Annotated in this window: 46 protein-coding genes, 1 tRNA gene and 1 pseudogene (1 of these 48 only partly in view); 25 read left to right on the forward strand and 23 right to left on the reverse strand. The window is 65.8% G+C overall.

What is annotated here, in order from left to right:
* From NDI89_RS19350 to NDI89_RS19375, 6 genes are all read left to right on the forward strand, one after another.
* On the forward strand, positions 1-1,074 hold the 3' portion of the coding sequence (locus tag NDI89_RS19350) for an ABC transporter substrate-binding protein (RefSeq protein WP_277523962.1). Its footprint begins 510 nt before the window's first position; only the last 1,074 of its 1,584 coding nucleotides appear in the window; its start codon lies off the left edge, out of view; it ends in the stop codon at positions 1,072-1,074.
* A gap of 123 nt (positions 1,075-1,197) precedes the next feature.
* The gene (locus NDI89_RS19355) at positions 1,198-2,199 is read left to right on the forward strand and encodes an ABC transporter permease (RefSeq protein WP_277523965.1); all 1,002 of its coding nucleotides are present in this window, start codon (positions 1,198-1,200) and stop codon (positions 2,197-2,199) included.
* Positions 2,200-2,201: 2 nt separating this feature from the next.
* The gene (locus tag NDI89_RS19360) at positions 2,202-3,233 is read left to right on the forward strand and encodes an ABC transporter permease (RefSeq protein WP_277523967.1); all 1,032 of its coding nucleotides are present in this window, start codon (positions 2,202-2,204) and stop codon (positions 3,231-3,233) included.
* Between the two features lie 2 nt (positions 3,234-3,235).
* Positions 3,236-4,390, forward strand: coding sequence for an ABC transporter ATP-binding protein (locus NDI89_RS19365; protein WP_277523969.1), 1,155 nt, complete (start codon positions 3,236-3,238; stop codon positions 4,388-4,390).
* Positions 4,383-5,717, forward strand: coding sequence for an ABC transporter ATP-binding protein (locus NDI89_RS19370; protein WP_277523971.1), 1,335 nt, complete (start codon positions 4,383-4,385; stop codon positions 5,715-5,717). The genes NDI89_RS19365 and NDI89_RS19370 overlap by 8 nt, the downstream gene beginning before the upstream one ends.
* Positions 5,718-5,892: 175 nt before the next feature.
* On the forward strand, positions 5,893-6,048 hold the full coding sequence (locus tag NDI89_RS19375) for a hypothetical protein (protein WP_277523973.1): 156 nt from the start codon (positions 5,893-5,895) through the stop codon (positions 6,046-6,048).
* 412 nt (positions 6,049-6,460) lie between these two features.
* On the opposite strand, the gene NDI89_RS19380 is transcribed toward NDI89_RS19375, so the two are convergent.
* Positions 6,461-6,979: a DUF7974 family protein gene (locus NDI89_RS19380; RefSeq protein WP_277523974.1), complete on the reverse strand. Its 519-nt coding sequence runs from the start codon at positions 6,977-6,979 to the stop codon at positions 6,461-6,463.
* An 82-nt stretch (positions 6,980-7,061) separates the two neighbouring features.
* The gene (locus NDI89_RS19385) at positions 7,062-7,337 is read right to left on the reverse strand and encodes a winged helix-turn-helix transcriptional regulator (RefSeq protein WP_425607768.1); all 276 of its coding nucleotides are present in this window, start codon (positions 7,335-7,337) and stop codon (positions 7,062-7,064) included.
* Between the two features lie 157 nt (positions 7,338-7,494).
* On the opposite strand from NDI89_RS19385, the gene merB reads away from it, so the two are divergent.
* Positions 7,495-8,145 carry an organomercurial lyase gene (merB, locus tag NDI89_RS19390; RefSeq protein ID WP_277523976.1) on the forward strand — a complete coding sequence of 217 codons (651 nt, stop codon included), beginning with the start codon at positions 7,495-7,497 and terminating at the stop codon, positions 8,143-8,145.
* 18 nt (positions 8,146-8,163) lie between these two features.
* Here the strand turns inward: merB and NDI89_RS19395 are convergent, their stop codons facing one another.
* Positions 8,164-8,325, reverse strand: coding sequence for a DUF7556 family protein (locus tag NDI89_RS19395; protein ID WP_277523977.1), 162 nt, complete (start codon positions 8,323-8,325; stop codon positions 8,164-8,166).
* A 134-nt stretch (positions 8,326-8,459) separates the two neighbouring features.
* Here NDI89_RS19395 and NDI89_RS19400 point away from each other — a divergent pair, with 134 nt between their 5' ends.
* The 4 genes from NDI89_RS19400 (at position 8,460) to NDI89_RS19415 (ending at position 13,239) form a co-directional block, all read left to right on the forward strand.
* Positions 8,460-9,311: a CBS domain-containing protein gene (locus tag NDI89_RS19400; protein WP_277523979.1), complete on the forward strand. Its 852-nt coding sequence runs from the start codon at positions 8,460-8,462 to the stop codon at positions 9,309-9,311.
* Complete coding sequence (glyS, locus tag NDI89_RS19405; RefSeq protein ID WP_277523981.1) at positions 9,304-11,082, forward strand: glycine--tRNA ligase; 1,779 nt, start codon at positions 9,304-9,306, stop codon at positions 11,080-11,082. The genes NDI89_RS19400 and glyS overlap by 8 nt, the downstream gene beginning before the upstream one ends.
* Before the next feature lie 216 nt (positions 11,083-11,298).
* Entirely contained in the window at positions 11,299-11,889 is a 591-nt protein-coding gene (locus NDI89_RS19410; protein WP_277523983.1) for a diacylglycerol/polyprenol kinase family protein, read from the forward strand.
* A gap of 129 nt (positions 11,890-12,018) precedes the next feature.
* Positions 12,019-13,239 carry an MFS transporter gene (locus tag NDI89_RS19415; protein WP_277523985.1) on the forward strand — a complete coding sequence of 407 codons (1,221 nt, stop codon included), beginning with the start codon at positions 12,019-12,021 and terminating at the stop codon, positions 13,237-13,239.
* Positions 13,240-13,271: 32 nt separating this feature from the next.
* Here the strand turns inward: NDI89_RS19415 and NDI89_RS19420 are convergent, their stop codons facing one another.
* Entirely contained in the window at positions 13,272-13,772 is a 501-nt protein-coding gene (locus NDI89_RS19420; RefSeq protein ID WP_277523987.1) for a TspO/MBR family protein, read from the reverse strand.
* A 129-nt stretch (positions 13,773-13,901) separates the two neighbouring features.
* Here NDI89_RS19420 and NDI89_RS19425 point away from each other — a divergent pair, with 129 nt between their 5' ends.
* Positions 13,902-16,373, forward strand: coding sequence for a DEAD/DEAH box helicase (locus NDI89_RS19425; protein WP_277523989.1), 2,472 nt, complete (start codon positions 13,902-13,904; stop codon positions 16,371-16,373).
* Positions 16,374-16,438: 65 nt separating this feature from the next.
* Here NDI89_RS19425 and NDI89_RS19430 read toward each other — a convergent pair whose 3' ends face one another.
* From NDI89_RS19430 to NDI89_RS19440, 3 genes are all read right to left on the reverse strand, one after another.
* Positions 16,439-17,293 carry a phosphatase PAP2 family protein gene (locus NDI89_RS19430; protein ID WP_277523991.1) on the reverse strand — a complete coding sequence of 285 codons (855 nt, stop codon included), beginning with the start codon at positions 17,291-17,293 and terminating at the stop codon, positions 16,439-16,441.
* 375 nt (positions 17,294-17,668) lie between these two features.
* Complete coding sequence (locus NDI89_RS19435; RefSeq protein ID WP_277523994.1) at positions 17,669-18,418, reverse strand: Sjogren's syndrome/scleroderma autoantigen 1 family protein; 750 nt, start codon at positions 18,416-18,418, stop codon at positions 17,669-17,671.
* Between the two features lie 111 nt (positions 18,419-18,529).
* A complete protein-coding gene (locus NDI89_RS19440; protein WP_277523997.1) occupies positions 18,530-18,994 on the reverse strand; it encodes a TIGR00725 family protein in 465 nt (154 codons plus the stop codon).
* Between the two features lie 181 nt (positions 18,995-19,175).
* On the opposite strand from NDI89_RS19440, the gene mdh reads away from it, so the two are divergent.
* Positions 19,176-20,090, forward strand: a complete 915-nt coding sequence (gene mdh, locus NDI89_RS19445; protein ID WP_277524001.1) for a malate dehydrogenase — start codon at positions 19,176-19,178, stop codon at positions 20,088-20,090.
* A 245-nt stretch (positions 20,091-20,335) separates the two neighbouring features.
* On the opposite strand, the gene NDI89_RS19450 is transcribed toward mdh, so the two are convergent.
* Positions 20,336-20,908: a hypothetical protein gene (locus NDI89_RS19450; protein WP_277524002.1), complete on the reverse strand. Its 573-nt coding sequence runs from the start codon at positions 20,906-20,908 to the stop codon at positions 20,336-20,338.
* A gap of 278 nt (positions 20,909-21,186) precedes the next feature.
* Between NDI89_RS19450 and NDI89_RS19455 the strand changes: the two genes are divergently transcribed.
* Both NDI89_RS19455 and NDI89_RS19460 read left to right on the forward strand, forming a co-directional pair.
* A complete protein-coding gene (locus NDI89_RS19455) occupies positions 21,187-33,237 on the forward strand; it encodes a PKD domain-containing protein (protein ID WP_277524005.1) in 12,051 nt (4,016 codons plus the stop codon).
* 228 nt (positions 33,238-33,465) lie between these two features.
* A pseudogene (locus NDI89_RS19460) lies at positions 33,466-33,609 on the forward strand (helix-turn-helix domain-containing protein); the annotation flags it as partial.
* A gap of 37 nt (positions 33,610-33,646) precedes the next feature.
* Here the strand turns inward: NDI89_RS19460 and NDI89_RS19465 are convergent.
* Entirely contained in the window at positions 33,647-33,892 is a 246-nt protein-coding gene (locus NDI89_RS19465; RefSeq protein ID WP_277524007.1) for a ferredoxin, read from the reverse strand.
* Between the two features lie 162 nt (positions 33,893-34,054).
* Between NDI89_RS19465 and NDI89_RS19470 the strand changes: the two genes are divergently transcribed.
* A complete protein-coding gene (locus NDI89_RS19470) occupies positions 34,055-34,840 on the forward strand; it encodes a class I SAM-dependent methyltransferase (protein WP_277524009.1) in 786 nt (261 codons plus the stop codon).
* Between the two features lie 60 nt (positions 34,841-34,900).
* Here the strand turns inward: NDI89_RS19470 and NDI89_RS19475 are convergent, their stop codons facing one another.
* Complete coding sequence (locus NDI89_RS19475; protein ID WP_277524011.1) at positions 34,901-36,466, reverse strand: alkaline phosphatase; 1,566 nt, start codon at positions 36,464-36,466, stop codon at positions 34,901-34,903.
* A gap of 268 nt (positions 36,467-36,734) precedes the next feature.
* On the opposite strand from NDI89_RS19475, the gene NDI89_RS19480 reads away from it, so the two are divergent.
* Positions 36,735-37,943 (forward strand): inorganic phosphate transporter, encoded by a 1,209-nt coding sequence (locus tag NDI89_RS19480; protein WP_277524013.1) that lies wholly within the window; start codon positions 36,735-36,737, stop codon positions 37,941-37,943.
* An 11-nt stretch (positions 37,944-37,954) separates the two neighbouring features.
* On the opposite strand, the gene NDI89_RS19485 is transcribed toward NDI89_RS19480, so the two are convergent.
* Both NDI89_RS19485 and NDI89_RS19490 read right to left on the reverse strand, forming a co-directional pair.
* Positions 37,955-38,416, reverse strand: coding sequence for a universal stress protein (locus NDI89_RS19485; RefSeq protein ID WP_425607766.1), 462 nt, complete (start codon positions 38,414-38,416; stop codon positions 37,955-37,957).
* A gap of 135 nt (positions 38,417-38,551) precedes the next feature.
* Positions 38,552-39,136 (reverse strand): hypothetical protein, encoded by a 585-nt coding sequence (locus tag NDI89_RS19490; RefSeq protein ID WP_277524017.1) that lies wholly within the window; start codon positions 39,134-39,136, stop codon positions 38,552-38,554.
* 142 nt (positions 39,137-39,278) lie between these two features.
* On the opposite strand from NDI89_RS19490, the gene NDI89_RS19495 reads away from it, so the two are divergent.
* The gene (locus tag NDI89_RS19495) at positions 39,279-41,651 is read left to right on the forward strand and encodes an ATP-dependent DNA helicase (protein WP_277524019.1); all 2,373 of its coding nucleotides are present in this window, start codon (positions 39,279-39,281) and stop codon (positions 41,649-41,651) included.
* Positions 41,651-42,157 (forward strand): KEOPS complex subunit Cgi121, encoded by a 507-nt coding sequence (gene cgi121, locus NDI89_RS19500; RefSeq protein ID WP_277524022.1) that lies wholly within the window; start codon positions 41,651-41,653, stop codon positions 42,155-42,157. Before NDI89_RS19495 ends, cgi121 begins: the two co-directional genes overlap by 1 nt.
* 16 nt (positions 42,158-42,173) lie before the next feature.
* Here cgi121 and NDI89_RS19505 read toward each other — a convergent pair whose 3' ends face one another.
* Both NDI89_RS19505 and NDI89_RS19510 read right to left on the reverse strand, forming a co-directional pair.
* Positions 42,174-42,944: an iron-sulfur cluster assembly protein gene (locus tag NDI89_RS19505; RefSeq protein WP_277524024.1), complete on the reverse strand. Its 771-nt coding sequence runs from the start codon at positions 42,942-42,944 to the stop codon at positions 42,174-42,176.
* Positions 42,944-44,008 (reverse strand): amidohydrolase family protein, encoded by a 1,065-nt coding sequence (locus NDI89_RS19510; RefSeq protein WP_277524027.1) that lies wholly within the window; start codon positions 44,006-44,008, stop codon positions 42,944-42,946. The genes NDI89_RS19505 and NDI89_RS19510 overlap by 1 nt, the downstream gene beginning before the upstream one ends.
* A 187-nt stretch (positions 44,009-44,195) precedes the next feature.
* Here NDI89_RS19510 and NDI89_RS19515 point away from each other — a divergent pair, with 187 nt between their 5' ends.
* Both NDI89_RS19515 and NDI89_RS19520 read left to right on the forward strand, forming a co-directional pair.
* A complete protein-coding gene (locus NDI89_RS19515) occupies positions 44,196-45,239 on the forward strand; it encodes an NAD(P)-dependent alcohol dehydrogenase (protein WP_277524029.1) in 1,044 nt (347 codons plus the stop codon).
* A 295-nt stretch (positions 45,240-45,534) separates the two neighbouring features.
* Complete coding sequence (locus NDI89_RS19520) at positions 45,535-46,905, forward strand: oxidoreductase (protein ID WP_277524031.1); 1,371 nt, start codon at positions 45,535-45,537, stop codon at positions 46,903-46,905.
* Between the two features lies 1 nt (position 46,906).
* Here NDI89_RS19520 and NDI89_RS19525 read toward each other — a convergent pair whose 3' ends face one another.
* The 3 genes from NDI89_RS19525 to NDI89_RS19535 all read right to left on the reverse strand — a co-directional run bounded on the left by NDI89_RS19525 (position 46,907) and on the right by NDI89_RS19535 (position 48,715).
* A complete protein-coding gene (locus NDI89_RS19525) occupies positions 46,907-47,605 on the reverse strand; it encodes a rhodanese-like domain-containing protein (RefSeq protein WP_277524033.1) in 699 nt (232 codons plus the stop codon).
* Between the two features lie 129 nt (positions 47,606-47,734).
* Positions 47,735-47,807, reverse strand: a tRNA-Gln gene (locus NDI89_RS19530).
* A gap of 122 nt (positions 47,808-47,929) precedes the next feature.
* The gene (locus NDI89_RS19535) at positions 47,930-48,715 is read right to left on the reverse strand and encodes a homing endonuclease associated repeat-containing protein (protein WP_277524064.1); all 786 of its coding nucleotides are present in this window, start codon (positions 48,713-48,715) and stop codon (positions 47,930-47,932) included.
* Between the two features lie 101 nt (positions 48,716-48,816).
* On the opposite strand from NDI89_RS19535, the gene NDI89_RS19540 reads away from it, so the two are divergent.
* The 3 genes from NDI89_RS19540 to cysE all read left to right on the forward strand — a co-directional run bounded on the left by NDI89_RS19540 (position 48,817) and on the right by cysE (position 51,152).
* Positions 48,817-49,407, forward strand: coding sequence for an IMP cyclohydrolase (locus NDI89_RS19540; RefSeq protein ID WP_277524036.1), 591 nt, complete (start codon positions 48,817-48,819; stop codon positions 49,405-49,407).
* Positions 49,408-49,711: 304 nt separating this feature from the next.
* Positions 49,712-50,380, forward strand: a complete 669-nt coding sequence (locus NDI89_RS19545; RefSeq protein ID WP_277524039.1) for a metallophosphoesterase family protein — start codon at positions 49,712-49,714, stop codon at positions 50,378-50,380.
* 256 nt (positions 50,381-50,636) lie between these two features.
* Positions 50,637-51,152, forward strand: coding sequence for a serine O-acetyltransferase (cysE, locus tag NDI89_RS19550; RefSeq protein WP_277524041.1), 516 nt, complete (start codon positions 50,637-50,639; stop codon positions 51,150-51,152).
* 23 nt (positions 51,153-51,175) lie between these two features.
* Here the strand turns inward: cysE and NDI89_RS19555 are convergent, their stop codons facing one another.
* From NDI89_RS19555 to larB, 5 genes are all read right to left on the reverse strand, one after another.
* Complete coding sequence (locus tag NDI89_RS19555; protein WP_277524043.1) at positions 51,176-52,570, reverse strand: phosphoglucomutase/phosphomannomutase family protein; 1,395 nt, start codon at positions 52,568-52,570, stop codon at positions 51,176-51,178.
* A gap of 57 nt (positions 52,571-52,627) precedes the next feature.
* A complete protein-coding gene (locus NDI89_RS19560) occupies positions 52,628-53,596 on the reverse strand; it encodes a DUF8054 domain-containing protein (protein ID WP_277524045.1) in 969 nt (322 codons plus the stop codon).
* Positions 53,597-53,692: 96 nt separating this feature from the next.
* Positions 53,693-53,941 carry a GIY-YIG nuclease family protein gene (locus NDI89_RS19565; protein WP_277524048.1) on the reverse strand — a complete coding sequence of 83 codons (249 nt, stop codon included), beginning with the start codon at positions 53,939-53,941 and terminating at the stop codon, positions 53,693-53,695.
* Positions 53,942-54,022: 81 nt separating this feature from the next.
* On the reverse strand, positions 54,023-54,172 hold the full coding sequence (locus NDI89_RS19570) for a DUF7563 family protein (protein ID WP_226004847.1): 150 nt from the start codon (positions 54,170-54,172) through the stop codon (positions 54,023-54,025).
* A 117-nt stretch (positions 54,173-54,289) separates the two neighbouring features.
* Positions 54,290-55,048: a nickel pincer cofactor biosynthesis protein LarB gene (gene larB, locus NDI89_RS19575; protein ID WP_277524050.1), complete on the reverse strand. Its 759-nt coding sequence runs from the start codon at positions 55,046-55,048 to the stop codon at positions 54,290-54,292.
* Between the two features lie 286 nt (positions 55,049-55,334).
* Here larB and NDI89_RS19580 point away from each other — a divergent pair, with 286 nt between their 5' ends.
* A complete protein-coding gene (locus NDI89_RS19580) occupies positions 55,335-55,502 on the forward strand; it encodes a DUF1931 family protein (RefSeq protein WP_006665251.1) in 168 nt (55 codons plus the stop codon).
* A gap of 67 nt (positions 55,503-55,569) precedes the next feature.
* Here the strand turns inward: NDI89_RS19580 and fni are convergent, their stop codons facing one another.
* The gene (fni, locus tag NDI89_RS19585) at positions 55,570-56,625 is read right to left on the reverse strand and encodes a type 2 isopentenyl-diphosphate Delta-isomerase (protein WP_277524055.1); all 1,056 of its coding nucleotides are present in this window, start codon (positions 56,623-56,625) and stop codon (positions 55,570-55,572) included.
* Positions 56,626-56,820: the final 195 nt, after the last annotated feature.

Genomic DNA, 56,820 nt, shown 5'->3' on the forward strand with positions numbered 1-56,820 from the left:
GGCGTGACGGTCGTTCCGAAGAGCTACCGAACTGAAGACCGAGAAAACTTCAACAAGAATCCGGTCGGCGCCGGTCCGTTCGAGTTCTCCGAGCTGCAGGAGAACGAGTACGTCGAGATCGAGAAGTACGACGACTACTGGGGCGATCTCGATCCGAACATCGAGCAGGCCCGCTTCGTGGCCCACGACGACGCGGCGGGTCGTATCTCCGAGATCCGCGCGGGGAACACCGACGTCATCGCGGGCATTCCGAACGACGACTGGAGCGTCCTCGAGAACGAGGAGGGGGTCACCCTCCACTCGTCGGAGAGTCCGACGTACATGTACATGGCGTTTAACTGCAACGAGGGGCCGACGACGAACCCCGAGGTGCGGCGGGCCATCGCCCACTCGTTCTCGATGTCCGACTTCATCGAGTCCAACGGCGAGAACGTGACCTCGCCGATGTACAGCCCGATTCCGCCGGTCGTCAACGAGATCTGGGAGTTCCCGGAAGACGAGTATCAGGACATGCTTCCGGAGTACGACCCGGACCAGGCGAAGTCGCTGCTCGACGAACACGCGCCGGACGACTTCACGCCGACGATCATCACGCCCGAGGGGATCCGCGCGCAACTCGCCGAACGGATCGCCACCCGGCTGGACGAGATCGGCTACGGGGCCGACGTGCAGGTGCTGGACTTCGCGACGCTCGTCGATACGTACACCAGCGGGAACGCCGACGACTATCAGATGTACTTACTGGGCTGGACCGGCGGTCCCGACCCGGACTACTACCTCTACCCGCTCTTCCACGAAAGCGGAGCAGGGACTAACCAGGGCCACTACTACGACGGCAGCGACGGCTTCCACGAGGCGATCGCCGAGGGACGCAACTCGGCCGGACAGGAGGAACGCTACGAGATCTACGAGCCCGTCATCCGTGAGATCGTCGAACAACTCCCGGCACTGCCGGCGTTCACGCAGGATAACACGATGGCCTCGCGGAACCACGTGCAAGACCTCCAGGCGCACCCGAACGTCAATCGAAATCCCACCCTCGTCGCGGACTACACGAACGTGTCGCTGGAGTGAACGTAGTGAGCGGTGTCGCCTGCGGTCGGCGGGAGAGACGAACCGGTTCCCCCGCCGGCCCGCCATCGGTGACGCCGAGTCAAGGTACGGTAGCGACGAGAAGAGAGACCGATTCGGAAATCAATGAAGCTACTCAAATACACGATATACAGGCTCTTGCAGGCGATTCCCGTCCTGATCGGGATCTCCGTCATCACGTTCCTGCTCGCGAACCTGGGGCCGGGCGATCCGGTCAGCCTCATGCTTCAGGGACAGGAACACAGCGAGGAGCTAGTCAGAGCGATCGAACAACGGTACGGACTCGATAGACCCCTACACGAACGGTACATAACGTACATGAGCGGGCTGCTGGAGGGTGATCTCGGCCAGAGCATCTACTATCAACGCCCGGTCAGTGCGCTGATACTGGATCGGCTCGGACCGACGCTCCTGCTCGTCCTCTCGGCGTACGCGTTCGCGCTGGTAACCGCGATTCCGCTCGGGGTCGTCGCCGCCAACAGGCGAAACGAACCGACCGATCACGCCTCGCGGGTCGCCGCGCTCTTCGGCGTCAGCACCCCGTCGTTCTGGATCGGGATCGTCCTGATCCTGATCTTCGCGGTCAAACTGGGCTGGCTCCCCTCCAGCGGGCTCTATTACCCGTGGCGACCGCCCAGTTCCTATCCGGGGATCAACGGCCATCTCGAGTTGTACTACGAGACGGCAAGACATCTGCTGTTGCCGATGATCGCGCTGGGGACCTTGCAGATGGCGACGATCATGCGCGTCGAGCGCACGCAGATGATCGAGTCCCTGCAGGGAGAGTACGTCAAACTGGCCCGCGCCTACGGCGTACCCGAACGGACGATTCTTCGGAAGCACGCCTTCCAGGTCGCCCAGTTGCCGATTATCACGATCGTCGGTGCGAACCTGTCGACGGCGATCGGGGGGGCGGTACTGACCGAGACGGTATTCAACATCAACGGGATGGGACAGCTGTTCATTGAAGCGATCCAACAAAACGACTACCAGCTCGTGATGGGTATCACGATGATGCTCGGCTTTCTGTTCGTGGTCGGCGTCATCATCACCGACATCTCGTATGCGTACGTCGATCCACGGGTCACCTACGGTGAGAGGGACTAATCATGGCAGTCGGAGAATCACAACTCGGGAGTGACACCGAATCGGCGGTCGATGAGGGAGACGTCGAGGCCCGCGTCGGCTGGCGATACACGCTGGCACAGATCAAGCAGGATACGACCGCCCGCTGGGGGTTGTACGTCGTGGCGTTCGTGATAACCGTCGCGACCTATGCGATCGTGGACAGCAACCTCTCCCTGCTCACGTTCGGACGACTACCGGACTACGCGTTCGCACAGGCGTTACCGATCTTCGATCATCCCACGCGCATCCCGCCACCGGGAGAGGGGACACAGCACATGCCACCGTACTTCCCGCTCGCAGAGCAGTCGTGGAACCCGCTGCCGGCCGGCGGCACGATCGAGCACCCGCTTGGGACCGACCATACGGGGCGAGACTACTTCACGAGGATCGTCTACGGCACACAGGTGTCGGTGTTCGTCGGGATCGTCTCGACGTTCATCGGCCTCTCCATCGGAACGATTATCGGTGCTGTCGCCGGTTACTACGGCGGCAAGACCGACGACATTCTGATGCGGGTCGTCGAGATGATTTACTCGATTCCGCCGCTGATCCTCATCATCGTCTTCACCGTCTTCGTCGGCGGGACGAGCATCTGGTACGCGGTGATCGGCGTCGGGATCACGTTCGTACCCATCTTCGCACGTATCATCCGGAGCCGGGTCCTGAGCATCCGCGAGATGGACTACATCGAAGCGGCGCGAGCGTCCGGCGTAAAGGACCGCAACATCATCATGCGACACGTCGTCCCGAACAGCTTCGCGCCGGTGCTGGTGTACGCGACGCTCCAGATCGGCGTGACGATCCTCGTCGTCGCCGGTCTCTCGTTCCTCGGCTACGGTGCACAGCCGCCGACCCCCGACTGGGGCCAGATGCTCAACATCTCACACGGCTACATGCACTCGAACCTCTGGCTCTCGATCTGGCCGGGACTGGCGATTATGATCACCATCATGGGCTTCAACCTGCTGGGCGACGGCCTGCAGGACGCCCTCGACCCCCGAATCGACGACTAACAATGAGTTCCGAACCACTACTTCGCGTCGAAAACCTCAAAACGCAGTTCTTCACGGAAACCGGTACAGTACGCGCCGTCGACGGCATCTCCTTCGAGGTCCGCGAGGGCGAGATCGTCGGCCTCGTCGGCGAGAGCGGCGCCGGCAAGAGCGTCGCCTCGATGAGCCTGCTGCGGCTCGTCGAGAACCCCGGCGAGATCGTCGCCGGCGAAATAACCTACAAAGGGGAAACCATCTTCGGCCTCGAGGAGGGACCCGACGGCGAGCTCCAAGAGCGCGACGACATGCTCTCGAACGAGGAGATCAGGACCCGGATCCGGGGCAACGAGATCGCGGTGATCTTTCAGGACCCGATGGAGTCGCTCAATCCGGTCTTCACCGTCGGCGGGCAGCTCCGGGAGTTCATCGAACTCAACCGGGGGCTGTCGAAAGACGAGGCCAAAACGGAGGCGATCGACATGCTTCGGGAGGTCGGTATTCCGGATCCCGAAGAGCGCTACGAGGAGTATCCACACCAGTTCTCCGGCGGCATGCGCCAGCGCGTGCTCATCGCGATGGCGCTGGCCTGCGAACCCAGCCTGATCATCGCCGACGAGCCGACGACGGCACTGGACGTCACCGTCGAGGGGCAGATCCTCGATCTCGTCGACGATCTCCAGGACAAGTACGGCACGAGCTTCATCTGGGTCACCCACGATATGGGCGTCGTCGCCGAGATCTGCGATCGGGTAAACGTGATGTATCTGGGCGAAATCGTCGAGCAAGCCCCCGTCGACGAACTGTTCTACGACACCAAACACCCCTACACCAACGCCTTGCTGAACTCGATTCCCCGTCCCGATCGCACCGTCACGGAACTCGAGGCGATCGAGGGGGTGATGCCCGAAGCGATCAACCCGCCGTCGGGCTGTCGGTTCCACCCGCGCTGTCCCGACGCACGGGAGGTGTGCAAACGGGTCCACCCCGAGGCGAAGACCGTCGCCGACGCAGACGGCGAGGCTCATCGCGCGGCTTGCGTGAAACACGACGCCTTCGACGCCGGCTACGAGGACAGCTCGATGCTCGAGGGGGCCGTCGGATCGACCGAACGCGAGCCGGAGTCGGAACTCGCGGTGAATCCGGCGGGCGACGACAGCGGAGGTGAGGGTCGTGAGTAGCGGCATCCGACTGGACGAAGACAGCGGCTACGAATCGGACGACGCGCTGCTCGAGCTCGACGGCGTCACGAAGTACTTCAATCAGGACTCGGGACTGCTGGCGGGCATGGAGTTCGAGCCGAGCCAGTTCCCGCCGATCAGCGTCGATCGCGAGACCGTCAAGGCGGTCGACGACGTCACCCTCGAGATCCAGCCCGGTGAGACGCTCGGGCTCGTCGGCGAGTCCGGCTGTGGGAAGAGTACGCTCGGTCGGACGATCCTGCGACTACTCGAGCCCACCGAGGGAGACATCTACTTCAAGGGGGAGAATCTGGCCGACCTCAGCGGGGAACGGCTCCGGCAGACGCGCTCGGACATGCAGATGATCTTTCAGGATCCGCAGTCCTCGCTCGACCCGCGGATGAAGGTCGGCCAGATCATCGAGGAGCCGATGCGGGCCCACGACATGCTCGACGACGAGGGGCGGGAAGCCCGGGCGAAAGAGCTCCTCGAGAAAGTCGGGCTCGACCCGCGCCACTACAACCGCCATCCCCACGCCTTCTCGGGCGGCCAGCGCCAGCGGATCAACCTCGCGCGGGCGCTGTCGGTCGATCCCGACTTCGTCGTCTGTGACGAACCAGTCTCCGCACTGGACGTCTCGATCCAGGCGCAGGTGCTGAATACGATGGAAAAGCTCCAGGAGGAGTTCGGGCTCACCTACCTCTTCATCGCCCACGACCTCTCGGTGATCCGGCACATCAGCGACCGCGTGGCGGTGATGTACCTCGGGAATATCGTCGAACTCGCCGAGAAGGAGGAACTGTTCGAGAACCCACAACACCCCTACACGCGCGCCCTGCTCGAGTCGATTCCCGTCCCGGATCCGCGGGAGAACGGTGCGCGAGGGGTGCTCGAGGGAGAGGTGCCGAGCCCGGTCGATCCGCCGTCGGGCTGTCGGTTCCGGACGCGGTGTCCGCGCGTGATCGCCCCCGACGCGTACGACTGGCGGGGCGAGGAGTGGGCACAGACGCGGGCGTTCATGCGAGCGGTCAAGCGGCGGACGTTCGAACCGATGCCCGCGAGCCGGATCGAGACCGAGTTCTTCGACGGCGATCTGCCGCGGGGCGAGGCGGGATCGACCGTCGACGAGGCGATCGAACTGATCGCTAGCGACCGGAACGCGGATATCGATGCGGACGACGAAACCGAGCACTGGTCGGCGGCGACCGACCTGCTACTCGAGTCCTTCGCCGAGCAGAGTATCTGTGCGCGCGAGCGGCCGGCGTACGAACTCGAAGCCGAGTACGGCGACGGGGAGCATCTCGCGGCCTGTCACCTGCACCGGTAGCGATTTCGCGCGCGCTCGACGTCGCGTCTCGGCGCTTCTGCTGGCCGATTCGAGAGGGGAAACGGCACCCAACGGGATAGTGCGAATCGTTCACTCACGTCTCGATCGTCGATCATCCAACACGGTCGATAATCGCAATAATGCTTATCCGTGTGCCGCGAGTATTAACTCGTGTATGAGTAAGATACTCGCCATCCTGGCAACGTACACGGACACCGCCGCGAAGGTACAGCGAACGATCGACCACTCGCCCTCGTTTTCGGGCGTCCAGACGAGCGACGACGGCCGGCCCGAGACGCGCGTTTCGCCGGGCGGGTTCCTAACTGGGTAAGCCGACAGCGAGCAACGACCGAGAACCGATCACCCGATTCGGCCGCGGTCCGACGGGGAAACGAGCTTCGAGGCGAGTTGCGAACGGCGTCCGACTTTTGCGCTCCGAGAGGGGTCCACCGCCGCTCTCCCAGAGATCCGCGTTCCGAGAACGGTCCGACCTCGAACTCGAGGGCGATCGGGCGACGACCGAGGACGGCCGCCCCGCAACGCGCGTTCCGCCGGTCGGCTTCCTCACCGGTGAGCGTGGAGTCCATGAACGGACTCCCCGGACGCGGCCCTTTTTACCTCCTCGTCGACCGGAGTAGTCCGATACGAGCGATTGCTCACTCGATCGAGCACCGGTGAGGGTCGCGTGAGCTACGGGCCCCGTTCGAACGCTCCCCGGTACCGGTGACGGGCCGATCCCGCCGCTACTCGAGTCTGATCGTCGTCGAATCGCTGGGCCGACTCGCCGTTTCGTCGGTCGCGACGAACGCCCGAATCTCGTACTCGCCCGGCTCGGGAACCACGGATTCGCGGCGGCCCTCGTTTCGAACCCGCTCGAGGCGGCCGTTCCACGTCACCGACAGCCGTTTTCGCTCGCCGCCGCGGAAGTCGAAGGTGGCTGGCCGGTCACGGGTGTAGAGACGCTCGTCGCTGGCCTCGAGGTGGCCGTCGATCGTCCAGCCCCAGCGGCGCTGGCGGGGCGTCGGGAGTTCGACGGGGATCGGGAGTCGGTTCTCGAACGCGACGGTGATTTCGACGGGCTCATCGCGTTCGTAGACGTCCCGGTCGGTCGTGACGGATGCGGCGATCGCGCGTCGGGCGACTGCCGGTGGGATCAGCGCAGTGAAAAGGGAGACCACCGAGGGACGGGAACCGTCGGGGTCGGCCCCGAACTCGTCGTTCGAGTCGCCCCCCGTGTCGCGTTCGGGCTGGGAACGTCTCATAGCCGGCATAATCGCCAGCAGTGTACTAAATCGTACGGATAGGCGGCGAGTCGTAGAACGGCGCGTCTCGAGGCGAGCACGATCATACGTCTCGATCGGCGGCCCACTCGAGCAGCGGTTGCAGTCGCCGGCAGAGTTCCTCGCCCGCGTCCGTGAGGTCGTACTCGACGCGTGGCGGAATCTCCGCGTACTGCTCTCGGGAGAGGTAGCCGGCGTCGACGAGGTCATCGAGACGACTCGAGAGCGTCGAACTGCTCACCGACTCGAACGTGTCTTCGATCTCGCCGTAGCGCGCCGGACCGATGGCACCGACGACGCAGATCAATTGCATCGCGTACCGGCGACTAAGGAGGTCCATTAGCCCGTTTAGCTGACAGTAACAGTCGACGTCGCAGGGCGAATCGGACGGTTCGGATCGGTCGTCGGTCGCTTCAGTCATTGCTTTCGTTCACCGCAGTTACTCCGTTACTTCGGACTCGACAGTACAAGTACTTCGTGAGTCGAAGTAATGGTATATGAGGGACCAAACGTGTGAGTGTTGTGGCACAGTCGCGAACCTGCCCGCGGACGCGGAGAGTGAGAGCGAATCGACGGTCGATCGATGGCTCGGCGACGCGTCGGTCATGGAGACGTCCCTTCCGGACGACGTCCGGACCGCGATGACGGCGTTCTTCGGCGGCGCGTCGATCACCACGCTCGAGGAGTGGGTCACCGAACTCCGCCGGCAAACCGGCGGCGGCCCGATCGGTATCGAGGAACTCTGTCACGCGGACGGCGAGACGGACCACTGGGGCGAACTGGACGGCGCGCGCTACGATTTCAAGTGTTTCTACGATGCCGTTGCGCTCGCCGAACTGGCAGCAAGGCCGGTCGCGATTCACACGCGGAGTCCTGACGGAACGGCCATCGAAGCTCGGGCAACGGGGACCGGGGACCTGATCGCGACGCCGTCGACGGCCGCCGTTTCGTTCGGCATCGCAACGGACGAACCGCTACCTGATGGAGAGCCGACGCTCGAGGCTGCTTACGAGATGATCTGCCCAGTGGTCAACGCGTTTCCGACGCGGGAGGCGTACGAACAGTGGGCAGCACGGATACCAGCAGCGACCGTCGGTATGCCGTTATCGGTCGCGACGGTTGTCGCGACCGGACTGGTCGAAGAATAATCCCGTTTCCCACCCCAGTTATCGCCAGGCCGGGAGCGTCGGCGCGTCGTCCGCCTGCATGGAAAGCCATGCGCCGTCCGCGGAGATGTCCGCGATGACGTACTCGTCGCTCGTGGCCGTCGAATCAATCGAACCAACGATCGTTTCGTCGGACGTCATGGCGTGGGGGTTCGTCGCCATGTGAGAGAGTGACACTCACGTATATATAAACTCATCGAATCGGACTGTCCCGGAACGAGACCGATCGGGAATCGAACGGGTAGCCGGTCCGCGAAACACTGGGTTTATACTCATTTTCGCCGTACCGTGGGGATATGAACGTAGCCGACGCGATGACGTCCCGTGACGACGTGGTGACCGCCGACCTGCCGGGGACCCGCTCGGACGTCCTCGAGTACCTGCAAGAACAGTCGTTCTCGTCCGTCCCGGTCGTCAAATCGACCGACGACGGCCTCGAATACCGCGGGCTGATCTCGCGGGAGGCGCTCATCGAGCAGCCGGACGAGGACCAGCTCGTCATGCTGATGGAGGACGTACCGACGACGACCGCCGAGACGTCGCTCGAAGACGTCGCGCGGACGATGGTCGAAGAGGGAGCACGCCGCGTTCCGGTCGTCGACGGCGAATTCGAGGGAATCGTCACCGTGACGGACGTTATCCACGCGATCGCGGCGGGCGATCAGGAGACCGAGGGGACCGTCGAGTCCTACGCGAGCGCGGACGTGAACACGACCTACGAGGGTGCGCCCCTGCCCGTGGCCGAACGGGAACTGTCCTACGCGAACGTCCCCTACACGATCGCACTGGACGACGACGGCCGGATGAACGGCGTCCTCACGGAGGTCGACATCCTCGAGGTCGCCCGGATCGTCGAGGGCGAGGAGGAAACGGGCGACAACTTCGGCGATCAGGACGACGAGTGGTCCTGGGAGGGGATCAAGGCCGTCGGGAGCCGCTACCTTCCCACGCGGGACATCGAGATTCCGACGGGTCCGGTTCGGGAGTTCATGAGCGACGACGTGGTGACGGTCTCGGCGCAGATGTCGATTCAGGAGGCCGCACAGCGGATGATCAGCAACGACATCGAACAGATTCCGATGGTGACGGGCGAGGAGCTCGTCGGCATCGTCCGCGACGTCGATCTCCTGGAGGCGCTCTATGAGTGAGCGAGAGCCCGCGGCCGAGCGCGAACGCACGAGCGAGAAACTGGTCGAGCTGGCGAAACGCCGGGGCTACTTCTTCCAGTCCTCGGGCGCGTACGGCGGCGTCGGCGGCTTCTACACGTTCGGTCCGCAGGGGGCAGCGCTGAAGGGCAACGTCGAGGACGCCTGGCGCGACCGCTTCGCGGTCGCGGAGGGCAACATGGAGATCGATGCGCCGACCATCATGCCCGAACCCGTCTTCGAAGCGTCGGGTCATCTCGACGGGTTCGACGACATGCTCGTCGAGTGTCCCGAGTGCGGCGAGAGTCACCGCGCGGACCACGTGGTCGAGGACGAGACCGAGTACGAGGACGCCGAGAGCCTCCCCATTCCCGAGGTCGAGGACGTCATCGCGGAGTACGAACTCGTCTGTCCCTCCTGCGGCGCGGGACTGGCGGGGCAGGCCGTCGACGCGTTCAATCTCATGTTCGCGACGACCATCGGCCCCGGCGACTCCGACCCCGGCTACCTGCGCCCCGAGACGGCACAGGGCATCTTCGTCGAATTCCCGCGGCTCAAGGAGTACGCGCGCAATCAACTCCCGTTCGGCGTGACCCAGATCGGCCGCGCCTACCGCAACGAGATCAGTCCCCGGCGCTCGATCATCCGCACCCGGGAGTTCACGCAGGCCGAACTCGAGTACTTCATCGACCCCGAGGCGGACGAGCCGGACCTCGAGAGCGTCGCGGACGTCGAGGTGACGCTCTACCCCGCTAGCGAGCAAAACGCCGACGGCGGCGAGGAGATTCGGACGACGATCGGCGAGGCCGTCGACGACGGAACCATCGCCAGTCCGTGGGTCGCGTACTTCCTCGGCGTCGCGAAGCCGTGGTACGACGCCGTCGGCGTCGACATGGACCGGTTCCGGTTCCGCCAGCACCTCTCGGGCGAACGCGCCCACTACGCGGCGGACTGCTGGGACGCCGAGAGCGAGATCGACGGCAACTGGATCGAGATGGCCGGCTTCGCCTACCGGAGCGATTACGACCTCTCGAAACACGCCGAACACTCCGGCGACCGCTTTACCGTCTTCAAGCAGTACGACGAGCCGAAGACCGTCGAACGCGCGACGGTCGATCCCGACATGAGCTACCTCGGTCCGGAGTTCGGCGGCGACGCACAGGCGGTGGTGAGCGAACTCGAGGCCCTTGCTGCCCGCGACCGGTCGGCGTTCGAGGGCGACGCGGTCGAGATCGACCTCGAAGGCGAGACCCACGAGATCCCCGTCGAGAAGACCGGGTTCGCCGTCGAGGAGCAGACGGAGGCCGGCAAGCACATCACCCCGCACGTGATCGAGCCCTCCTTCGGCGTGGACCGGCTGGTCTACACCGTCCTCCACCACGCCTACCGCGAGGACGAAGTCGCCGGCGAGGAACGGACCTTCCTCGAGCTCGACCCCGAGGTCGCACCCACGTTCGTCGGCGTCTTCCCCCTGCAAAACGACGACGAACTCGAGGACGCGGCGCGGGACATCGCGGCGGACCTCCGCGAAGCGGGCCTGTCGGTCACGTACGACGACTCGGGGAACATCGGCCGGCGCTACCGCCGCCAGGACGAGGTCGGTACGCCGTTCTGCGTGACGGTGGATTACGAGAGCATCGAGCGGGACGAGGGCGGCGTCACGGTCCGCGAACGCGACTCCACGGAGCAGAAGCGACTCGCGATCGGCGAGCTGGCCGAGACGCTGTCGGCGATTCGCGCCGGCGACCTCGCGTTCGAGGAGCTCGGAGAGTAAGCGGCGGCGCTCGAAGACTCGAGAGAGTCATGTTCTGTCCGGCGAGATGGACTACGAGACGGTCGGCCTCGAGCGCGTCCCGCTGGAACCGAACACCGAAGTCTGACGTCGCGCGGTGAAAATCGCCCTCGATCGCCGTCACGCCTTTAAATAATATATAGTGCTCGGGAGAACTAACCGACGGACTGAAGGTCACCTCTCTCGAGGCAGGAAGTGATGGCCGACGAACTGAAGCGGCGACTCGTCCACGCCAGTGGCTCGGGGCTGGTCGCCCTCTATCTGCTTGCCAACTATCTCGAGGTCGGGCTGACGTGGCACCGATTTCGGATCCTCATGGTCGTCCTCGCGGCCGGTGCGCTCGTCCTCGAGTTCGTCCGACTCCAGATCGGACTCGACTGGCGGCTCTACGACGTGCTTACTCGGGAGTACGAGCAGGACAATCCTGCCGCCTACGCGCTGTATCTGATCAGTATGGCTGCCGTCGTGGTAGTCTTCGAACCGGATATCGCGCTTCCCGCGATGTTGATGCTCGCGCTGGGCGATCCGATCAGCGGAATGGTCTCGGACAACAGTCTCCAGCGGGTCAAACCGCCGAAAGTGCTCGGGACGATGTTTCTCGTCTCGACGGTGATCGCGATCCCCTTCCTGCCGATCACGGCGGCGCTCGTCGCCGCAGTCGGTGCGACGATCGCGGACGGCGTGACCCTCGAGATCCGCACCTACATCATCGACGACAATCTCACCATCCCGATCTACGCCGCCTGTCTGGCGTATCTGGCGCTCCAGTTCGCGCCGCTGGCGGTATAGCGCGCGGCCGACTCGTCCGTCAGCGTTCGCCAGTCGGCGTGCCGCGCGCCCCGCGCCCGGCCGTGCCGATATCGGCAAAGCCGTCCAGTTCTCGTCCCCTCAAGGCCATCGCCGGCGAAGGGGCGACCCGTGTCGGAGCCAGAAACGACGGATCGGCGATCGACCCTGCGAGCCTTTCTGGCGGACGGCCGCGGCGGCGTTCTGAGTGCCGTCGCCGCCGGCTGGTTCCTCTCGATCGGCGTTCGCCTCGCGTATCCGGTGTTGCTCCCCTATCTCCGACGGGACTTCGGACTCGACCTGACGACCGCCGGGCTCCTGTTGACGGTCCTCTGGCTCTGCTACGCGCTGGGGCAGCTCCCGGGCGGGCTGCTCGCCGATCGGTTCGGAGAGGGGAACGTCCTCGTCGCGAGTACCGTGATCTCCGCGGCGACGGTGGGCCTCGTCGCCGTCGCCGGCTCGGCACCGATCGTGTACGTCGCCACGGCCGCGTTCGGCTTCGGGACGGCGCTGTACGGGGTCGCCCGGTTTACCACGCTGTCCGACACCTACCCCGACAACGACGGCACCGCGATCGGCGTGACGATGGCGGCGGGCCAGGCCGGCAACACGCTCCTGCCGCTGGCCGCCGGCGCCATCGCGTCGGCGTTCGCCTGGCAGTACGGCTTCGGCCTCGCGGTGCCGGCCTTCGCCGTCGTCGCCGTCGGACTCCGGCTCGTCGTCCCCGCGCGCACCTCGAGCGCCGGGAGCGCCGTCGACAGCGTCTCGCTCGCGACGGTCCGCTACGTCGGCTCGGAGCTGCGCCGGCCCGAGATCGTCACCGTGACCGCGATCCAGATCCTCACGTACTGCGTCTGGCAGGCGTTTACGGGCTTCTATCCGACCTACCTGATCCAGATCAAGGAGTTCCCCGAGGGGGTCGCTACCGGCCTGTTCAGCGCCTTCTTCGCGATGGGGATCGTCGTCCAGCCGCTGACGGGCCGGCTGTACGACCGGTTCGGGATACGGAAATCGCTGCCGCCCGTGCTGGGTATCGTCGTGCTCTCGCTGGTCGCCCTCCCCTTCCTCGAGGGGTTCTGGCCCATCGTCGTCGGGACCGTCTTCCTCTCGAGCATCCTCGGCTACGGGACGATCACGCTGCCGTACATGACCTCGGCGTTTCCGGCGGACATGCAGGGGACCGGGCTGGGTTTCCTGCGGACCGTCTACATGACGATCGGCGCGATGAGCCCGGTCCTGTTCGGCGCGCTCGCCGATCGGGGCTACTTCGACGAGGCCTATTTCATGCTGGCCGGGTTCGTCGCCGTCGCGGTCGTGTTCACGTGGTGGCTCCCCCGACTCGACGAGCAGTAACCGAGTCTCGAGGAGACGGATGGACGCGTCACTCAGGCGTTCAACCGCCAGAGTTCGAAATTGAGCACGGTCGCAAAGGTTACCCACGCCAGATACGGGACCAGCAACGCCGCTGCCCGGCGGTCGACCCGTCGGAACGCGACGATCGTCCCGACGACGAGCCCCCAGAGGACGAGGATGATCCCCAGCGCGACGAGCGGTGCCTCGAGCGCGAAGAACGCGGGCGTCCAGGCGACGTTGAACGCCATCTGGGCGGCGAACAGTCCCAGCGCGAGGCGGCGGCCGTCGGCGTCGCAGCGCCAGACGAGCCACAGCGCGACGCCGAGCAGGGTGAACAGCAGCGTCCAGACGATCGGGAACGCGATCGCGGGCGGGTAAAAGTCCGGTTTCTCGAGGGCGCGAAACCACGGCGTGTCGGGCGAGGAGACCGCGCTGGGAGCCGCGCCGACGAGGTTGACCAGCAGGACGAAGCCGATCGCGGTGAGGATCGAGCCGCCGTCCGGGAGGCGGCGCGCGAGCGTTCGAGATTCCATACGTCTCCTCCGTTACAAGCGAATTTATAGATACGACCATCCGTGGCTCGACCACGGCATCGCCGACCGCGAGACCACTTTCACCGCGGTACGGGAATCCTTATTCGCGGCGACGATGAACGAGGGGTAATGGCAACGACGGACGAGGACATCGCGTCTATCGAGCATCCGCTCCTCGAGCCCGACTTCTTAGAGCGGCGACTCTACCAGCTGAAACTCGCCGGGACGGCCGCGAACCACCACACGCTCGTCTGTCTCCCGACGGGGCTGGGGAAGACGACGGTGAGCCTGCTCGTGACGGCGCGTCGCCTCGACGAGGTCGGCGGGAAGTCGCTGATGCTCGCGCCGACGAAACCCCTCGTCCAGCAGCACGCGGACTTTTATCGCGAAGCGTTGCAGATACCGGACGAGGAGATCGTCGTCTTCACCGGCGACGTCAGTCCGGACGACCGCGCCGAGATGTGGGAGTCGGCGACGGTCGTGATGGCGACCCCGCAAGTGATCGAGAACGACCTCGTCGGGAGTCGAATCTCGCTCGCCGACGTCACGCACATCACCTTCGACGAGTGTCACCGCGCGACCGGCGACTACGCCTACAACTACATCGCCGAGCGCTACCACGCCGACGCCGAGCAGCCGCTCGTGACCGGCATGTCGGCCTCGCCCGGCGGCGACGAGGAGGCCATCCTCGAGGTCTGTGAAAACCTCGGTCTGGACGAGGTCGAGGTGATGACCGAGGAGGACGCCGACGTCGACGAGTTCACCCACGACACCGACGTCGAGTGGGAACGCATCGACCTCCCCGAGGAGGTCCTCGAGATTCGGGACGCCCTGAACGAGGTCATCAAAGAACGTCTCGAGAAGCTCAAGGAATTGGGCGTCGCGAGCTCGACGCAGCCCGACCAGTCCCAGAAGGACCTGAACCGGATGCGGGCCGAACTGCAGGAGCTGATCAACAACGATCAGTCGGAGGGGTTCGAGGGGATGTCGATCCACGCCGAGGTGATGAAGCTCCGGCAGGCGGTCACGCTGGTCGAAACCCAGAGCGTCGAGGCGCTCCGTCGCTACTTCGAGCGCCAGCGCAATCAGGCCCGCTCGTCGGGGGCGTCGAAGGCGAGCCAGCGGATGGTCTCGGACCCGCGCGTTCGAGAGGCCATGCGAAAGGCCGAGAGCTTCGACGAGATCCACCCCAAGTACAGCAAAGCCCGCATGCTGCTCGCGGAAACCCTGGGGCTCGAGGGCGGCGAGCGCGTGATCGTCTTCACTGAATCCCGCGACACGGCGGAGGCGCTGACGGAGTTCCTCTCCGAGAGCTTCGACGCGAAACGGTTCGTCGGACAGGGCGATCGCGAGGGCTCCGACGGGATGACCCAGAACGAACAGCAGGAGGTGTTAGACGAGTTCCGCGCCGGCGAGTTCGAGGTGCTCGTCTCCACCTCGGTCGCCGAGGAGGGACTCGACGTGCCGGAGGTCGATCTCGTGCTCTTCTACGAGCCGGTGCCGACCGCCATCCGATCGATCCAGCGGAAGGGGCGGACCGGCCGCCAGACCGAGGGCAGGGTCGTCGTCCTCATGGCGGAGGATACGCGCGACGAGGCCTACTTCTGGATCTCGCGGCGACGCGAGAAGGAGATGGAAAACGAGCTCCGCGAACTGAAGGGACTGGCCCCCGAAATCGCCGAGGAACTCGACGATTCACAGCAGTCGCTGACCGATTTCGGGGCCGGAGAGGAGGGCGGAGTGAAAGTGGACGGGAACAGCGACGACACCGACGCCGTCGGCGATTCCTCCAGCCGAAGCGAGGGGGTTACAGCGGGGCCGGGACTGCAAGAATTCGGGAAAAACAACTCGGAAACGGGTAGTGATGACGGAACCGGAGACGTGTCGAATAACGAAGACGACGAGACAGACGAGGACGTCGAGACCCACGAGCCACACGCCGAGGGCGACACCGTCGCGGTCGTCGCCGACCAGCGGGAGATGGACGCGAACATCGCCCGCGAGCTCTCGCGGCGCGAGGAGTACGACATCACCCTCGAGACGCTCGACGTCGGCGACTACGTCCTGTCGGATCGGGTCGTCGTCGAGCGCAAGTCCGTCGCCGATTTCGTCGACTCGCTGGTCGGGGGCGACCGGTCGGTCTTCGAGCAGGTCGGCGCGATGGCCCGCCACTACTCCCGGCCGATCGTGATCGTCGAGGGCGAGGGGCTGTACGAACAGCGGGACGTCCACCCGAACGCGGTCCGGGGGGCGCTCTCGAGTCTCGCCGTCGATTTCGGCGCGAGCATCCTGCGCACCGAGAGCGAGGACGATACGACCGAACTGCTGGCGGTGATCGCCGGTCGAGAGCAGGCGACCGCCGATCGGGAAGTGTCGGTCCACGGCGAGAAGGGCTCGAAGACCCTGAGCGAGCAACAGGAGTACGTGGTCTCCTCGATCGCCGAGATCGGTCCCGTCACGGCCAGATCGCTGCTCGAGGAGTTCGGCACGGTCGAGGGCGTGATGATCGCGACCGAGGAAGAGCTACAGGAGGCAGACGGCGTCGGGAAGGTGACCGCCGAACGGATTCGGGAGGTCATCGGGAGCGAGTACACGGGGTGACGCAGTCGGTCGTCCCGGCCCCGATTCGACCGGAATCGGGACGAACCGAGTCTCGAGCCGTCGAGTCAGTCGCTGACTTCGGAGGCGATACCGTCCTCGCCGTCGCCGGGAACGGAAACGCGGTCGGAATCGCTCTCCCAGTCGACGATTCGTTCGGCCGCGAGGACACACCAGACGGCGAGTGCGACGCCCGCGACGACGTCGACCAGCCAGTGGATTCCCAGATACATCGTCGAGAAGACGACGAACGTCGACACGGTCGCTGCGATCGGGAACCACCGCGGGTACGTGCGGCGGGACCGCCAGGCGAACAGGAGCACGATAACCGCCAGCGACGTGTGCAGCGACGGGAACACGTTCGTGTTCGCCGAGATTTCGGCCGTGAGTTCCTGCGTCTGCGGATAGAACTGGTACATCAGCCCGTCGACGCTCGAGAGGTGATTGCGCGGGCCGTAGGCGATGAACACCGTATAGAAGAGGGATCCGATCAGCGTGTTGAGGGAGAACGCGGCGAGCAGTTCCGTGACGCGGCGCTGGGTCGGCAAGAGGAAGTAGAGGACGAAGGCGGTCGCCAACAGGTACGGGAACCCGAACATGTACATCGCGGAGAAGAATCCGATCAGTGCGTCGGGGACGATGTCCTGCAGGGAAGCGACGAACGACCCTTCGACGGCGTAGATCTCGTCGGTGAGATCCCAATCGAGCGCGTAGGAGAGCTCCAACCTGCGATAGTGCGTCCACCGTTTTGCCAGTAAGATCACTCCCAAAACGCCGAGATAGGGCGCGATAGTTCGGACTCGACGCCACAGTTCCGCGGCCGTTCGCGGGAGCGCCGCGAAGCGGGCACAGAGCCCGCAGGTCGCTGCAACTCCGAGGCAGACGGTCGCTATCGTGACGAGTGTGACGTATCCTAATGCCATCAGCAGCTCTCCTCCGTGGGTCGGGGCTCGGCAAGCGGTCGCAAGCCGCGATCCGCGGGTCGAACGAACTTCACGGATCCGTGACGGGAGACCGACACCGATCGGGCGGTCGATCCGATCGGTCGTCGGCGGAACCGTCTCCCGTCACCGGGACCGGCCGTTCGACGGTAGCGGGGCGGTGCGTTCTGTTACAGGCACCTATAATTCTGTGTATTATACATCTATTGGTATCGAGACTCCATCGTCGAGACCGACTCGAGCGGCGGATTCGACGGTCGAAAAACGATGGCGAGAAACCGGCTGGATCCGGCACTGCGTTCGAACGTACGGAAGCGAGAACGCGATGACCCTGGTACCGCGGCCCGCGGACCGCCCTCAGCGGAGCACCGACAGCGTCTCGGCGGCTTCGCGGGCCGCCTCGAGGCAGTCCGTCGCGTAGCGGGGATCGTCCGTCTGGGCCGCTTCTTCGGCGAATTTCTCGAGGGATCGGACGAGCGCACCGTGGGCGGCCTCGAGATCGCCGTCGGTCGGGACGGGGGCCGTTCGATGCGTTCCCGAACCGGATCGGCGGCCGTCGGCGGGTGCACTCGAGGAAGCGGTGTCGGACGGAACGGCGTCGGACCGTGACGGCGTCGACTGCTCGGCTCGGCCCGACGGGGACGGGGGCGTCGATCGGGACTGTGACTCCGCGACCGACGCGTCCGTATCGGACCGCGGCGTCTGGGGTTGCTGGCGCGGGTCAGAAGCGGTGTCGTCGGTCGCGCTTTCTTCGGACGGTACCGAACGCGCGTCACTGTCGGCAGCGTCGGCCGGCGATGCGTCCGCCCCCTCGGTCCGTTCGGCGTCGGTCGCGGCGGTCTCGCCGTCAGCCGGCCCCTCCTCGGCCGGCTGGGCCTCGAGATCAGTTCCCCGGACGGCGTCGGGATTCCCGTGACAGCTGGGACAGAAGGTCGTACCGTTCTCCTGGAAGAGCGGATCGCCGCAGGTCCCGCAGTGGGCGTTGGTCATCGTCGCCCCTTTGAGCAGCAGATCGCTCATTCGCTGTGTCGCCTCGCGCTCTTCTTTGTCCTGTTCGTACTTCTCTCGAAGTTTCTCGCGCTCGGCTTCCTTGTCGAAGTCGCTCATAATCGCCTAGAGACCGCGGACCATGGAAAAAGCTGCGAAGGATCGGACGACCGAAACGACGGCCCGGACGGGACGGGATCGACCGGGTACCAGCGCAGTAGCAACCACGAGTCAGGATCGGTGCTCGAGAGCCCGTTCGACGGCGTCGACGGCCGCTTTCGGGGTTTCGACGGTCTCGAGATCGATATCGAGCGTCGAGACGTCGTGGGTCCCGAGGCCGACGACGGGTCGATCGTAAATGCCGGCGAAGCCGATCTCCGAGAGCGTGCCGACGCCGCCGGCGAGCGCGACGACCGCGTCGCCGTTCAGCGGGACGAGCGCGTTCCGGGCGTGGCCGATCCCGGTCGCGATCGGGTGGTCGACGTACTCGTTCGCGGCCTCCAGGCGTTCACCGGGCAGAATACCGATCGTGGTGCCGCCCTCGGTTTTCGCGCCGCGGCAGACGGCTTCCATCGTTCCGCCGCGGCCGCCGCAGACGACCGTGTGGTCCCGAATTGCGAGTTCGCGTCCGACCGCCGCCGCGCGGGCCGCCTGTTCGTCCGTGATCGTTCCGCCGCCGATGACGCTGACGCGCATACGGGAGTAGCCGCGAGCAGTGGCTATCATCGATTCGGTCTCGAGTCGAACCGGACCGTTCGATTCGGCTCCTCGAGAGCGGGATTCGATTCGACAGTCGTCGAAATATTCATCGTCGAAACGGTACGAAGTCAGAGGTTTCGACGGATTTAACGTGTGGGATGGGGAAGCATTACGTGGTATGACGAAAGTTAGCGTAGTCGGCGCGGCCGGGACGGTCGGGGCCGCCGCAGGCTACAACATCGCGCTTCGGGACGTCGCGGACGAACTCGTCTTCGTGGACATTCCGGACAAGGAAGACGACACGGTCGGACAGGCCGCCGACGCGAACCACGGCGTCGCCTACGACTCGAACACGACGATCCGACAGGGCGGCTACGAGGACACCGCGGGATCGGACGTCGTCGTCATCACCGCGGGAATCCCGCGCCAGCCGGGCCAGACCCGGATCGATCTGGCCGGAGACAACGCGCCCATCATGGAGGACATCGGCTCCTCGCTGGCCGAGCACAACGACGATTTCATCACGGTGACGACGTCGAACCCGGTCGACCTGCTGAACCGCCACCTCTACGAGACGGGCGACCGCGCCCGCGAGAAGGTGATCGGCTTCGGCGGCCGGCTCGACTCCGCCCGGTTCCGCTACGTCATCTCCCAGCGCTTCGACGCGCCCGTCCGGAACGTCGAGGCGACCATCCTCGGGGAACACGGCGACGCACAGGTTCCCGTCTTCTCGAAGGTCCGCGTCGACGGCCGCGATCCCGAGTTCGACGAGGACGAGAAGGACGAGCTCCTCGAGGAGCTCCAGACCTCCGCGATGAACGTCATCGAGAAGAAAGGCGCGACCGAGTGGGGGCCGGCGACCGGCGTCGGCCACATGGTCGAAGCCATCCTGCGCGACACCGGCGAGGTGCTCCCCGCGAGCGTCGCGCTCGAGGGCGAGTTCGGCCACGAGGACACCGCCTTCGGTGTGCCGGCCAGGCTCGGTTCCGACGGCATCGAGGAGATCGTGGAGTGGGAGCTGACCGAGTACGAGCGCAACCAGCTCGGCGAGGCCGCCGAGAAGCTTTCCGAGCAGTACGACGAGATCAGGTAACGAGGGCCGACCGCGGTTCCACAGGATTTCTCCGGGCGAGAGCAGCCGTCTGGTACCCCATTTGCCGACCGCATCGACACCCGTACCGCGTCGTCGCCGAACCGCGGCGAATCGAGTTCGTTCGCCGCCGTTGCCGTAGCTCTCGGTCCTGGGAAGAGTGCGGCGGAACTCGTCTCGGCGGACCGGAATTCGATCGATCTCGCTCCGCGAGAAAATTACTCGCGCGATTGAACGCGGCCGCCGGCTTACGGTCGGGCCGCAGAGACGGTCAGCGTCGCAGACAGGTCGTCACCGACGTCGCCGCCGGTGAACTCGAGGACGGCGGCGAGGAACGATCCGGATCCGACGCCTTCGAACGTGACGCCGGTACCGTCAGTATCGCTGCCGACCGTCTTCGTTTCGACGGCGGTGTCGCCGTCCCAGTGCGTGATCGTCCACGAGTACTCCGAGTTCTGACTGGGAGAGTCGGTCGCTTCGGTGAAGTCGACGGTGACGTCGTGCGTTCCTTTCGCGTTCTTTTCGATTCGGAACAGGTGATCCGTCGAGTCCGCGTCCCCGTTGGCGAGTGCGCCGAACTGGTACGTCGCACCGGGGTTGACGCCGTCCATATCTTCCGACCCGATGACGAGGCGCCCTTCTTCGATCCGGGCGAGACCGGACGGCCCGGGCACCAGTGCAACGGAACTGTCGAGGTCAGTCGTCACGTCCATCGTCACGTCGCGGTCGACGGTCGCCGAATTGAATGCTCCCGTCCCGATCGCGGCTGCGCTTCCAGTAACCAACGTTCCGAGCCCCGTGATGAGCGTTCGTCGTTTCATAGTTGTCTCCGCGCCGTGTCGGCATTACAGTATTCTAGCTGACAGGCGCTGTCCGGGGATTGGGCAGAGCTGTATTAATTTTACTGATTTTGCTATACGAGAATCGATCTCAATAGAAGCATTAATAGATCTCAACAGGAATGCAACTGCTATATTGCTCTTCGGTTTGTTCATAGTTGAATGTTTTTTGTGCAAAGATTTATTATGTGATGATTTCAACCGTTCGCCAATAAATGGTACGAGAGCGACACGAGCATTGGCGGAGATCGATAGCGTTCTTGATCGCTGTCCTCCTCTGTGTTTCCCTCGTCGCGCCGCCAGCGTACGGGAGCACCGACGCGGGGCCCGACGCCGATCAGTTCTCTCAGATCAGCGACGCCGAACTCGAGTCGAACGACGACTCGAACGTGTCGTTGGCGATCCAGGACCTGACGGCGGCCGAGGAGATCGCAGCGGGCGAGACGACTGCCGTCGAGATTACCGTCCGGAACCGCGGAGACGAACCGCTGTTGACCGATCTGACGGTCGACGGCGACGCGGGGCTCACCTGTGCGGACCCGACGACGGTTTCGAACGTCTGGCCGGGCGAAACTCGGCAGGTCACCGCCGAGTGTACGGCATCGGCCGACGCCAACGGATCGGCGACGGTAACCGTCGACACCGGCGACGAGACGGCGACGACCGATCTCACCGTCACGGAGGAGTCCGAGGGTCCGACCCTGAACGTCAGTCGGCTCGTCCTGCCGGACACCGCCGTCCCGGGCGAGTCCGTCACGCTCGAGGCGACGCTCGAGAACACCGGCGATAGCGGGGCGACTCGACAGCCGGCGATCGTCGGGAGCGATGGTATCGGCTGCGAGCCGGCGTCCGACGAGATCACGGTCCGTCCCGGTACCGACGCGACGATCGAAGCGACGTGTTCGGTTTCCGACGACGCGACACCGGACGAAGGACTGACCGTGACCGTCGACACCGGCGACGAAACGGCGACCGGGACCCTCACGGTCGCCTCCGAACCCGACGGACCGTATCTGGCGATCGAGGCGGTCGATACCGCGGAGACGATTACGGCGGGCGAAACGACCGCCGTCGAGGTAACCGTCCGGAACCGCGGGACGGACCCCGCGCTGACCGAGCTCGCGGTCGACGGTGACTCGAAACTCACCTGTGCGGATCCGACGACGATTACGAACATCTGGCCGGGCGAAACCCGACGGGTCACCGCCGAGTGTACGGCGCTGGCCGACGCCGACGGATCGGCGACGGTAACCGTCGACACCGGCGACGAAACGGCGACGGGGACGGTCGAGATCGGCGGGACGACACCCGAGGCCTCGCTGGGCGTCGAGTCGGTGACCGCACCGTCGACGGTCGAGCGAAACGAGTCGTTCACCGTCGAACTGCGTATCGAGAACACCGGGAACGCGGACGCGACTGCGACGCCGACGGTCGAAAGCGACGCGCTGGAGTGCGAGCGACGGTTCGACGGCGTCGACCTCGGTCCCGGGGAGAACGCGACCCTCGAGGCGGTCTGTACGGGCCCGCAGTCCGACGTGAACGCGACGCTCACGGTCAGTGCCGGAGACGATACCGAGAGCGAGACCGTCACCATCACCGGCGGAGCCGACGAACGGGGGGAGTCGTACCTGACGGTCACCGATATCGACGAACCGGCCTCGATCGATCCCGGTTCGACGTTCACCGTCGTCACGACGATCGAGAACGTCGGCGACGGCGACGGAACCGAACGGACGACGGTCGGCGGCGAGCACATCGCCTGCGAGCGCCGGGGCGACGAGCAAACGCTGGCACCCGGCGAGCGCACGACCGTCGAACTCACCTGTACGGTCGAGGACGTCGACACGGCCCCGACCCTGGTAGCGAACACGGCCGATGACGAACTGACGACGACGATCGACCTCGCAGGCGGCGACGGCGGAGCCGAGACGCTCGGTGAGCCCGTCTTCGACCTCACCGTCGAGGACGAGCGAACGATCACGATGATGGCCGGCCCGCGAAACTTCGAGGACGGACTGACGGAGACGCTCCCCGAGACGGAGCGTGCCGACGCGGTCGGCGTGTCGATCGAAGCGATCGACCTGGAACTCGAGGAGCGTCAGTCGGTGTCGATGCGCATCGAACAGCGCGAAACGCTCGACTACGCCACCGCTCCGGAATCGGGCGTCGAAAGTTACTTCGAGATCGCCCACACGCCGCTCGAAGACGACGCCGTCGAAAACCTGACGATGACCGTCAGCGTCGACGGGGATCTGATCGACGAGCCGGACCAGTTCGCGTTCCTCCGGTACGAATCGGCGGGGTGGAACGACCTGGAGACGACACACCTCGGTACCGACGAGCGAAACGGGACCGAACGGTTCGCCGTCGAGTCGCCGGGACTCTCCGCGTTTGCAGCCGTTACCGACCGACGGTCCCCCGAGGACGCACGGATCGACGGTATCGAACTTACCGACACGGTCGACGTGCAAGGGAACGGCCGATACAACGATTTCAATCTCCGAGCGCGGGCCGACACCGACGTCGGCCCGTACGCGACGCCCTTCTACGAAGTGTCCGTCGACGGCGAGCGGGTCGCCGTCCAACCGGTCAAGCGCGACCGAACCCACGAACAGACGATCCGGATTCCGCTCCACTCGCTCGTGACGGGCGACAGCGGTGAACGGAACGTGCGCGTCGTGCTGTACGAGGGCGACCGGTACCACGGCGAGAACGCGAGCGACGAGTGGACGAAACTCGACGAGTGGTCGAGGACCGTCGACTACGAACCCGCCGGCGAGACGGTCACTGCGACCGAAGCAGCGAGGAATACCCACAACGTCTCGGCCGAGCAGTACGACATCTACACCGAGGAAGCGCTCAACGAGTCACACTGGCGACAGTGTGCGGACGGCGCGGCCGACGATATCGCGGTCGAGGTCAGCGACGCGATAGAGTCGAAAGCCGACAGCGTCACGCTCGGGACCCTCGACGCCGAACAGACCGGAGAGAAGATCGCGAAAGGGTCAGCGAAGGAACTCCTCGCGCGGTCCGGAGAGACCGGAGCGAAGGTGGCCAAACAACACACGCGCATACAAAATGCGGAGTCGGCCATCCGAATGATGGCGCTGGCGATGTTTATCGCGGTCAAGGGAGACCAGGTTTCGGAGTGTTACACCGTCTCGCTCCACCTCGACGATCCGGATTACAACGCGGAGGAGTACGACCGGCTTCACACGAATCTCGAGGACCTGCAGGAGAACTCCCGGGAGCTCGAATCGGTCGACGATCCCGAGCGAGAGCAGGCGTTACTCGACGAGCGCGTCGAGCTCCTGCGAGAGACGTACGCGCTGTTACCCGATTATCTCGAAGGGACGCACGCGAGTTCCGTCGACGAGGCCGTCGAACGATCGGATCTCCAGGCGTACGAGATCACGAGCTACTTCGTCGAGAAACTTCGACTGACGCTGCTCGAAGACTACGCGGCGACCACGACGCTCAGCGAACGCGAGGTCGAGGGCAACCTGACCGACGAAGCGCGGCTGCCGGCCCACGGCTGGACGCTCCAGCACACGCTCGGCGAGGAGCTCAGCGAGGAAGTCGAGTCGGACTTCGAGATGTCCGACGTCTCGACGTGGAGTATCGACGAGGCGCTGTCAGCGGCCGACAGCGCGATCACGGACGTCCCGTCGCGGCTCGGAACGTTCATCCGCCGTTCGCTGACGGGGAAGGAAGTGTTTCCGGAGGCCGACGAGTTCGGCGAATCGCGCGTGTACGACACGATGGACCGGTACGACGATTACACACTCTACCGGGTGGGTTTCAACGACGAGGTTCTCGAGGACGAGTCGGCGAGCCTCTCGATCGTCCGCCCGACCCACGAAAACGTGGCTCACAACCGGTTCAACGTCACGCTGATGGACGAGCGCCCGGAGCGCGTTCGGGAGCCCGCCGAATCGATCGTCATGGACGAGCGGCCGTCGGAGCCCGACGGCTACATCAGTCAGCAGTTCGACTTCGAGCCGGATCAGGAGGACTACTACGTCCTCGTCGAGGCGAACGGCTCGACCGATCACTATCGGTTCATCGCGAACGCCGACAAGTCGGGAACGACCGCCGACATCGTCGCGACGGACGGACCCAACGTACTGCGTCCCGAGATCCGCCTCGAGGACGGCCCGGAGCGATCCGATCTCCGGACGGGCGAAACCGTCCACGCGAGCGACGACGGAACGGTCTCGTTCAGCTGGCACGCCTGGGACGCGTTCCACGACCCCGAAGAGCTCGAGTACAAATATCGGCTGCTCGATTCCGACAACGTCTCCGAGTGGTCCGACTGGACGGCGGTCGATACGGACGGCACGATCGACGAAACGTACTCGCTATCGGAGGGGTACCACGCCGTCCAGCTCGTCGTTCGCGACGGAGACGGACTCACCGCCGTGACGGACCATACCGTGATGGTCGACACGACGGTTCCCGAAATCGACGTCTCCGCCGTGGGCGGGGCGAACTCCTCGACCGTGGAGATCTCCGTCGACCAGCGCGTCGACGAGGTGGCGCTCGAGTACCGAGACGCCAACGAGACCGGCGCTGAGTGGCGATCGTGGACGACGATCTCGAACCTCGACGACCGCGACACGATCGAGTTCAACCGGAACGGACACTACGAACTGCGCGGACGAGCGACGGATTTCGTGGGTCACACCAGCGACTGGGACGAAACGCCGTTCGTCAGCCGCGTCACCGTCGTCGAACACGACTCGGAGGACACGTCCACATCGACGTCCGGCGGCGTCTCGTCGAGCTGGGGCGTCAGCGTCGGCGGCGGAAGCGGAGGCGGGGGGAGTAGCGGCGGGTCCAGCGGTTCGATCAGCATCGGCGGCTCGAGCGCCAGTAGCGCCTCGAACGTCGAGACGGCGGTGGAGGAGATCGACGGCGAGATGGTCATGGACGTCTACGTCGCCACGCGGGAGTTCCCGCGAGTCAAAGTCGAATCCATCGAGTTCGACGAAACCGACAGTCAGGAGGTCGACGTTCCGATCCCGTCGGATCTCGAGGGAACGACCGAGATCGTGCTCGAGTTCCGCGGTGAGGGGAACGCGCAAGTGCGGGGGATCAATGTCACGGCCGCCGACGCACCGGTCGAGATCGAGAGCGACGGCCCGGTCGTCGTCGGGGAGTCGACCGAACTGGAGGCGGTAATCGACGACGAGGTCGAGAACCAGATCGAGTCCGTCGAGTGGGACGTCACCGACGACGGGTCGGTCGACGCGACCGGCGACACGGCCGCGCACACCTTCACCGAGAACGGGACGCATCCGGTCTCGGTAACGATCACCGACGTGTTCGGTGACTCGGTGACCGAAACGAGCGCCGTGGTCGCCCAGACCCCCCCGTCGGTCGAAATCAACGGTACCGATCGAATCGACGCCGGCGAGCGGGCCAGCCTGGTGGCGACCGGGCTCGACGAGGAACGCTCGATCGATCGCTTCGAGTGGGACCTGACCGGTGACGGTGAAGTCGACGCGACCGGCCGATCCGTTTCGCGGTCGTTCACCGACGTCGGCGAGCGGGAGATCGAACTCCGCGTGACCGATGAGCGAGGAGCGACCGCGACGGCGACACACCGACTCGCGGTCGACAATACGCCGCCCACCGCGGACCTTCGCGTCCGGACCGCCGATCCGATGGCCGGCCAACCCGTCTCGGTCTCGGCCAGGCGCTCCGACGACGAGGGAGCGATCGTCGACTACGAGTGGGCAGTCGACGGTGAGCCGTTCGACACCGGGTCCGAAACGACGGAGACCACGTTCTCGACCCCCGGTCAGTACGACGTCACGGTGACGGTGACCGACGAACACGGCGCGACCGACGCGGTCACCGAATCGATCGACGTCCTCGAGCCCGTCGTCGTCTCGATGGACGGGCCGAGCGAGGCGCTCGTCGGAGACGAGGTCACGTTCGAAACCGCTCTCGAGTCCGGAAGCGACGTCGACTACGCGTGGGATCTCGACGGAGACGGCGCCTACGACGACGGCGAGAACGAAACCGCGACGACGACGTTCGATACCGCGGGTCCGCACACGATCTACGTGCTCGCGACCGATTCGGCCGGAACGACCGGGACGGCGAGTCTCGAGGTCGACGTGACCAATCCCGCCGGAAACGCATCGTTCAGCACCGACACCGACCATCCCACCGTCGGCGAGCCGATCACACTCGAACTGGATCGCCGGCCTCGCGCGAACGAGACCTACGAGTGGACGATCGGCGGCGAGACGTACGACGGGTCGTCGGCGACCCACGAGTTCGAGACCCCGGGCCGCTACGACGGAACGCTCGTCGTCTCCCACGAGGACGGGCCGACCAGAGACTTCACCCGAACGATCGAGGTCATCGGCGATCCGGAGCCGACGATCGCGTACGACGAGCCAGTGGTCGCGGGCGAGCCGGTGCAACTGGACGCCAGCGGCTCCGGAGCCGACAGCGAGATCGATCGCTACGAGTGGGATCTCACCGGCGACGGCGAAATCGACGACGAGGGCGAAACGGTGACGACGACGTTCGAAACCGTCGGTGACAGCGAGGTCTCCCTGTCCGTGACCGACCGCGCGGGGAGGACCGAAACGACCACCGAGTCGATCGACGTCAGCGAGCCGGTGACGGTCTCGATCACTGGACCGAACGAGACGACGATCGGAACCGACGCGACGTTCGACGCCGACCTCGAGTCGGGACGCGACGTCGAACTCGCGTGGGATCTCGACGGTGACGGCGTCTACGACGACGCGACCGGAGAGCAGGTGACCACCGGGTTCGACGCCGAGGGATCGACGACAGTGGCCGTGACGGCGGAGAGTTCCGACGGCGTCGTCGACACCGCATCCCGCGAGCTCACGGTCGTCGACCCCGTCGGCCCCGCATCGTTCACCGTCGAACCCGACAGGCCGCTGTCGAACGAAGCGGTATCGCTCGAGCTGGATCGCGAGCCCCGGGCGAACGAAACCTACCAGTGGACGGTCGACGGCGTGCGGTACAACGGCTCGTCGACGATGCACACGTTCGACGAGCGAGGGTCGTACGACGTGACGCTGGTGGTCGACCACGTCGAAGGGACGACCGAGGAGACGACGCGGCGGATCGACGTCGCGAGCCCGCCGACCGCCGAGATAGCCGTCGAAACGCCGGCGGTGATCGGTGAGCCGATAGCGCTCAACGCGACGAACGAGAGCGCACCGGACGGCGAGATCGACCGCTACGAGTGGGATCTCACCGGCGACGGCGAAATCGACGCGACCGGGGCCGACGTCTCGATGACGGTCGGCGAGTCCGGTACCCACGAGGTGACCCTGCAAGTAACCGACAACGCAGGCGTGAGCACGAACGTCACGCGGTCGGTGACGGCCTACGAACGGCCGAGCGTCGGTATCTCGTTCGACGAGCCCGTTTCGGTCGCAGACGAACTCGCGCTCGAGGCAGTCGCCGACGTCCCCGGTGACCGCGAAATCGTCGACTACGAGTGGTCGCTCGAGGCCGGAACGGTGGGGGCCGACGAAAACGCGACGACGGCGCAGTTCGACGAACCCGGTACCCACGAAATCGGCCTCCGAGTCACTGACAGCGCAGGCGTGACGAACGCGACGACAGAAACCGTCCGCGTCTACGATCGGCCGAGCGTCGACGTCGACGTCGACGAGCCTGCCCACGTCAACCGGACGATCGACCTGAACGCGACCGTCGCGACGCCCGAGAACCGGACGATCGCCGAGACGGCGTGGCAGTTCGGCGACGGCGTCATCGTCGAGAACCGCTCGGCCGAGCGAGCGACGATCGTCGTCGAGGAGCCGGGCAATTACACTGTCGCGCTCGCGGCGACCGACGACCTCGGGGCGACTACCGTTTCCGAGACGACGATCGAGGCCGAGTACCGCACCGGCGATCCGATCTGGTGGACGACAGTCGACACCGGCGGGAACCGCACCGCTCCGCCGGGCGAAGACACCGAGTATAACGGCACGACGCTCACGGCACCGACGGTCGTCGACGATACCGTCTACGCCGGGAGCGGGATCGGAAATCTCACGGCCGTGAACGCGACGACCGGCGACACGCGCTGGCGAAGTACCCAACAGCGACGCGAGGGTCCGATACTGCGTCCGGGAGCGACACCGATCGGGGACGCTCCGACAGTAGTCGGCGACACCGCGTACATATCGCGCGGACCGCTCCGTGCGGTCGACAGCGAAACGGGGGCCGAGCGCTGGTCCGGACCCGATGACGACTTCGTCCCCAGCGTGTACGGACACACGGCCGCCAACGGTGCCGTGTACGCCTCGGCGCAGTTCCCAGCGCCGATGGAGGTGACGACGTCGGCTCGAGGTGCGAACCCGCGAGGATCCACGATCGTCGCCATCGACGCCGAAAGCGGTGAGACTCTGTGGTACAGCGATCCCCCGGAAACGATCACGGAGCCCCTCACGGCACCGACCGTCGCGAACGGAACCCTCTACGTCGCCGACGTCGACGGGGAGTTCTATGCAGTGAACGCGACGACCGGCGAACAGGTCTGGCAGACGAACTGGAACACGACGACCAGATTGAGGGGCGGCGGGCTGTCGGGACCGACCGTCGCGACCGTCGGTTCGAACGAGACGACCGTCTATCTCAACACGAACCTCAACGGCACGGACGCCGTCGTCGCGCTCGACGGGACCACCGGCGAGCATCGCTGGGAGAACACCGACATGGGAGTCACGACCGGGGTGCCGACGGTCGCCAACGATACCGTCTACGTGTCGAGCGAGAACGGGACTCACGCCATCGACGCCACAACCGGTCAGATCGATTGGACCGTCCCCGACGGCGCGTCGGTCACGTACTCACCGACGGTCGCGAACGGCACCGTCTACGCCACCGGCGACGACGGCACCGTCTACGCGCTCGACGCCGAGACCGGTGAACGCCGCTGGAGGACCGGCGACGGACCCGACGCACCGCGCTTGCCCGACGGCGAGTTCGCCACCTCGCCGATCGTCGTCGACGGGACCCTCTACGTCGGAGATGCGGACGACAGGCTGTTCGCGCTCGCGACCGACACCGACGACGGCTGGAGCGACGGATCGCGGGTCGAGAGCGGAACCGGAAACCACCACGATAGCCTGAGCGAGCGCGCCGGTATCGACGAATCCATCGGCTCGGCGGCGATCGACATCGATCCGGAGCACGTGGTCCACGGCGAACCCATCGACTTCGAGCTCCCCCGTGAGCCGCGCGCGAACGAAACCTACGAATGGCGGATCGGCGACCGGCGATACACCGGCCCGTCGGCGACGCACACGTTCGAAAACGACGGGGGATACTCCTACGAGAACGTCGAGTTGACCGTCGTTCACGACGACGACCGCGTACCGATCAATATCGCGGAGCGAGGCGTTCGCATCCACGAGCCGCCGACGGCGGCGATCGGTCACGAACCGCCCCACTCGATCAGCGACGGCGAAATCGAGTTCACCGGTACGGGCTCGGTAGCGGACTATCCCCTCGATATCGAATCCTACGAGTGGGATCTCACCGGCGACGGCGAGTTCGACGCCACCGGCGAGACCGTCTCGGCCACGTTCGACGAGCCCGGCACACACGAGATCACGCTCCGGGTGACCGACAGCGGAAACGTGACGAACGAGACGACGGAAACCGTCCGCGTCTACGATCGACCGACGGCAGTGATCGACCACGAACAGCCTCACTCGATCGCGGACGACGACGTCGCGCTCTCCGCTGCGGACTCGTCGGTCGATCGCGGGCTCGCTATCGATTCGTACGAGTGGGACCTCACCGGCGACGGCGAGTTCAATGCGACCGGCGAGACCGTCTCGCCCTCGTTCGACGAGCCCGGCACCCACGAGATCACGCTCCGGGTAACCGACACCATCGGTTTCGCGGACGAAACGACCGAGTCCGTCCGCGTCTACGATCGACCCAGCGTCGATCTCGCGGTCGGCGACGCGTACGTCAACCGGACGATCGACCTGAACGCGACCGTTTCCACGCCCGAAAACAGGACGATGGCCGAGACGGCGTGGCAGTTCGACGACGGCGTCATCGTCGAGAACCGCTCGGCCGAGCGATCGACGGTCGTCGTCGAAGAGCCGGGGAACTATACCGTCGCGCTCGAAGCGACCGACGACCTCGGGGCGACCGCCGTCGCCGAGACGACGATCGACGCCGACTACCGGCCCGGCGATCCGATCTGGGCGACCACCGTCGAGAACGGGTCGAACGTCACGTCACCGACGGTCGTCGACGACACCGTCTACACCGAGAGCAAAACCGGAACCGTCACTGCGGTAAATGCGACGACCGGTGACACGCGCTGGCGGAGTCCCGCGGAGTCCCCCGGTAATTCGAGCGAGATTCGAGACCCCTCGACGACGGGCATCGCACCGACGATCGTCGACGACACCGCGTTCATCTCGAGCGGAACGGTCCGTGCGGTGGACAAAGGGTCGGGGGACGAGCGCTGGGAGAACGACGGGGAATTCCTCCCGTGGACGGGGAAAGAACCGTGGGCGATCGAGGATCCACGGCCGCGCGAGGGACCGCGACCGGCTTCGGTGCAGTCGACGACCGAGGAGGTCGCCCCCGAAATATACGGGCACACGACCGCGAACGGTGCGGTCTACGTCTCAGTTCGGTATCCAGTTGACCGAGAGGAGCCGACCCGAGACGGCCCGCTGGAGGGACCGAAGATCGTCGCTCTCGACGCCGAGAACGGTAACGTGTTATGGCCTTCTTACCCCATGGGAGACACCGCTACTCTCACGACCCCGACAGTCGCCAATGAGTCGCTCTACGTCGGCGACACCGAGGGGAACGTCTATGCGATGAACGCGACGAACGGTCAACGGCGCTGGCAGACGAGTTGGGCCACAGAAGTCGAATTGACGGCGTCTGCAGCACCGACCGTTGCGACCATCGGCTCGGAGGAAAACGCCACCCTCTATCTCAACGCGGCGCTCGACGGATCGGACGCCGTCGTCGCACTCGACGCGAACACCGGTCGGCACCGCTGGAGCAACTCTGTCGGTCACACCGAGGGAATGCCGACGGTCGTCGACGACACCGTCTACGTGTCCGGTGAGAACGGGACCCACGCCATCGACGCCGCGACCGGCCGGACCGACTGGTCCGTTTCCAACGGTGCGACGACTGAGCACTCGCCGACGGTCGCGAACGGAACCGTCTACACCACCGGCGACGACGGCACCGTCTCGGCGCTCGACGCCGAGACCGGCGCAGTCCACTGGCAAACCGGTGACGGGCCCGACGCACCGCGCTTGCCCGACGGCGAGTTCGCCACCTCGCCGATCGTCGTCGACGGTACCCTCTACGTCGGCGATCGAACCGGAGAGCTATTCGCGATCGCGACCGACGGCACCGGACATCGAAGTACCGGGTCCAGAGTCGAGGGCGGAACGGAGAACCACCACGACAGTTGGGAGAAACGGGCCGGCATCGACGACTCCGTCGGCCCGGCGACGATCGACTACGAAACGGACGAGGTGACGACTGGCGATAGCGTCACCCTCGAGCTCGGCCGCGAGCCGCGTGCGAACGAAACCTACGAATGGCGGATCGGCGAGCGGCGGTACACCGGGCCGTCGGTGACCCACACGTTCAACGGTACCTCCTACGAGAACGACAGGGGATACGAGCGAATCCTACTGACCGTCATCCACGATAACGATCGCGTTCCGTACGACATGCAGGGGATGGGTATCGCCGTCTACGATCGACCGACGGCAGCGATCGACCACGAGCCGCCCCACTCGATCGCGGACGACGACGTCGCGCTCTCCGCTGCCGACTCGTCGGTCGATCGCAGGCTCGAGACGGAGTCCGTCGAGTGGGATCTCACCGGCGACGGCGAGTTCAACACGACCGGCGAGAGCGTCTCGACCTCGTTCGACGAACCCGGCGACCACGAGATCGCGCTCCGGGTGACCGACAGCAGAAACGTGTCGAGCGAGACCACCGAAACCGTCCGTCTCTACGACCGGCCGACCGTCGACCTCGAGGTCACCGATCCGGCCTCCGTCAACCGGACGATCGACCTGAACGCGACCGTCGCGACGCCCGAAAACCGGACGGTCGCCGAGACGGCGTGGCAGTTCGACGACGGCGTCATCGTCGAGAACCGCTCGGCCGAGCGAGCGACGATCGTCGTCGAAGAGCCGGGGAACTATAGCGTCGGGCTCGAAGCGACCGACGACCTCGGGGCGACCACCGTCGCCGAGACGACGATCCATGCCGATGACTCGTCCGAGTAACGGCCGCCGTGACGATACGGATGGGGCGTCCGGGCCCGGGTGAACTCGTTCTCCACGGTCCGTTCTTCCTGCACGTGCGTCGGGTCCGCACGGCTCGGGTTCGGGGCGGATCAATCCGTCAAACTTGGCCACCGGAGGCGGAGCGGTCGACTCCGTGTGCGAATTCTGACTATCGTTTTCGAACGCGGGCCTCGAGCTCCCCTGGATCGAGCGTGATTTCGACGGACTGCTCGAGCGGTCGGCTACTACGACGTGCCGCGAACGGGGTCGCTGGCGGAGGTGGCAGTCGACCTGGGGTGTTCGGAGAGCGCGGCGTCGACGGTGCTCCGGACGGCCGAATCGGCGTTGGTGGACGCGGCACTGGGGCACTGAGAGAGATAGAGACGGAGAAGCGAGCGACGGCGTCCGCTCAGGGAATCAGTTGGTCGCCGTCGTCGTCGTAGATCGTGATCGCGTCGACGGGACACGAGCGGGCGGCGAACTTCGCGTCGAGCTCCGCGTCGTCGGGCACTTCACGGACGAAGACCGCGTCTTCGACTTCCTCGCTGTCCGCGAGGATCGCCTTCCCCTTCGATTTGTCCTTCTCGAACGCGTCCCACTCCGCGACGCACTGGAACATCCCGATACAGGTGTCCTCGTCGAATTCGACTTTCATGGGCGGGAGTTGGGCCGATCCGCGTAAATCGTTAGCGGTCGGCAGTCACACGAGATCGTACCGGACGGGCGGATCGAACGTTCCGACCGCTAGCCGTGGTTTGCGGTACCAGAGACCACATATCATATGGATTTTATTATCCCTCGAATCTTCGACTCGAGCATGGAACGAACCGATTCCGAACCAGCCGGATCGGGACCGGCGGACCCGCTGGGACGGGCGATGCTCGCTCACCACCGCGACACCCCGGGTCGGCTGACATATCGCGACGGCGCGGACGTACAGGACGGCTCCGTCGCCGAGTTCTACTTCTCGAGTCCGGAGTCGTGGGATCGGGAGGCGATCGAGCTCCTCGAGCGATTGACCGACCGCGAACCGGTGCTCGACGTGGGCTGTGGCGCGGGGAAACACCTCCTCTGGTGGGCCGATCGGGGCGTCGACGCGGTCGGTGTGGACGCGAGTCCGAACGCCGTGCGAACGGCCCGTAAACGCGGCGTGGATGACGTCCTCGTCGGCGACATGTTCGACCTGCCGATCGAAACGGGCGCGTTCGGGGCCGTCCACGCCGTCGGCACGCAGCTCGGCCTCGGTCGATCGCTGGCCGGCGTTCGCGAGTTGCTCGCCGAATTCGCTCGCGTCACCGATGACGCGGGGATCGCCGTCGTCGACAACTACGATCCGACGCGGTTAGACGAGGAATTCGTCGGCTACCGATCCGACCCGCGCGAGGGCATCGCCCACCGGTGTTTCCACCTCGAGTTCGAGCGCGAGACGGCGGACGGCGAGCGATATCGCGAGGTCGGGCGGACGCTACAGTTCCTGCTGTGCTCGCCCGACCGGCTCCGCGAGGCGACGACGGGGACGCCGTGGGCCGTCACCGACGTCCTGCGGTCCGACCCACACTACAGAGCGGTGCTGGCGAAGTCGGATTCGAACCCGGATCGATAGCGAGACGGTCCAGAGTCGCTCAAAAAGAACGGGTGGGTAACGGCGAGCGATCGAACGCGATCAGAGGTCGTGAACCGAGCCGATCGCCTCGCGGCGGCGGCCGGCCTGCGCGGACGGCGATGGCGCGTCTCCCTCGAGAATCAGGAGAATATCCCGGTAGTCGACGACGCCGTTGCCGTCGACGTCGAGCGCCTCGGTCACGTCGTCGGTGGCGGGACCGACGTACTCGAGGGCGAGCCAGGCGTCGAGCCGGCCCGACGGCCCCGTCCGAGCGATCGTGCGCTCCCAGAACTCGCGCTGGGAGTCGGAGACGCGGGGGAGCCGGCCGAACAGCAACAGGGCGGCGAGGGTCACCGAGAGGTCGGTGTGGTGGATCCAGCCGTTGAACGGGTCGACGTGGGGACCGGCGGCCATCACCGTCTGGGCGGGGCCGGTGTGAACGTTCGAGGCCCACGCGACGCCGAGGTGGTCGGAGACGACCGCTCCGAGCGCGTTCGAGAGGGCGAAGGGACCGTCGGCGTCTTTCGCATCCGCGATCCGTTTGACGTCCTCGTCGGTGAGTTCGACCTCGACGCGCCCTTCGACCGCCTCGCGGATCGGGGTCCCGTCCTCGATGGCCGCAGCGATGGCCGCGTTGCTCGCCTCGGCGTTCCGGATCGCCTCGGCCTCGATGGGCGAGCCGTAGCCGCTGCCGGTCGCCAGGCCGCCCGTCTCGTGGTCGGAGGTGACGACGACCAGCGTGTCGTCGCGGTTTTCGGCGTACTCGAGCGCCCAGTCGACGACCGCGTCGAACGCTTCGGTCTCGGCGACCGTCGTCTGGATATCGTTGCCGTGCTCGGCGTGATCGATGCGCCCGCCCTCGACCATCAGGAAGAAGCCGTCGTCCTCGTCCTCGAGCCGATCGACGGCGGCCCCGGTCATCTCGGTCAGCGAGGGGATCGACCCGTCGCGATCGAGCGTGTAGGTGACGTGGCTGTCGTCGAACAGCCCGAGCAGCCTGTCGCCGCTCGCCGCCTCGAGGTCGGCCGAATCGAAGAGGACCTCGTAACCCGCCCCTCGCATCCGCTCGAGCAGCTCGTCGTCGAACTCGCGGCGGCCGCCGCCCATGAGGACGTCGACGTCGCTCTCGGCGTATTGCTCAGCGATCGTCCCCTCCATGTCGCGGTCGGGGACGTGCGAGGCGTAGGCGGCCGGCGTGGCGTGGGTGATCCGGGTCGTCGAGACCAGCCCGGTCGCTTTGCCCCGCGCCTGTGAGAGCTCGAGCTGGGTCAACAGCGGCGTCGGGTCCTCGTCCTCCGCGTCGCCGCGGACCGAAATCTGTCCGTTGTACGCCTCGTGACCGGTCGCGAGCGCGGTGCCGGCGGCCGCCGAGTCGGTCACCTCGCCGCTCCGGGAGTTCGTCCGCGTGTAGCCGACGCCGGTCATCGACTGCAGCGAGAGGTCGCCGTGGACGACCGACGTGACTTCGATCGGATCGAATCCCATGCCGTCGCCGATCAGGACGATCACGTTCTCCACGCCTCCTCCGAGACGGCTGGCGGAGACGTCGGATTGCGCGCCGGCCGAGCCAGTTGCACCGAGCAGTCCAGTCGCACCCAGCGCCGTAACGAATTGTCGTCGTCGCATAGTGCATGCGGGGCCTCCACGACCCCGTTCATTATTGTTTATATTATCGGTCGGTAAGTTGCTATAGCGATCAGTAGTCGATGCTGTTTTCCGAAGCGCGCCGGGAAAACGCCACAACCGGCCGCTCGAGCTCTGTCGATCCGGTACCCTGCGATGGTCGGAACCGTGGGCGATCCGGCGAGCGGTCCCTCGAAAGCGAGTTGCGGGAAGGAAGCACGGAACCCGTAGGAACCCTTTTCCGGCCCCTCGTCGAACCCCGACCGACGGAATGGTTGCACTGTCCTTTGCAGCACTCGTCGGGGCCGCCGTCCTGACCTGTCTGTTCATGGCGTGGGTGCTCGGGGCGAACAGCAACTCGCCGCCCTTCGCGCCCGCGATCGGCGCGAACGCGATCCCGACGATGCAGGCGGCGTTCCTCATCGGGCTGCTCGCGGCCGCGGGCGCGCTCATGCAGGGCGGCAGCATCTCCGAGACCGTCGGCGCGGACCTGATCGACGGCGTCACGATCACGCCACTTGCGGCGACCGCGGGCCTGCTCACCGCGGCGACGTTCATGGCGATCGGCATCTACACGCGGTATCCGATTCCCGCGGCGTTCGCGACGACCGGTGCGATGGTCGGCGTCGGCCTCTCTCTCGGCGGAGACCCGGCGATTGCGACCTACCGGCGGCTCGGAACGTTCTGGCTGCTGGTCCCGATCATGTCCGGCGGGTTAGCGTACGCGACGGCGACGATCCTGCGTCGCGACGACGTCCCCGAAACCGTCGGCGTCCCGCTGCTGGCCGGCATCGTCGGGGCGATCGTCGCCAACGTCCGTCTGGGCGTGATTCCCGATCCGGCCGCCGATCAGGGCACCCTCGCCGGGTTCGTCTCCCGCCTGTTCGGCGGCGGTCCAGCACTCGCCGCCGGCGTCGATCTCGGCACCGTGCTCGTGACGATCGCGGCCGGGCTACTCGCGTTCTACTGGGTCCGCGAACGCGTCCGCGTCTCCGTCGAGCGCGGCATCCGCTCGTTCCTGCTCGTGCTCGGCGGCATCGTCGCATTCTCCTCGGGCGGGTCGCAGGTCGGGCTCGCGACCGGGCCGCTCGAGAACCTCTTTCGGGTCGAACTCGGTCTACCGGGAATCGTGCTGCTCGCGATCGGGGCGTCCGGCATCCTCGCCGGAGCATGGATGGGCGCGCCGCGGCTGTTGCAGGCGACCTCCAGAGAGTACGCCCAGCTCGGCGTCCGGCGGTCGATCGCGGCGCTGGTGCCCGGGTTCGTCATCGCCCAGCTGGCGATCGCGCTCGGGATCCCGGTCTCGCTCAACAACATCATCCTCTCCGGCGTCATCGGCGGCGGGCTGGCCGGCGGGTCGGCCGGCGTCTCGCGGCGCAAGATCGGCGTCACCCTCGCCTTCTGGCTGCTCACGCTGGGCAGCTCCGTCGTCGTCAGCTACGGCCTCTATCAGCTGTTCGAGACGGTGATCGGCGGCTGATCGGCCGAGACTCACTCGAGTACCGTCACCGGACGGGGCGTCCGTTCGACCACCGTCGCGGCGATGCCGCGGCCGAGAAATCGGCGGAGGAACCCCACCGACCCGTTTTCGGAGCCGTACATCACGACGTGATCGACCCCCTCTTCGGACGCGTATCGGGGAACGACGGTTCCGGGTCGGCCCTCCGCCGTCTCGATCGCGACTCGGTCCAGCGAGTCGGAATTCGTGACGGACTCGAGCACCGCCGTCGCGCTGCGCCGAGCCTGGTCCGTCCGTTCCTCGCCTCGCTCGAGGACGCCGCCCTCGCTGAGCGGCGCGTCGAGCGGCGTCAGGACTGCGAGGAACGTGACGTCGGCGTCGGGGAACGTCTCGAGGGCGTACGCGAGGGCCTCGTCCTCCCGTGGGCGGCCGAGGGTGGGGACGAGGACGTGCTGCGGAGCGATCACGGGACGGACTTCGGCACCGATCCTCATCGATCTATCGACGGGGAATGCGTGTTGCCCTGTACTGCCGGTACTTGAGTCGATACGGTTCCGCTGGCCGGTTCTGGGGTTCTACGACGACCCGAGAACGATCCCGTTTCGGCGGTCCCGCCCCGAGCCCCGCGGTCACCGGCGCAGATAGTAGAGGACGACGCCGGGTGCGGTCAGCAGGACGAAGACGGCGAGCAGCGAGAGCCGGTTCCCGAAGACGACGTAGGTCTCCTCGAGCGACCCGGTCGACGCGCCGACCGTCAGCAGGGTCGTGCCGTAACAGCCGGAGACGAGCCCGCGAGGGCCGCCGACCATGTCGAGGATCCGTTCCCAGCGGGAGGGACCGACCCACGGCAGTCGGACGTACGCCATCGAGCCGAGCCGGCGAGCGATGCCGCCGACGGCGGGCAGCGCGATCAGCGCCGGCAGACCGAACCCGACCCCGATCGTGCCGAGCAGGCTGTAGCCGGCGGCCCGCTTCAGTTTCCCGAGCAGATACCGGACGAACGCGACGACGAGCGCGGCCCCGACGAGGACGACGCCGAACTCGAGGACGGACGGCTCTCGCCCCGCCACGGCGAATCGGCGGCCGAGCGTGTCGGTCGCCATCCCGAGCGTGAGGATCGCCAGTCCCGACCCGACGAGTAGCTTGCCGCTTCGCCCGCGAGCGGGCGACGTCCGGAGCGGTGAGGAACGAAGCGTCCGTGCGAGCGTCGACATGCGTTCGGGTAGCGATGACTGTCGCAAAAATCTATCTGACTGCGGCGGAAGTGACGGCAGCGTGATTTCGGCGGGGGTGACGGCAGCGGGTCGAGATCCGAGAGACGATACTTTAAACCGCGGGACGCGCCAAAAGCGGGTAATGAATATCGAGGAGCTGACGGGGCTCCCGGCCGGTGCCGTCGACCACTTCCGGAGCGAGGGCATCGAGGAGCTCTACCCGCCGCAGGCCGAGGCGGTCGAGGCCGGCGCGACCGAGGGCGAGAACCTCGTCGCCGCCGTCCCCACCGCCAGCGGGAAGACGATGATCGCCGCCCTGTCGATGCTCTCGGCGATCGAACGCGGCGGGACGGCGCTGTACATCGTCCCCCTCCGAGCGCTCGCCAGCGAGAAAAAGGAGGAGTTCGAGGCCTACGAGCGGTTCGGCGTCACGGTCGGCGTGACGACCGGCAACTACGAGAGCACCAGCGACTGGCTCGCGACGAAAGACATCGTCGTCGCCACCAGCGAGAAGGTCGACTCGCTCGTCCGCAACGGGGCCGACTGGCTCTCAGACCTGACCTGCGTCGTCAGCGACGAGGTCCACCTCATCGACGACCGGAATCGGGGGCCGACGCTCGAGGTAACCCTCGCGAAACTCCGCAAGCTCAACCCCCGCATGCAGCTGGTCGCACTTTCGGCGACGGTGGGCAACGCAGACGAGATCGCCGACTGGCTCGACGCCGCGCTCGTGGACACCGACTGGCGGCCGATCGACCTCCAGATGGGCGTCCACTACGGCAACGCCCTGAACTTCGACGACGGCTCGACGCGCGAGGTGCCCGTCGAGGGCAACGAGAAGCAGGAGGCCGCGCTCGTCCGCGATATTTTGCAGGAAGGTGGCTCCTCGCTCGTGTTCGTCAACTCCCGCCGGAACGCCGAAGCGGCCGCGAGGCGATTGGGTGGCGTCTCGAAGAACGAACTGACCCCCGAGGAGCGAACCGAACTGGCCGACCTGGCCGAGGAGATCCGGGACGACAGCGACACCGAAACGAGCAGAGACCTGGCCGACGCCGTCGAGCACGGCTCGGCGTTCCACCACGCCGGCCTCTCGAGCACCCAGCGGTCGATCGTCGAGGACGCCTTCCGCGACCGGCTCCTGAAGGTGATCTCGGCCACGCCCACGCTCGCGGCGGGGGTCAATACCCCGGCCCGACGGGTGATCGTCCGCGACTGGCGGCGCTTCGACCCCAGCGCGGGCGGGATGGCACCGTTAGACGTCCTCGAGGTCCACCAGATGATGGGGCGAGCGGGCCGGCCGGGATTGGATCCCTACGGCGAGGCCGTCCTGCTCGCGAAGAGTCACGACGAGAGCGAGGAGCTGTTCGACCGCTACGTCTGGTCCGACCCCGAGCCGGTGCGCTCGAAACTGGCCGCCGAACCCGCCCTGCGGACGCACGTGCTCGCGACCATCGCCTCCGGCTTCGCCCGCACGCGATCCGGGCTCCTCGAGTTCCTCGAGGCGACGCTGTACGCCAGCCAGTCGAGCGAGCCCGGGCGGCTCGAGACGGTGACCGACACGGTCTTGCAGTATCTCGAGTCGAACGACTTCATAGAGCGCGACAGCGGCGGGGACGGTGGTTCCGGCGAGGCTGACGCCGACGGCGCGTTCACCTCCGCTGCCGATCTCGCCGACGACGGCGGCCGCGACGAGGACCTCGAGGCGACCAGCCTCGGTCACACCGTCTCGCGGCTCTACCTGGATCCGATGAGCGCCGCCGAAATCGTCCACGGGCTCGCGGACGCCGACGAGCGCCCGACCGCACTTGGACTCTACCAGCTCGTCTCGCGGACGCCGGACATGTACGAACTCTACCTCCGCTCGGGCGAGGACGAGAAGTTCGGCGAGCTCTTCTACGAGCGCGAGGCCGAACTGCTGGGCGACGCGCCGAGCGAGTTCGAAGAGGAGCGCTTCGAGGACTGGCTCTCCGCGCTCAAGACGGGCAAACTGCTCGAGGACTGGGCGACGGAGACCGACGAGGAGCAGTTGACCGACCGGTACAAGATCGGACCGGGCGACCTCCGCGGGAAGGTCGACACCGCCGAGTGGCTGCTCGGCGCGGCGGAATCGCTGGCCGCGGAAATCGACAGCGAGTGGACCGTCGCGGTTCGGGAGGCCCGCGCACGCGTCGAACACGGCGTCGGCGAGGAGCTGCTCGAGCTCGTCTCGGTCGGCGGCGTGGGCCGCAAGCGCGCCCGGCGGCTCTACGACGCGGGGATCGAGGAGCCCGCCGACCTGCGGAGCGCGGACAAAGGCGTCGTCCTCACAGTGCTCAAGGGGAAGAAAACGGCCGAGAACATCCTCGAGAACGCGGGCCGCGAGGATCCGTCGATGGACGACGTCGAGCCGGATTCAGGGGGGTCGGGCGAAGGCGGAGAGACTGCGACCGCGAGCGGCGACGCGGATAGCGACGAAACGGCCGTGACGGAGCCGGCGGAAGCCGACGACGGCCAGTCGAGCCTGGGTGATTTCTAGTGGATCTACTCGAATGCCGGCTCGCGATCGACGACCTCGACTCGTTCGTGGCCGACCTCGGCGAAATCGGGGACCGACACGGGACGACGATTCAGGCCTTCGACGCCCGGTACGTCGCCGACCGACGACACCTCGAGCGGGCCATCGCGTTCGCTGATCGCGCCATCGAGCGCGGCGAGAACGTCGCCCGGGATCGCGCCGTCGAGATCCTGCTGTACGCCGCCGGTCGCCGGCAGATCGATCGTGCGCTCGAAATGGGCGTCAGCGAGGGCGAGAACCGCGCGATCGTCCTCGTCGACGGCGATAGCGACGAGGACGAAACCGCCGCGATCGAGGCGATCGAAGCGCTGGACGCGTTCGTCGAGCACGAATCGACGCTGGAGACGCGGGACCCCGAGACGCTGTGTGAGTTCTTCGACATCACCGACGCCGAGCGGGCGGCCACCGACGCGTCACTGTCGGCACTGGTTCGGGAGCGGGTCGCGCTGCTCGAGGTCGAAAAGTAGGGACTCCGCGCCGCTCTCAGTCGTTAGCGGTCCCCTCGAGCCGTCCCTCCCTCGCTTCTCGAAGGCCGTCACAGATGCCGCCCTGACTCGACATGTTGACCTGCGCGAGCCGCCCCCTGCGGTGGACGTGGTCGAACGACTCGGGGTCGATCGGGTCGCCCTCCGGGGTTCGAAACAGGAGGTCGTCCGGCTCGGAAACGAGGTCGGTCTCGCGGGCCTTCTCGAGGTAGCGCTCGATCGGGTCGTTCGGAACGGTGACCGCGAACGAACGGTCGTCGACGTAGACGTCGACGGTGTCGGTCGCGTCGGTCATCTCGAGGTCGCAGGGGCTGCAATCGACGATCGCCTCGGCGTCGAGGCCGGCATCGAGCAGCGCCTCGACGGCATCGTACTGGCGAGCGACGCGGGCTTTCTCGTCGAGTTCCGTGCGGACCGCCGCGACGTCGCCGTCGGCGTCCGGGAACGCCTCGGCGAAGGGCAGTCGGTCGTTCACGCCGCGGTTGATCTCCGTCTCGTGCATGTGGTCGTGGAGCCGGATCCGTGCCTCCTCGACGGCCGGCAGCGACTCGACCTCGTCGCGGGCGTCGACCGCCATCATCCACGCGAACGCCGGCGAGCACCACGCGGTCGGGAGCGTGAGGTCGACGGCGACGCGAGGGCCGTCGATCTCGATCCCGTCGACGTACTCGAGGTCGACGATCGAGCGGTCCAGTTCCGGATCGGTGACGCGGTCCAGTCGGTCGCGAACGGCCCCTCGAGTCGGACCGCCGGATATCTGTGCACTCATCAGTCGTCTGCGGCCGCGGGTTCCTCGCTGGCGTAGTGATCCCCGAGACCGAACTGCTGGCTGATCTCGTCGTCCCGGAACGCCTGCCGTTTCGCCTCGATGTCGATGTCGTAGAGGTCCGCGATGTTCTCGCCCATGACTTTCTTCTTGGTCTCGAGATCCCACTCGACGCCGTACTCGGCGCGGTGTTCCCCCGTGAGCTCGGCCTCGAGCACTTCCTCGACGAGCCAATCGGGGTTCCAGATGGCGTAGTCCGAGCCGAAGATCACGCGGTCCTCGCCGAGCCACCAGAGGAGTTCGGACATGATCTCGGAGAACTTACCCGGCCGGTTCTGGGCGAACGGGGCCGCGACCGCGAGGCCGCCGTAGACGTTGTTCTCCTGGGCGGCGATCCAGCAGAAGTCGTCGAGTCGGGGCAGGCCGACGTGTTCGACGATAAAGTTGAGCTCCGGGAACGACGAGGCCGCATCGTCGACGTCCGCGACGTCGAACGCGTCGCGATTGAGGGGGCGGATCGTCGGTCCCTTGTGCGCGTGGATGTTCTCGATCCCGAGTTCCTGGCACTTCTCTAAGAACTCGAAGGCGTCCTCGTCGTCGAGTCGCCACCCCTTCGAGTCGCCGCGCCACTCGGCGGTGTAGAGTTTGACGCCGGGGACGTCGTATTTCTCGTGGAGTTCCTCGAGGTACTCGAGCCCCTCCTCCCCGTCGCGGGGATCGAAGGTGCCGTTGAGGACGAACCGTTCGGGGTACTCCGTTGCGAGTTCGGCGTTCTGCTCGGTCGTGTTGAACCCATCCTCGTAGAAGTCGGTGAGGTAGGTCGGCTGGAAGATCGCCATGTCCGCGGCGGCGTTGCTGAACAGGTCCTCGACCATCCGGTCGGCACCGTACTCCCGATACTCGTCCATGTCCCACTGCCGTTCCTCCGGGGTAAACGTCGTGTGGTAATCGTAGAAACACTGGATGAACTCCTCCCCGCCCTCGTGTTCGATGTTCTCCTCCGTGGCGTCCCACAGGTGGACGTGGCCGTCGATGACGAAGATATCCTCTCCGTTATGCTGATACATCGCACAGTGCACATCGATATCACGCCACATCACTCTTTTTTCGGACATCACTGAGTGACACTGTAACACGACTCTATACCGCTGAAATTAGCATATCGCCTCGTTACTATCAAAGTTCAAATATTCACACGCGGCGATACGCGAGCGGAACGTTATGACGGATGGCGACGAACTGTGACGCAGTCCCATGCAAGCAGCCAGACTCCACGAGTACACCGACGACATGAGCGAGGCGCTGCGGATCGACGACGTCGACCGTCCCGCACTCGAGCGGTCCGATCAGGTACTGGTCGAGGTCGAAGGAGCGGGATGGTGTCAGACTGACAATCACATCATCGAGGGGATGTGGACCGACTACGCGCCACAGGACCTGCCGATGACGCTCGGCCACGAGAACGCGGGGATCGTCGCCGAGACCAGCGAGGAGGTGACGCTGGTCGAGGAAGGCGATCCGGTCATCTGCCACCCGGTCCAGACCTGCGGCATCTGTCGGCCCTGCCGACTCGGCGAGGACATGTACTGCGAGAACAGCGCGTTCAACGGGCTCACCACGGACGGCGGCTTCGCCGAGTACCTGCAGACGAACGAGCGCGCGGTGATCCCGCTCCCCGACGGCGTCGATCCGACCGAGATCGCACCCCACGCCGACGCGGGGATCACGGCCTACCACGCCGTGAAGAAGGCGGTCGACGAACTCAACCCCGGCGACACCTGCGTCGTCATCGGCGTCGGCGGCCTCGGCCACATCGGCCTCCAGTGTCTCGAGGCGATGAGCGCCGCGGACGTCGTCGCCGCCGACATCAAAGGCGAGGCGCTCGAGCTGGCCGAAGAGCTGGGGGCTCGCCACACTGTCAACTCCGCCGAGGAGGACCTGCCGGACGTGATCGCCGACCTGACCGACGACGAGGGAGCCCAGCAGGTCGTCGACTTCGTCGGCGCCGACGAGACGACCGCACTCGCACCTGAGATCGTCGCCGCCGGCGGCGACCACCACATCGTCGGCTACGGCGGCCACGTCCACGAACCCAGTCAGGCGCTGGTCAACGGGGAGTTCTCGTTCCGCGGCACGCTCGTCGGCAAGTACGCCGAACTGCAGGAACTCGTCGCGCTCGTCGACCGCGGCGACGTCGAACTCCGCACCGAACGCCACGACTTAGGCGAGATCAATACGGTCGCGGAACGGCTCGAGCACAACGAGATCGAAGGGCGTGCAGTGATCCAGCCGCCCTGACTCGGAACGGTCGCTTCACTTCGGGCCGATAGCCCACCCTGCGGTGGCGCGCGCTGTGCCGTGGTGAGCGGTGCGAGGCCGAACGCAGTGAGGGCTCGACGACGCGAACCACGGCAGGAAGTCGTGCGAGGGATGAGAGAGCGACTTCTGGAGCGAGCGAATCGGCTGGGGAGGGCGTGGCATTCCCCGTTGCCAGCAGTAGCAGATCACTCGAAACGACCAATTACATAACGAAGAGGTTCAATACACGCAGAACCGGCGCTACGCTCTTGTACGACCGCCCGATACCCCCTGCATGGCCACCCTCGAGGACCCCATCGAAATCGGCGGTCTGACGGTCCCGAATCGGCTCTATCGTGCACCCCTACTCGAGTGTGCCGGGAACGGCCCCGACACGGTCGAGACGCTGATCGACGACCTCGAGCCCGCGGCCGAGTCGGGCGTCGGCCTCATCTGTCAGGGGGCAACGATCGTTCGCGGCGAGGGCGGCTGCGCCGCACCGGGGATGACCCGGGTCCACGACCCAGACTTCGTCGCGCAGCTCTCGCGGCTGACCGACCGGATTCACGACCACGGGAGCCGGATCGTCGTCCAGCTCGAACACGGCGGCCTCCGGAGCATGGAGACCTGGCACGCCGAGTACCGCCGGGAGCATCCGGAGCTCGAGCAACTCGCGGTCTCGAATCCGCCCTGGCAGTTGCGCGCGCTGGACCGAATCGGCTTCCTCGAGTACGACCCACACGTTCTGACGACCGACGAGGTGTACGACCTCGCGGCGGATTTCGGTCGCGCGGCGGCCCGCGCCGTCGAGGCCGGCTACGACGGGATCCACCTCGCCGGCGCGAACATGGGGATCGTCCAGCAGTTCCTGTCGCCGTTCTACAACCGCCGGGACGACGAGTTCGGCGGCTCGCCCGCGGCCCGCCTCGAGTTCCTCGCGGTCGTCCACGACGAGATTCGCGAGCGAGCGGAGGACATTCCGCTGCTGACGAAGGTACCCGCCGAAACGCCCGCACCGCCGTCACCTCTCGTTCGTCGGAACCTCTCGCTCGCGGACGGGGTCGAGATTGCTCGCCGACTCGAGGAGATCGGCTACGACGCAGTGGTCCCGGTTCAGACGTCGGTCGTGTGGGATATGAGCATTATTCGGGGTGAGTATCCCGAGCGGGCGTGGGACAACGAAGCCCTGCGCGAAGCGTACGACGCGGCCTTCGGGGGATCGACAAGACGACGGCTCGTTTCTCTGGCGAACCGAGTGCAATCGTTCCAGTACGACTTCGAGCCCGCGTGGAACGAGGACTTCTGTCGACGCGTGCGCGAGCGAGTGTCAATCCCCGTCCTCGCGGAGGGCGGGATTCGAAAGCGAGGAGAGATGGATCGACTGCTCGGCTCGAGCGAGGAGAGTGACGGCAGTGATCGTCGCGAGGAGCCCGCCTGCGACATGGTCGGCATGGCTCGACCCTTCTACGCCGAACCGCGGCTAGGGGCGCGGCTGCTCGAGCCCGAATCGGGAGACGAAACTCCGCAAGTGCTCTGTGAAAGCTGTAACAACTGTACCGTCCCGCAGGTGACCGGTGCACCGGGGATCTGCCGGACGCCCAACGTGGTTCGGAAGCGGGGGGAGCTCGAGCGGGAGGGCGTATACGATCGACTCGAGAGCGAGTGAGTCAGGCCGTTATCGTGGCACTCGTCAGGTCCGCGAGCGTGCCCTCGGTCGTGTAATCCGGCGCTTCGACTCTGAATCGAGAGTCGGTCGAGCCCGCGTAGTGAAGCTGTAGCGTGTACGAGCCGTCGTCGGCGATCGGTGCGGCCTCGCGGCGATCCGCGTCGACTTGCTCGAGGGAGACCATCTGACCGGCGTAATCGGCGCTGGTCATCCCGCTGATTTCGTAGGTCTGCCGTTCGGTTTCGACGTCCGATCCCGCCAGCGGATACCCGTTGTTGGCCCATCCGCCGAGTCCTTCGTCGATCGCGTACGTGTGTTCGTATCCCGCGTCGATCAGCGACGCGGCCCGCTGGGACGAGAGGTGATGCGGGCAGCCACAGTAGGTGACGATCCGCGTGTCGGTCGACCACTCCTCGACCGGATCGTCCTCGGTTCCGTCTGGAGCCGGCGAAAAGACGGCGTCCGCGATACGAATCGTCTCGTACTGGTCCCGACCCCGTGCGTCCGCGAAGCGCGCCTCGTCGTTTTCGTACCACTCGAAGACGTCGTCGACCGGCGCGAGCGGAACCGCGACTCCGTCCGTCGTCGTCGTCTCGTAATCGAACTCGTTTGCAGCCGTCCCGCTGTTGCCGCCGAGACAGCCAGCGACCCCGCCGAACGCTGCCGTCCCCCCGACAGCGAGGAATGTCCGTCGGTTCATATTTGATCCCTAGTGAGGGCATAAAGATATGACTTCTGGTGATACGAACCGTACTGCGAGACCCCTTTGTTTCGACTGGAGAACGCAGTGCGCGACTGGGAAAGTGTTCGAGACGAAACGGCAGAGAAGTAGTCCATGCTGGATTCGAACCAGCGTCCCGAGCCCCAGAAGCTCGGAGGATTGGCCGCTACCCTAATGGACTTGACATGATTCGTCGGTTCCGATTACCGACGACGTATCACTCCGTAGTTGGTGTTCGTATTAGAGTGTTACGAACTCAATCGGGGCGTCAGGGGACCCAGTATAGACACTCCTTGGTGGAGATTACGGCGCCGGTGGGTCATAGTGTTCTTTTCGATGGCAGTTCGCACAGAGAACGCAACACCGATCGATTTCGGTTCGAATACGATCTTTCGGTTGTCCATTCGAGACGAGTTTTGCGACGGTTGCACCTTTTCTATCACCATGATGATGGAAATCCAAACAGGCAGGATCCGAAACGTCACATCGATCACACCCCGTATCTCGTTTTAGATCGTGAATCCACTGTCGGCGTCCTTGCTCCGGTTGAGAATAATGAAGCGATCGGTGGCAGTTAGCACACAGTACGTCACACTTTTCCATCTCGTTACGAAGTGCGTCTTTCCCGTAACCGAAGGTCACCATTCGCCCAACCGCCATTTGCTTCGTCGTTTCGTCGGTGTGGTGGAAATCCAGACACGCGACAGTATCGACACCACACTGTGAGCAGCCTCGCTCGCGCTTTCGCTCGTTAACCCAGGACCGAAGTTGAGAACGCCGGTGTAACGTCCGTTCTGCGTTCCAATCGGAATTTCGATAGTGCCATCGCTGATCGACAGAGAGCTCCTCCCAGAACGTTCCCTCAGGAAGCTCAACGTCGTCAGGTTTCGGCCCAACTCGAGACCCCCTCGAGTACGCCGTTTCCAGCCCCGCTTTCTCTTTCGCGTCGTTCCAGCCACCACACGTTCGAATTATTGTCGCGGAAGCCGGTGTCAGCCCCAGCTCCTCGTACTGTGCTTTCGTCGGCGACTCGCCCAGTCGTTCGGCGGCCCGCCGCAACGCCTCGAGACAGTCTGCCTCCGTAGCCACACCGCCGTTCACCGCGCTATAGTACATAAACTCTCAGACGGCACCGACGCCCTCGAGCCCGAACCGATACCCCTTTTCCCCTCTCTCGCCCACTCCCGAATATGTACGTCGGACGATTCGTCGTCGTCGGTCCGGAAGTGGGCGCGTACCGCGTCTCCTCGCGGTCGTTCCCGAATCGCGAAATCACCGCTCGAGACGAGGCGCTCACCGTCGGTCCCACCGCGGACGCCCCGGCAACGGACAACCCCTACGTCTCCTACAACTGCCTGCGGGTCGTCGAGACGCCGACGGGCGAAACGGCGGCGTTCGGGAACGGCTCGCACGTCGATCCGATCGCGGAGAAGCTCGAGCTCGGCTATCCGGCTCGCGACGCGCTGGCGGAGAGTCTGCTGGCGCTGGATTACGAGAAGGACGACTACGACACGCCCCGCATCGCGGCGACGATGGGCGATGACGGCGAGGCCCTGATCGGGACGGTTCGGAAGGATGCCCTACTCGTCGAGACCGTCGACGAGCCGACGCTGGTCGCGACCTACGAAACGAACGCCCCCGAGTCGTTCGACCTCGCGGCCGACAGCGCTCAAGCGGCCGCGAGCGAGGTGTACGACCACGAGTTCGAACACGCGGTCTGTGCGGCCGGCGTCGCCCGGACCGGGGACGGGTTCGAGACGGCGATCGAGAACGGCGACTGATCGATACAGTACTGGCCGTTCGCCGAAATCGACCGCTCGAGAGCAGTGTGACACACGTCGGAATCGAAGGGGAAAACGGGACGGAATGCGTTCTGCTGTCGTGGCAACACGGAATAGCCACGTCCTCGCCAACCGATTCGCTCACGGATCGCTTCGCTCTCCGTTCGCTTCCGAGGCGCTTCCGACGGTCGCGCCTCGCAGACAGCGTGCGCCAGCGCATAGCAGTCAATCGACCGGCGATACGGAGGTACAGGGACCGATCACTGGACAACCTACAAACCACTCGGACCACTTACCCTCGAGCATGAAGGTCGGACTCGTTTCGGATATTCACAGCAATCGGGTCGCGCTGGAAGCCGTCCTCGAGGACATGCCGCCGGTAGACGAACTGCTCTGTGCGGGCGACGTCGTCGGCTACAACCCCTGGCCCGCCGACTGCGTCGACGAGATGCGAGAGCGGGACGTGCCGACGGTGATGGGGAATCACGACGTGGCGGTCGCCGGAGAGACGCCCTTCCGATTCAACGGGATGGCCAAGGCGGGCGTCGACCACGCCAAAGAGCAGCTCGGCGACGAGCAACTCGAGTGGCTGGCCTCGCTCCCGGCGGAGCGCTTCGCCTGCGACAGCCGGGTGAAACTCGTCCACGGGCATCCGGACGATCCGGATCGCTACACCCGATACACGTACCCGAAGGAGTTCTCGCCCCGGCTGCTCGGGGACGAAGACGTCCTGGTACTGGGTCACACCCACGTTCAAGGAGCGAAGCAGTTCGCGGAGGGAATCGTCGTCAATCCGGGCAGCGTCGGCCAACCTCGCGACGGGGATCCGCGGGCGGGGTACGCAGTGCTCGACCTCGACGGACTGACGGTCGACACCCACCGAGTCGAGTACGATATCGAAGCCGTCCAGGAGGCCGTCGCGGACGCGGGATTGCCGGCGCGAATCGGAACGCGGCTCGCTCGAGGGGAGTGATCAGACGGGGCTGCCCCCACCCGTGGGAGCCGACCTCCCGTCGGACGTTCGACCCGTCGAAGGGAAGCGGAAACGAATCTTTTTACACTGCCCCCGCTGCTACGTTCGGATATGGTATCCACCGGCTACACCGCGTGTACCGTCCGGAACTATCCGCCACGCGCCGCGGGCCGGTGTTGCCGGTCGCCGACTCGCACGTCGACTCGAGGTCGGCATCGCGTCGAGACCGTTTCGACGAAGACCGCGACGGGGAGCGATGTTCGATCGAATTCGTGAGGACGTGTGGGCGATGCGCGAGCGGGACCCCGCCGCGAAGGGGTGGCTCGAGGTCGCGTGCTGCTACCCGGGCCTCCACGCGGTCTGGGCCCACCGGCTCGCCCACCGATGCTGGAACGGCGGCCCCGCCGGTCGGCTGTTCGCACGGCTGTTTTCCCACCTCGTCCGCCTGCTGACCGGCGTCGAGATCCATCCGGCCGCCGAGATCGGTCGCCGGGTGACGATCGATCACGGGATGGGCGTCGTCATCGGCGAGACGGCCGAGATCGGCGACGACGTCCACATGTACCACGGCGTCACGCTCGGCGGAGACACCAACGAGCCGGTCAAGCGCCACCCGACGGTCGAGGAGGGAGCACAGTTAGGCGCGAACGCGACGCTGTTGGGCGATATCACGATCGGCGAGGACGCGGCCGTCGGTGCCGGCTCGGTCGTCACGCAGGACGTCCCGGCGGGGGCGACCGTCGTCGGCGTGCCGGCGGAGCGGGTCGACTGACCGGAACGTATTTGAGCGAATATTTAGACGAGCGGTTCGACTAGCTCCCGACCCGCCTCGAGCAACTCCCGAACCCGCTTTTCATCCCCAGCCTCGGCGTACACCCGTAACACGGGCTCGGTCCCGCTCGGACGGACCAGCACCCACGAGCCGTCGGCCAGCAGCAGTTTGAACCCGTCGGCGGTGTTCAGGTCCTCTACGGCCGTTCCCGCGACGGTCTCGGGGATGACGCCCTCGAGATCGGCCAGCACCCGCGATTTCTCGCTGTCGGGGCAGGCGACGCTGATCTTGTCTTGGACGACGGTGCCGTGGGTCTCGAGTAGCCGGTCGACCCGGTCGTCCAGCGGCTCGTCGGCGTGCATCGTGGCCGCGAGCAGCGCCATCAGGACGCCGTCTTTCTCCCGGACGTGTCCCCGGACGGTGAAGCCGCCGGACTCCTCGCCGCCGACCAGCGCGTCGTGATCGGCCATCGCCTCGGCGACCCACTTGAAGCCGACCGGGACCTCGTGGACGGTCTCGCCGTGGGCCTCGGCGACCCGGTCGATCAGGTAGGTCGTCGAAACCGTCCGGATCGCGGGGCCCGACGCGTCCTCGAGCAGGTAGTCGTACAGCGCGGCGAAAAACAGGTTTTCGTCGAGGTAGCCCCGGTCGGGCGTGACGACGGCGAGTCGGTCGGCGTCGCCGTCGTTCGCGATCCCCAGATCGGCGTCGCTGTCGTCGTCCGTGACGGTCTCGATCAGCGCCGCGAGGTTCTCGGCGGCGGGTTCGGGTGAGCCGCCGCCGAACTCGGGGTCGCGGTCGCAGCGGAACCGTTCGAGGGTGGCACCGGCGCGCTCGAGCAGTGCGTCGGTCGTGTCGCGGCCGCTCCCGTGCATGGCGTCGTAGGCGACGGTCAGCCCCGAAAGGTCGGTGCCGCCCGTGATCGACGCCACCAGTTCGAGGGCGGCGTCGGCGTGAGGGGCGGCGAAGTCGACCTCGCGGACGGTCCCGTGGTCGCTCTCGGGGAGCGGATCGGGTTCGGCGAGCCGCTCCGCGATGGCGTCGGTGACCGCGGGCAGGGCCGGAGCCCCGTCCTCGGGAATGAACTTCACGCCGTTGTACTCCGGCGGGTTGTGCGAGGCCGTAATAACGAGGCCGCCGGCGAGATCTCGGTCGGCGATCGCGGAGGCGACCAGGGGCGTCGGCCGGTCCCGCTCCGAAAGCAGGACGTCGAACCCGTTCGAACACAGCACGCGCGCCAGTTCCTCGGCGAACCCGCGGGAGGTCTCGCGGGCGTCGTAGCCGACCGCGACCGGCCCCTCGAGCCCCTCGTCCGCGAGGTACGTCGCGACCGCCTGCCCCACCATCCGAACCCGCGGGGCCGTAAACTCCTCGAGCGTCGCCCGCCAGCCGTCGGTGCCGAACCTGATCGTCTCCATGCTCGTATGGTCGGCAGCCGGCGCGAAAAAAGCGACGGCACGCTTCCCGAGGCCGAATCAGGCCTCGACGTCGGAGAGGCGCTGTTCGAAGAGCCGTTCGCCCGTCTCCTCGCACGTAACGGCGACGACCTGATGGGACGTACAGCAGGATTCGACGACCTCCTCGCCCATCTCCACGTCGCCGCCGGAGGGACACGTCTCGAGGAACATCCGGAGGCTGTTGAGCACCTCGCCTTTCGTCTCGGGATCGTACGCGTCCCAGTCGTCGATCCACGTCTCGAGCGCGCGACTCGCGGCGACGTCCGCGATCAGCCCGGCCCGAGAGGGCCAGCGACCGGCTCCGCGGCCCCCGGCCAGCAGGATGTGGGTCTCGTCACGGGTCTCGAGTTCGAACTCGTCGGGATCGGCCTCGAATCCGAACGCGTCGACGGCCGCCGCGGCGTCGACGCCAGACTCGTCGAGGGGCTCGATCTCGTCGAACCAGGCGGTCTCGAACTCCGCGGTGAGACAGAGGTCGTCCCGGTCCGAGCACGGCTCGAGGACGTCGTGGTCGAGGAAGAACGTCTCGAGGTCGACGATCGCGCGGTCGTCCTCGCCGTCGATCGAGTCGTCGTCGGGCGTAGCGATGTCGTCGCTCTCGTCGAACGTGGCGACGTCGCCGGACGCCGACGAGGTGTCGGTCGACTCGCTACCGGAACGGGACGCATCGGCAGGGGTCGTCCCGGTCGAACCGGCGGCACCGAGGCCGCTCGCAACCGCCGGATCGGGCTCCTTCCCGAACCAGCGCAGCACTTCGGGTGGAAGGTACCGTTTCGTCAACGTCGGCGTTCCGGGAACGAGATACCCCCTGAGATAGATCAGCGCGACGGAGACCGCGATCGCGAGGAGGCCCCCGAGGCGGGACTTGCGGGCGACCAGCGAGCCGACCACCGCCGCGATGGCGAGGTTCAACACGGTACACGGTTCACACCGGTTCTCGCCGGTGTACTCTGGCTGTTTGAGATCGTCGACGACGTCGATTTGCATCGTATGGTAACTACCAGCCTCGGACAGTATCTATTTTTCGGACGTTCGCGGTGATATAATGTGGCGACTGATCGGCGTACGCCGAGTCGAAACGGCTCAGTCGAGACCGATCAGGCGTTCCTTCGCGCCCCTGCTCAGTTGCTTGATCTCGTACTCGCGAGACATGGCCGCCGATCTCGAGTCGAACTCCTCGCGGTATCGCAGTTCGACCGGCGTCCGTCCGCGCGTGTACTTCGCGCCCTCGCCCGCGTCGTGTTCGGCGACGCGTCGCTCGAGGTCGGTCGTGTAGCCGGTGTAGAGGGAGCCGTCGGCGCACTCGAGGACGTAGACGACGTGGTCGGCCATCGCTCGTGGGCAGGCGGGGAAGCCTAAAAAGCGTCTCGTCCGTGGGGGCGCGTGGTTGTTGATCGCGTGGTAGCGATGTTGTCAGGTACCGCGAGCGCGCTCTTTCGCGGCCTCTGCGATTCCGGCGTTGGCCGAACAGCTGACGCAGGCGTGGATTTCGCCGTCTTCGTCGGCGAAGACGCGTGCGAACCGTTCGGAGACGTGCGCGCCGCAGTGGTCACACTTGGGCATTGGTCACACCGGCCGGAGCCGGTACCGTAGTATACTGGTCGAACGGATAAATAGCCTTCACCATACACTGTTTGGCTTTTCGGTTTCGGGAAATATTTTTCGAGAATAAGGACGTCGTCAGGACCGTGCGGTATCGATCGCGCGTGCGAAGAGCGTCGCCTGCGCACCGGCGACGAATCCCGCGTCGATGTTGACGACCGAGAGCACGGTACAGGACTGAAGCATGCCGGCGAGTGCCGCCTCGCCGGCGCCGCCGTGGCCGTAGCCGCTGGCGACCGGGACGCCGATGACGGGCGTATCGACGAGACCGGCGACGACGGTCGGCAGAGCGCCCTCTCGACCGGCGGCGACGATCAGCACGTCCGCCTCGCGGAGTCGATCGAGCTGATCGAGGGTCCGATCCAGCGCCGCCACGCCGATATCGTCGACCCGATCGACCGACGCGCCCGCGTCTCGAAGGACCATGGCTGCTTCGTCCGCGACCGGCCCGTCGACCGTTCCACCGGTCGCGATTCCCACCGTCGCATCGAGCGACGGCCGTTCGTACTCGGGGCTCGTCACCCGGACCGTCGCGGTCCGGCGATCGATCGTCACATCGGGAGCCGTCTCCCCGAGATGGGTCTCGAGCGCCTCGAACTGCGACTCGGAAACCCGGGTGAGCAACGCCCGATCCGTCGTCTCGAGGGCGGTTTCCGCGAGTGCGACGACCTGTTCGGCCGACTTCCCCTCGGCGAAAATCGCTTCCGGAATCCCGCGTCGCTGCTCGCGAGCCGCATCGAACCTGCCGGCGTCGCCGACGACGTAGCCTCTGAGCTCGGCTTCGGCCTGTGCCGGCGACAGCGAGCCGCCGGCGACGGCCTCGAGGAGTTCGCGCATACGTGTCCTCGAGGGCCGACGTACTCGAATCCGTCGACCGGAGTTCGGGTCGCGAGCGATCGATTCCCAGCGGGTGGTATCGCTGAACATGCGCGGGAGACCCAGAGGACCGCGCGCGAGCCGAATACGGTGTCTCGATCGCTCCGAAAATCCCGCTGGCCGTTCATCAACTATATACTTTCCGGTGGTTCTGTGCACCGAAACGGACGAATCAACCGCTGGAACCCCCGTATTTCCACGACTAACCAAAACATATATATGAGGTAACCGGAAACGAGTATATCGTATGGCAGATCTTATCGTCAAAGCCGCCGTCAAGGAAGCGCTCGATGACAAAAACGTCGCCTCGGATTTCTACGACGCACTCGACGAGGAAGTCGACGAACTCCTCGCGGACGCAGCGCGACGTGCAGAGGCTAACGACCGGAAGACGGTCCAGCCCCGCGACCTGTAAGGTTCGATAACCCGCGATTTTTTCGGACGCTACGTCGAATAGCGGCGGGTACCGACGGTCGACGCTCTCAGCGACGATCGAGATACTCCTTCGTTCGCCCGAGCACGACGCGTTCGGTGTCCCGTAGCTCCGAAACCGACGCCGATCCCGTGACGAACATCGCCGTCCGGAGTTCGAGGACGAGCGTCTCGATCAGCTCCACGACGGCGTCGACACCCCGTCCGGCCGGCGCGAGGAACGGCTTCGCGAGCCCGCCGGCACGAGCACCGAGCGCGATCGCCTTCGCGACGTCCAGCCCGGATCGAACCCCGCCGCTCGCAATTACACAGTCGTGGACAGCGGCTGCCTCGAGCGTGCTCACTGCAGTCGGAACGCCCCAGGCGCGAAACAGCCGGCCGAGCCGTTCCTGTCGATCGGCGTCGACCGCAGCCGCCCGGTGGGACTCGATTCCCGACCAGGTCGTGCCGCCCTGTCCGGCGACGTCGACGGCATCGACGCCGGCGTCGGCGAGTCGAGTGGCCGTCTCCCGCGAAATGCCGTTGCCCGTCTCCTTGACGATCACCGGAACCGAAAGCTCGTCGGCGACCCGTTCGATCGCCCCAAGACAGCCCCGGGCGTCGACGTCACCCTCCGGCTGGACGGCCTCCTGCAGAAAGTTCAGGTGAATCGCCATCGCGTCGGCGTCGATCATCTCCACGGCCGCCTCGACGTCGGCCACGTCGTACTCGAGCAACTGGGCCGCACCGACGTTGCCGTAGAGGAAGGCGTCCGGTGCAACGTCTCGAACGACGGTGTAGGACTCGAGGATCTCCTCGTCGTCGACCTCGAGGCCGGCGCGCTGGCTGCCGACACCCATCGCGACATCGGTTCGCTGGGCCGCCGCCGCGAGCGCCCGGTTCAGTTCGGTCGTGTTCGGGTGGCCGCCGGTCATGCTCTCGATGACGATCGGGGCCGCGAGCTCGTGTCCCAAAAGCGTCGTCGTCGTGTCCACCTCACCGCGGTGAACCTCCGGAAGTGCTTCGTGAACGAGTTCGATATCAGCGAACCCCGAACCGGTCGTCTCGACGTCTTCGGTCTCGATGATGCGGATGTGATCGTCTTTCCTGTTTGCTGTCTCGGACATCGAATCAGATCTATTGAATACGAATGTTACCGGGCTGGAAAAAGTATCCATCCGACATTTCGATCGCCACGGCAGTGTCTAGTTAGGCCAGCTTGAGAAGTGAGCAGGTCGTAGAGTTTGTTTGGGACAATGCTCGCAGACCTGCTCAGCGAGTGCTACGCGACGGAATTTGATGAATCTTGGGAGCGTGAGCGG

It is taken from the genome of Natrinema salsiterrestre, assembly GCF_029502005.1.
Lineage (GTDB): Archaea > Halobacteriota > Halobacteria > Halobacteriales > Natrialbaceae > Natrinema > Natrinema salsiterrestre.

Excerpts from the sequence above, each read along its gene's own strand:
- NDI89_RS19355 (WP_277523965.1), top strand. The coding sequence starts at position 1,198 with ATGAAGCTACTCAAATACACGATATACAGGCTCTTGCAGGCGATTCCC.
- NDI89_RS19360 (WP_277523967.1), top strand. The coding sequence starts at position 2,202 with ATGGCAGTCGGAGAATCACAACTCGGGAGTGACACCGAATCGGCGGTC.
- NDI89_RS19365 (WP_277523969.1), top strand. The coding sequence starts at position 3,236 with ATGAGTTCCGAACCACTACTTCGCGTCGAAAACCTCAAAACGCAGTTC.
- NDI89_RS19375 (WP_277523973.1), top strand. The coding sequence starts at position 5,893 with ATGAGTAAGATACTCGCCATCCTGGCAACGTACACGGACACCGCCGCG.
- NDI89_RS19380 (WP_277523974.1), bottom strand. The coding sequence starts at position 6,979 with ATGAGACGTTCCCAGCCCGAACGCGACACGGGGGGCGACTCGAACGAC.
- NDI89_RS19385 (WP_425607768.1), bottom strand. The coding sequence starts at position 7,337 with ATGGACCTCCTTAGTCGCCGGTACGCGATGCAATTGATCTGCGTCGTC.
- merB (WP_277523976.1), top strand. The coding sequence starts at position 7,495 with ATGAGGGACCAAACGTGTGAGTGTTGTGGCACAGTCGCGAACCTGCCC.
- NDI89_RS19395 (WP_277523977.1), bottom strand. The coding sequence starts at position 8,325 with ATGGCGACGAACCCCCACGCCATGACGTCCGACGAAACGATCGTTGGT.
- NDI89_RS19400 (WP_277523979.1), top strand. The coding sequence starts at position 8,460 with ATGAACGTAGCCGACGCGATGACGTCCCGTGACGACGTGGTGACCGCC.
- glyS (WP_277523981.1), top strand. The coding sequence starts at position 9,304 with ATGAGTGAGCGAGAGCCCGCGGCCGAGCGCGAACGCACGAGCGAGAAA.
- NDI89_RS19410 (WP_277523983.1), top strand. The coding sequence starts at position 11,299 with ATGGCCGACGAACTGAAGCGGCGACTCGTCCACGCCAGTGGCTCGGGG.
- NDI89_RS19420 (WP_277523987.1), bottom strand. The coding sequence starts at position 13,772 with ATGGAATCTCGAACGCTCGCGCGCCGCCTCCCGGACGGCGGCTCGATC.
- NDI89_RS19425 (WP_277523989.1), top strand. The coding sequence starts at position 13,902 with ATGGCAACGACGGACGAGGACATCGCGTCTATCGAGCATCCGCTCCTC.
- NDI89_RS19430 (WP_277523991.1), bottom strand. The coding sequence starts at position 17,293 with ATGGCATTAGGATACGTCACACTCGTCACGATAGCGACCGTCTGCCTC.
- NDI89_RS19435 (WP_277523994.1), bottom strand. The coding sequence starts at position 18,418 with ATGAGCGACTTCGACAAGGAAGCCGAGCGCGAGAAACTTCGAGAGAAG.
- NDI89_RS19440 (WP_277523997.1), bottom strand. The coding sequence starts at position 18,994 with ATGCGCGTCAGCGTCATCGGCGGCGGAACGATCACGGACGAACAGGCG.
- mdh (WP_277524001.1), top strand. The coding sequence starts at position 19,176 with ATGACGAAAGTTAGCGTAGTCGGCGCGGCCGGGACGGTCGGGGCCGCC.
- NDI89_RS19450 (WP_277524002.1), bottom strand. The coding sequence starts at position 20,908 with ATGAAACGACGAACGCTCATCACGGGGCTCGGAACGTTGGTTACTGGA.
- NDI89_RS19465 (WP_277524007.1), bottom strand. The coding sequence starts at position 33,892 with ATGAAAGTCGAATTCGACGAGGACACCTGTATCGGGATGTTCCAGTGC.
- NDI89_RS19470 (WP_277524009.1), top strand. The coding sequence starts at position 34,055 with ATGGAACGAACCGATTCCGAACCAGCCGGATCGGGACCGGCGGACCCG.
- NDI89_RS19475 (WP_277524011.1), bottom strand. The coding sequence starts at position 36,466 with ATGCGACGACGACAATTCGTTACGGCGCTGGGTGCGACTGGACTGCTC.
- NDI89_RS19480 (WP_277524013.1), top strand. The coding sequence starts at position 36,735 with ATGGTTGCACTGTCCTTTGCAGCACTCGTCGGGGCCGCCGTCCTGACC.
- NDI89_RS19485 (WP_425607766.1), bottom strand. The coding sequence starts at position 38,416 with ATGAGGATCGGTGCCGAAGTCCGTCCCGTGATCGCTCCGCAGCACGTC.
- NDI89_RS19490 (WP_277524017.1), bottom strand. The coding sequence starts at position 39,136 with ATGTCGACGCTCGCACGGACGCTTCGTTCCTCACCGCTCCGGACGTCG.
- NDI89_RS19495 (WP_277524019.1), top strand. The coding sequence starts at position 39,279 with ATGAATATCGAGGAGCTGACGGGGCTCCCGGCCGGTGCCGTCGACCAC.
- NDI89_RS19505 (WP_277524024.1), bottom strand. The coding sequence starts at position 42,944 with ATGAGTGCACAGATATCCGGCGGTCCGACTCGAGGGGCCGTTCGCGAC.
- NDI89_RS19510 (WP_277524027.1), bottom strand. The coding sequence starts at position 44,008 with ATGTATCAGCATAACGGAGAGGATATCTTCGTCATCGACGGCCACGTC.
- NDI89_RS19515 (WP_277524029.1), top strand. The coding sequence starts at position 44,196 with ATGCAAGCAGCCAGACTCCACGAGTACACCGACGACATGAGCGAGGCG.
- NDI89_RS19520 (WP_277524031.1), top strand. The coding sequence starts at position 45,535 with ATGGCCACCCTCGAGGACCCCATCGAAATCGGCGGTCTGACGGTCCCG.
- NDI89_RS19525 (WP_277524033.1), bottom strand. The coding sequence starts at position 47,605 with ATGAACCGACGGACATTCCTCGCTGTCGGGGGGACGGCAGCGTTCGGC.
- NDI89_RS19540 (WP_277524036.1), top strand. The coding sequence starts at position 48,817 with ATGTACGTCGGACGATTCGTCGTCGTCGGTCCGGAAGTGGGCGCGTAC.
- NDI89_RS19545 (WP_277524039.1), top strand. The coding sequence starts at position 49,712 with ATGAAGGTCGGACTCGTTTCGGATATTCACAGCAATCGGGTCGCGCTG.
- cysE (WP_277524041.1), top strand. The coding sequence starts at position 50,637 with ATGTTCGATCGAATTCGTGAGGACGTGTGGGCGATGCGCGAGCGGGAC.
- NDI89_RS19555 (WP_277524043.1), bottom strand. The coding sequence starts at position 52,570 with ATGGAGACGATCAGGTTCGGCACCGACGGCTGGCGGGCGACGCTCGAG.
- NDI89_RS19560 (WP_277524045.1), bottom strand. The coding sequence starts at position 53,596 with ATGCAAATCGACGTCGTCGACGATCTCAAACAGCCAGAGTACACCGGC.
- NDI89_RS19565 (WP_277524048.1), bottom strand. The coding sequence starts at position 53,941 with ATGGCCGACCACGTCGTCTACGTCCTCGAGTGCGCCGACGGCTCCCTC.
- NDI89_RS19570 (WP_226004847.1), bottom strand. The coding sequence starts at position 54,172 with ATGCCCAAGTGTGACCACTGCGGCGCGCACGTCTCCGAACGGTTCGCA.
- larB (WP_277524050.1), bottom strand. The coding sequence starts at position 55,048 with ATGCGCGAACTCCTCGAGGCCGTCGCCGGCGGCTCGCTGTCGCCGGCA.
- NDI89_RS19580 (WP_006665251.1), top strand. The coding sequence starts at position 55,335 with ATGGCAGATCTTATCGTCAAAGCCGCCGTCAAGGAAGCGCTCGATGAC.
- fni (WP_277524055.1), bottom strand. The coding sequence starts at position 56,625 with ATGTCCGAGACAGCAAACAGGAAAGACGATCACATCCGCATCATCGAG.